This is a genomic window from Camelimonas lactis, assembly GCF_004342915.1.
Classification (GTDB): Bacteria; Pseudomonadota; Alphaproteobacteria; order Rhizobiales; family Beijerinckiaceae; genus Camelimonas; species Camelimonas lactis.
In genome coordinates this window covers 170557-223764 of sequence record NZ_SLWL01000002.1, presented here as the reverse complement: position 1 = coordinate 223764, position 53208 = coordinate 170557, and the positions used below count along the sequence as shown (strand labels likewise).

Sequence of the window (53208 nt, the reverse complement as noted above, 5' to 3'; positions counted from 1 at the left end):
TCTCGGATCAGAAAGGGCAGCATCCGCGTGTCAACGGAATCGATCCATTCGAAAAGCAGCGCCTTGAATTCAGGTTCGGCGAGGGCGCGGCGCAGCACGGCCCCGAACGCGCGCGAACGCGAATCGAGAATGGAAGGCGGGATGCTGCGAGGATCGAAGCGGTCAGCCATCTGTCCGCTCCACGATCACGTCTTCCGCGTCGATCAGGGCCGGCGACAGATATTCTGACTGGGCCAGCAGCCGGAAAGGCATGGCGCTGATTTCGGCATCCACCACGTCGTAGCGGGCAGCCTTCAGCGCTGCCTTCGCCGCGTCTTCGATTTCGCTGGGCGCCACCGGCGCGCCAAGTCGCTCGCGCCAGCCGGTCAGCACGCCATTGGCAGCAGCGGCTGCGACCAGGCCAGCGCCAGCCGTGGCTCCACGCAGGCGGACGGTCAGCACCGGCGCCACCGCGACGGCAGTGGCGGCCTTCACCGTGACTTCATCACCGAATCGAATGTCCAGAGCGTCGGCAGTGTTGAATGCCGCACGCACCTGATCGCGCAGGGCGGGACCTGCCGCGCCATCGGCCGTCAGCGGGTAAATGTCCACATAGCAGGGCTGCGGCCGCACAATGGCGACGTCGATGATGGCGGACGATACAGCGATAGCCGTTTCGCGATACCAGCCATGGCTGCCGCCGGTGGAGACGCGATCGAAGGCGTTGGCGACGCGCAGGCGATACAGCTCCACGTCCTCGTTATCCGCGCCACCTTCGCTGGTGGCGGTATTGGCGGCAGACACACCGGCCACGGGATCAAGCATGGTGTTGATCTGACCAGGCAGGAACCCGTTACCTGATACACCCGTAGTTTCAGCCTGGGCAGTCACGTCGGCCGACAGCTGGCCCGCCGCGATGACGGCCGGCTGGAGCGTCAGAAAGATGACGCCGCCGGAGCCGGCGCTAACGCGCGTGCCCTCGGAAATCAGGGTGTTGGCGGCGCGCGGTTCTGGCACGGAAAAACGCATGGCGGCCACGGCGGCGGCCGGTGGCAACTCTGGTGTTGAGCGGTTGGCGCCGAGCGCCAGCAGGCCGACGCGCGAGGCCTTTGACACCAGGTGCTGGTCAGCCGTAATCTGGGCCTCTTCCGCGACCAGCGACATGGCGTAGGCCAGCGTCTCGATCAGCAGCATCTCCACCTGCATGGGATAGAGGGTGCGGCCAGTCTCGCCTTCGAACCACGCGACGTAGCGCGCCTTCAGCACGTCCGGATCGCGCGTGAACAGGGCCGGCGTTTCGATCGCCGCCAGCGTCTCCAGCGAATAGGGACCGGGTTCATCGCGCCGCGCCATAGGGCACCTCCGTCACCTGAAGGGAGGCGGTTACGTCGGCGCGTGGCCGCCAGAAAACGGGGAACAGCCACTGGCTGGAGCTGACGGCGCGGGGCGCAATGCGCTCTACAAGGACGCGCGGCTCCCATGCCGTGATCGCGTCGAAGATTTCGCGGGTGAAGTTCGGGATGGCCTCGGCCGGGGCGCGGTCGATCCACGGCAACAGCCGGGTGCACTTCTCCGGCTGCAAAGGCACAGTGCCCTTTTCCGTGAGCACGATCGTCCAGATCGTCTGGTGCAGATCATCCAGGCCGGCAGCGATCTGGCCTATCGCGCTGGCGCCGTCATACGTGTCCAGCGCCATCTGCCAATGGACGTATGGAATGCTGGAGCGGTCAACGGGCAGGGCGGAAGACATGGGCAACCTTACGGGCGCGCGCGAGATTGAGGGCAGGTGAACATGACAGGCGAAGCCTCAGACCGGCGGCCCCGGCGGGCCATCCGGGGCGGAGACATGGCTGTGATCGGAGCCGACGTTCTTGCCGTTGTGGGTGAGGATGTCGCCAGTGATCGTCACCGGCCCTTCGATCGTCACCGGGCCTTTCAGGTTGATGGCCCCGCTTTCGATTTTCATGTTGGCGGGGACCTTCAGCACGAACCCGCCAGCTGCCTTGTCGTAAGTCAGCTCCAGGCCGCCGCCGAGCATCATGGCGATGTGATTCGGATCGGTCGCGGGGGGCGGGTCCTTGTCGCTGTACGACGCGCCGAGGATGCAGCCGTCTTCACCGCGCCAGTCGATCAGGCAGTGCACCTGACTGCCGATTTCCGGCATGGCGTAGACGCGACTGCCGGTGCCCGAGGCCAGGGCGGAATTGACGCTGAGCCAGTACGACGACACGCCGTCCTCGTCTTCGAACTCGACGCGGGCCTGCGCCTTCTCTGGCTTCAGCTCGCGCACGATCCCGCGTTTGAACGGGCTGTTCTCGCTCATTTGCCTTCCTCCCTGACGCCGACCAGCTCGACGGCCGTGGTCATGCCGCTGCGGGTCATCTGATGGCGGGCGCGGAGCACGGAATATTTGCGATCCCAATGACCGTAGCCCGCGAGCTGTACGGACTGTCCGGCGAGCAGAATGGGATCGCCGACCAGCGTGAAGGTCGCGGTCCACTGGCGCAGGTTGGCCTTCTGCAGGCGGGACTTCGCCATGGTCCTGGCCTGCTCTTCGTTCTCAACACGATCGTCGATGCGCACGCGGTCGCCGGTTTTGACGTCCCGGTCCTCAACCTCCACGTCGATCTTCTTTTTCTGGTTGCCTTCCCAATACGTCGCCTGGGCCTTGCTGGCGGTTTTCGGTGCGTTGTAGGCCAGCTGGTAGGAGATGATTTCCCGGTCGCCGCGCGTGATCGTCCGCACCGGTTCCCGGCCGAACACATCCTTGCGCGGCATGAACACGACGCGCTTGCCCTTGACGGCGAAGAACGCGCCATAGTCCTCGGCCAGGCGCTTCAGGAACTCCAGATCGGTTTCGCGGCGCTGGGTGATGCGGCCGAAGCCGATGTCGGGCGGCGTGCCGACGATCTGCATGCCGTGCTCACCAGCCACCTTGCGGGCAATGTCGCCGAGCTTCTGGTTCTCGAAAGCCTTGGTCTTTTTGGTCCGGAGCGCCTTGTCCACGGGGACGGACTGGCCCTGGGTGCTGAAGGTGTCGCCACCCCGGCCGCCCTTGGCGCAGGGCTTGTCGACAAAGAACGTCCCGACCGGAACCAGCAGGCCGCCGCGATAGCCGAACTGGCCGTCCACCTCGTCATTGTGCTGGGGAGACCAAGCGTCGAACCACTTGCCCGAGGCGTTCTGCAGGTCGAGCTGGATTTCGTCCGCCTCGCCCTCGATGTTGTCGGTGAAGGTCAGCGACAGGACGTGGCTGGAAACGCTGTCCCACAGCGGCACGCCGTTATAGTTTAGCAGCGCCGTGGGCTGGCCGAGGTCGAGCGGAGCCGTGCGGGCGCCGATCATCGGAACCATGGCGGCAGGTCTTCTGGCGCGACGCGGCGGGCGGACGGCGGCAGCACCGGGATGCGCAGCTGCGTTCCCACGGGCAGGATTTCCGGGAGCGGCGAAAACGAATCGGCGAACAGGTCGCGGTTGGCGGCGATGATCGGGGCGTAATTGCTGGCGTCGCCATAGTAGCGCCAGGCGATATGGTCCCAGCGCTCCAGCACGCCAACCGTATGAAGCAGGTGGCTCATTTGCGCGCCCCGACGTTGAGCGACGATCCGGAGCTGATGCCGGCCGCGGCGGCGCGGGCGATCGTGGTGGCAAGGCCAACCAGATCCTGAACCGGGCATTCCAGCAGCGTCAGCGACGCTTCCAGCCTGACGACGCGGCCGGTCGGCGTGGTGCGCAGCGTCTTGATGTCGAGGCTTTCGATCAGATAGCGCGCGCCGGTGTAAGAGCCGCCGCCGGAGACGTAGGGCAGCGGCTGGCGGGCGTTCATGGCGCCCTGCAACTGGCCCAGCTCTGTCACGGGATCGCAGAATGATTCGTCAAAGAAGAAACTGAGCTTCTTCGCGTCCAGATCGTCGCCGACGTCCTGAACGACGGGCTTGCCGGTCGCCACGTTATGGCGGGCCAATGTGGCCTTCGCGGTTTCACCGGCGGCCGTTGGCCCGGTGAAGATGCCCATCCTGACGGGGCCAAGCCAGCCGAAGCCCATATCAGTCAAACCTCAGTTCGGATCGCCTGTCGGCCACCTCCTGCACCAGCCGGGAGATTTCGTTTTTGTGCTGTTCCAGCAGTGAGGCGAAATCTTCCCGGCTGGCTCCGGGGGGCAGGGTCACGGTTGGACTGTAGACGACGCTGACGCTGCCGCTGCCTGGCCGTGACAGGGGGGCGGCGCTGTCGCCGATCGCCGGCGCGGCGGCGGCTGCGCCAATGCCCATCGCCATGCCAGCCGCCGGGATGGCGGCGCGCATGCCGACTGCGACAGCGCGCACGGCGGCCACGGCCGGCTCTGGCCGGATGGCTGAAGCCAGCGTCTCCGAGAACCTGACGCGGTCGAGATCGGACAGCGCGCCGACCTTGGCCGGGCTATGGGGCAGGTGGTCGCGAATCTGCTGGGTGACGGCGGCGACGGCCGCGACGGCTGCGCCAGCACCAGCGCGGATGCCGCCGGCCAGCGTGGTCATCATCGCCACGCCCTGGGCGTGGAAATTGGCGGCGGTCAGGATGGCGCTGACCTGGGCGACGGCGGCCTGAGCAGCCGGCCCGAGGGCGTCAATCGCAGCCTGGGCCGCGCGCGCCTGTTCGCCGGCCGCGATTACCGACGCCTGCTGATTCTGGGTGGCGATGTTCTGGCGCGTGCTGGCGTCGCCGGTGACGAACTGCCAGGCCTCGACGATGGCGCTCCGGACGCGGCCGACGCCGTTGACGATGTCGTTGATCCGGTTGGTGACGAAACCGCCAATCGAATCGAACACGCTGACGAAAACGCCCCGGATGGTTTCGCCCACCTGCGTAATCGCCGCGCCGATGCTGGACGCCCAGCTGACAACCGTCTGGCTGATCGACGACAGGGCGCCGCCGATGCGCGAACCCATGTCGGCGAAGAAAGACAGCGTGCCTGACCATCCGGAAACCAGGGCGCTGCCAATCCGCCCGCCGAGGCCAGCGAACCAGTCGATCAATCCGTTCCATGCGGAGCGCGCCGTGTCGGCGATCGACGTCCAGAGATTGGACAGCCACGGGCCGATGCTGCCCCAGTTCTGATAGATGTAATAAGCGCCCGCCGCCACGGCGGCGATGGCGGCGGCCACGGCCAGCACCGTGAGGGTGACGGGCAGGGAAGCGGCCGAGATTGCGGCGAGACCCGAGGCAACGCCGGCCATCCAGCCGATGACGTTGAGGCCGACAAGGCCGGCGATGACCACATGCCAGCCGCCGAGCGCCTGCGCCACGGTATTGGCAGGGCCGGCAATGCTCTTCAGCGTTTCGAAAATGCCCTTCAGGTGCTGTTCGGCTTCGCCCAGCCGGCGCACGATGTCTTCGCCGATGGCGCGGGCCATCGCCTGCGCGCCCTCCAGGCCAGCGCCAGCCATCTGCCGCTGCAGGGCTTCCAGCCGTGGGCGGATGTAGTCATTGGCGACCACGTCGAGCGCCTGACCGACCAGATACTGTCCGGTGTTGATGGCCGAGGCGGTGACGCCGCTGACCGTTGCAGCCTTTTCCTGCTGTCGCCCGGCGTGGACATTGAGCAGTTCGTTGGCGGCCGCCGTCGTGGCGGCCTGGTCGCCGATCGGCAGACTAACCTGTTGGCCACCGCGCATGAAGCTAAGGGAGTTGTCGTTGACTTTGGCGCCGAGAATCCGAGCGAGCTGGCCGATGTCATTGTCGCGAACCGTTGCCGCATAGGCTTGGGCTACCTCTGCCAGCTGAACCTGATATTGGGGTGTGCTGGCCCCAATCGCGGTATCGCCGAGCCGGCGATAGAGAGCCCCGTCGCCAGCAATGCCAGCTTTGCTCAACTCTCCCTGCGCTGAAATCAGATCGCTGGAGCTAAACACGTTGCCAGCGCTGATGCTGGCCTGTTCGGCCGCCGCAACAGATGCTCGTGCTTTCTCTGCGCCAAGGGCATTGGTCGTGCTCAGCACCGCCTGATGCCGCTGTTCCTGCTGCCCCCACGCGCCATAAATGGTGTCGGTGAATCCCGTCGCGGCCTGGCCAATGATGCCCTTGATCCTGCCAGCAACGCTGACAAGGGCATTGATCACATGCGTTTTGACGCTGTCGGCGATGGCCGTGCCAAAGGCGACGGCGGCGGCCGAGGCGATGGCCCGCCAGTTGATGCCGGACAGGGCCTGCCCAACCCGGCGCCAACGGCTTTCGGTCTGGGCCACAACTTCGCCGGTGCGGGCCGTGGCCTGCGCAGCCTCCCGTTGCGCCTGCGCCGCTGCCTTCGTCGCAGCTTCCGTCTGGCGCGCGGCGCGGGCGATCGCCTCGGCCTCGCGCTGATGCTGGCGATACGCGTCCATATAGGGTTCGCGCGCAGCGGCCTTGCGGGCCTGATCCGCCCGTTCGAACTCGCGGTATGCGACGCGCCGCCGGGCAATCTCCGCTTCCAGCGCCTGCCGGCGTTCTGCTTCCGATCGCGCCGCCCGCTCGCTTTCGGCGCGCGCCTGTTGCTGCATGCTGGCTTCAGAACGGGCGACATTGGCGGCCGTCTGGTCAGTCGCTGCCTTTGTCGCCTCGGCCGCGCGCGTCTGTTCGGCCTGTGCCCTGGCCGCTTTTTCCAGTTCTTTTGTATGGGCGGTGGCGGCCTTGGTATTCCGCTCGGACGCGGCGGCCGTGTTCTGCATGGACTTTTCGGCCTTGGCCACGTCAGCCGCGACCTTGCCCTGATCCATGCCCTTCTGCGCCGCCTGCATCTGGCGCATGACTTCCATTGCCTTCGCGGCGTTTGCCTCAAAGAGCAGCGTGAAAGTCATGTCGGTCATGGCAGGCTCCTGTCAACGCCGGAGAAGGGGCTCAAAGAAGCCGCCCCAATAGAGCAGTCCACACACCATGAGCATTGAAGTGAAGGCGTCGTGGAAACTGTATGGCGAGCGTGGCTGGCCATTCAGTACGGCGAACGAAATGAGGTTGAACGTCATGAGCGCGAGATAGATGATCGGGGGCCAGATGCTCATGTGCGCCGCTCCCTGACAGCGCCGCCCATCGCCCTGGCGACGGTGAACGCGTCTTTGTGGGCGGTGGTTTCGCGCCAGTTGCGCGACGGCAAGTAATCCGCCCAGAAAGGGTCATCTAGGGCGGGGCAGAGCGGGCGGTCGCCCGTCAGATCACGATCTTCGACTGACGCCCGCAGCTCACGCCGCGCCTGTCGCCGGGTGCGCCGCCAGAACTGCCGCTTGATCCGCTTCAGATGGCCTGGCCGCCAGTTGAGCAGCCGCCGCCATCCGGTGAAGGCGTCGAACTCTTCATTGGTGAAGCGTGAACGCGTGCCCATCATGATCGCGGCTCCCGTGAAAACGTGGTGATGAACCGGGCGCGCAACGGGACCTTCTCACAAATCCCGCTGCGCGCCCGGCATTTCCCTCTATGCTGATCGCGGCTCCCCAACCTCGACCTCAGAGAGGAAAACGGATGAAAGTAACTGCCACGAATATTGAATTTACCCGGCTCGTCGACAATGGAATTGATGAGATCGAGATGCCAGAATTCGTAGTTACCTTCCAGATTGGCAGTCATAATCAGACTGTTGAACTTCGATTTACCGTAGATACGGTCAAGACAATGGGGGACGCTTTGTCAGAAGCAAGGAAGCAGCTGGCAGAGTTCGCTGACGAACTAAAATTCGAAGCCCAAGCCGGCGCTATGGGGCACCGACGCCTCGGTTAGTCCTTTCGCATTCCGCTCCTGTGAATCGCGCACTCGGCGTCGTACCCATCGGCGCCGAGCTTTCGCAGGATTTTCCTGATCTGCTTCTTTCCCATGTCGCGGCGGACTGCATACGAAACCAGGGCGCAGGCAATATCGGTTTCGGGAGATCGGCCGCGAAACGGAACAGCCTGATCCGTGGCGACCAGATAGGCCCGGATACCTGCTTCAACCATCGTACCAAGCCCAAGAAAAGCCTCAGGCTCAGAGGCAATAAGCTGCTTGATACTTTCATCAGTTTCGCCAGGGGCGGCGAGGCGGAAGGCGCTCTCCATCGCAGCTGTGACGCCAGCCGGATCAAGCTTGAAAGGCGCGCCATCTGCTTCCTGCTTAGCGTCAGAACTGGTCATGAAATGGCCCTCAACTCTGCCTTTTCGCCGCCTCGGCCAGCAGCTTTTCGTAGGCGGCTTCCCGCTCTACCCGCCATGTGAATTCGTCGATCGACATGGCGGATAGTTCCGAATGGCGGTAGCCGCAGCGCAGCATGAACGAATGATCATGCGGGCCGGGCCACCGCTTCGGCGCGGTTACGCCTTCCGATCGTTTCCCGTGTCGGCCACCTTGCCGCCGAACATCCGGCCCGACAGCGCCAGGTGGTCATCAGACGGGATCAGCTCGCGATAGTCGCCGGCCCGCAACTTCTCGCCGTCGAAGGCGCAGACGGTGATGATGTAATAGAGATTGATCAGGGTCGGATCGTCGCCAGCCATCCGCTGGGCGCGGGACCAATCCTCATAGCCCCGGAACTGGGGGTAGGTGACCACCACCCCGGTATTCGGCAGGGTGAAGCTGTGATCGCCGGTCGTAGCTTCCTTGTGCCGGCGCAGGCGGGCGAGAACGCCGCTATCGTTGTCGTTCACGTCGGTCATGTCTACCCTTTCAATGACAGGTATTCTGCGGTCGCGGGCGCACCCGCAGTTCAGTCGGTGGCGTCAGTAGGTCGGCCAGACATCGATGCCGTTGGCCCGGTTGATCTGGGCCATGACATCGACTTCGCGCGTCGGAATTGGATTGCGGGAATTGCGCTCGACAAAGCGGAGGGCGGAATATTCAAACGCGCCCTTGAAATCATTGCCGAACTTGATGGAACCGGCGTCGTTGCTGCCAACCAGCATGGTTAGATGCCAGGTGCAGCGGAAGCCTTGCTCGATGATCAGCCCGTCCGGCCCGAAAATGTCGGTGTAGCCGTCCAGCGTCAGCGATACCGCCCGGTTCGGCACCGAGAACAGGGCGGTGACGTCCGGATCAAGCCACTGGCTGTCACCCTTGCCCTTCATGGACTTGAGCTGGCGCGAAGGAACCTCAAGCTCGGCAACCATGCCAAGCGAGGCGTGCTTGACCGTCTCGTATTCCAGCTTGGGCACGTCGATGGATTTGAAGCGGCCGACGCACCGGTTGTCGTTCAGGTAGACTTCGGCATTGGTGAGCTGGCCGATCTTGACCGCGTCCATGACGATATCCTTTCAGGCGGGCGCGATCAGGCCGTGAGGCCGAGCGCCGTGGTAACGAAATCCAGATTGGTCGAGGCTTCGATCGTGGCGCGGTGCATGATGCCGACCGGCTGGCGCTCCAGCTTCCAGAACACCTGACCATTGCCGACAATGCTTTCGGCCGTGGTCTTTTTGCGGTCGAAATAGAAGGTGCCGCCGTACAGCCAGGCGCTGACGTCGTCGGCGCGGGACTTGCTGGCGAGGTACTTGTTCACTCGCTCTTCGATCAGGCCGAGCCGGGTCGGGATCGCGCCCTTGTCGGTGTAGGGCAGCATGTAGAACAGGACGGCGTCATCAATCGCGTCCAGCACCGTCTGGGCATGCAGCCAGGCTTCGGTGTTGTGCACGGTCGGCCAGGCCGACGATGATGCGCCCCACGTCCGGATGCCTTCCGCATACGTGGTCATCGTGGTGACGATGCCCTTTTCGTTGAGCAGGTTGGTGTCCGTGTCGTAGCGGCCCGGCATATAGACGATGTCGGTTTCCGTGCCCGACACGTCGGTCATCAGCCGGTTAGAGGGCGAGGCCTGCGGGCCTTCGTCGGACACCACCTGGTTCCAGACGCCAGCGAAGTGCTGCGAATACGGCTGCAGCGCCTGCTCTGCGGTCACCGGATCAAGCGCCGACAGCTGCGGATAGCAGTAAACCATCCGGTCGCTGGACGTGGCGAATGGCTGCGTCGCGCCGCGCGCCTCCACGGCGCCCTGTACGGTGAGACCCGGCGTCAGATCGCAAACAGCGTGACCCTTCACGTTGTTCGCCACCTCCAGCATCTTCTGGCGCACGCCCGTCAACTCGGTGAAGCGGGGCGCGATGATGCGACGGGGGAAGAAACCGAAGCGGTTGTAACACGTGTAGGCGACCTCAAAGCCGGAACGCTTGCCGGCTGGGGAGATGGCGCCCACCATGTCGGCGGCGGCGATCTTCGTCGGGTCGGGGTCCGTGCCCTCTTTGTGAACGTCCGGATCGAACACGTTGTTGACGACGATCGTGCCGACGCCCTGACCCTTGTCTTTGTTGAACATGGCGTTCAGGGCTTCGGGCAGCGAATAGCCTTCGGTCGCCGGCCCCAGCAGCTCCGCGATCTGCTCGCGGCGGCGGATGATGATCGGCTGGTTGATATAGGCCTTCCGTGCCTCCGCATCCTCATGCACAAGGTGGATTGGAGCCGCGCCCTGCACCCACGTCACCGCCATCTTCTGATCGGTGACCACGCCGCCTTCGTCGGCGATGCGGATGATTTCGGGGCCGTGATGATAGTTCTCGCCCGCCATGGCCTGTTACTCCTGCTCCTGCGCCGGGACGGCCACGTCGGGGGTCCGCGTTTCGGCCTGTTGCTCCACTCTGGCTCCCGCGCGCGCGGGGCGTGAGGTGTCCTTGACGGGAGGCGCAGCGGATTTTGTCACCGGCTTCAGCCACTCGCGGCCGATCCACGATTTCACCAGCGGATGGTCTTCCGGCAGGGCGTAGTTTCCGCCATTCCTGACCGCGCCCTCAAAGCCGGGGACGGACAACGTCTGGAACTGACCGTGCCAGGTGAAGCGGCTCATGCGCGGTTTGCTCATAGGTAAGTCCTCTGCTGGGGAAGCGGAGCGACCGCGCGCAGGGAGGCCGCGAAGGAAATGACGTAGTCCCAGATGCCGTCGTTCTCGCTGACGAGACCGTCGCGCAGTACGGCGAAGGGGGTGGAGCCATGGACGCTCTTGCCCTGAAGGGTGATGCGGGATGAATCGACCAGCGACGGCGCGCCGAGGCGGCCGGTCAGGCCCCGGACCATCAGATGGACGTCTATGGTGACGCGCCGCGTCTGCCAGATGCCGTCTGAGGTTTCCGGCGCCCGGTAGTCGGACCCCCGGTAGTGCACCAGCGCAGCTGCTTCGTGTTCGCCCAGGTCGAAATCCTTCACCCGGTCAGGCATGATCGCCACATGCACGTCGCGCGGCAGGCCAGCTTCGAACAGGTTGACGATGGCCGAGACAATCCTGTCGGTCTCGCCCATCCCGGCGGCGGTCGCGGCGCTGCGATTGCCTGCGGCGATATCGGGGGCGTCGGTCATGTCAGCCATCCCGTCAGAATCTGCGGCGCCCTGACGGGTTCGCCGCGCACCACGACTGGGTCCGGCGCGCGACCGGCGGCCGAGCCGTCAATCGTCAGGTCGCCATCCGCGATCTGGTCGAGCAGCTTCAGGGCCGCCTGATAACGCTTGTAGGTTTCGTCCTGGACGCCGGACTGGTCGCCCGTCTTGTAGCGGAGGCGGTAGGTGGCGATGTCCTGATGGATGCCAAGCAGGATTTCCGGAGCCGGCGAGGGCAGCACCGGGAACCGTGCCGCCAGTCGCCCGCTGACCAGCGACGCGCCGAACGACAGCGCGCCCTCAATCTTCACCGTATCCAGCTCGCGTTCACCGCGCGGGCCAGAGCCGGCGACATTGTCGGCCTCGGTTGGGCCGATGCGGGCGACATATGCGTCAACGGTCAGCAGGGACATCGGATCACTCCACGCGGCGCGGGTTACGCCAGCTCGGCCCCGAGAACGCCAAGTTCCTGCAACCGCAGCGCATCGTCAGGCGTCAGCAGGATTTCGTCGGCGTCGGGATTGGCGGGCGCATACCGCACGCCGTCATGGTCGAGGGGCGACAGCACCGGGTAGCGCCGCAGGTCCGCGACGCCGGCCGCCCCGCCGGAGCTGGCGGCGGCCGGAGTGGCCGCCGCGTTGCCCGCAGTTTTTCGGGGCTTCGCCGCCATCAGGCCGCATCCTTGAACAGGAAGCCCGCCTCGGCGCCGGTGATGTAGGGCAGCTCTTCATCCGTCACCGGATAAATCCAGCTTTTCGCATTGCGCTCGTGATAGGGCGTTTCCACAAACGGGCACCCGCGCAGGCGATAGGTGTAGCCGTAGGAGGGCGACAGGTAGTCGCCGCTGCGGTTGACGTAGGCCAGGATGGCGTCACCGCCCCAGATGTCCTGGGCAGGTTCACTGTCGGCGGCAGTGTCGGGCAGATAGATGGCGTCGCCTGAGACCACCTCCGCCACCTCGAAATATGACGCCAGCATCTTCGTGGTGATGCTGTCGCTGGAGACGTACTTGAACTTCTCCTGCACCTTTGGATGATTTTTCAGGGCGCTGAACACTGCCGGGCCAAGCACCATGACATTGGGCCGAAGGCCGATCATCCGCCGCACAGCATCACGGGCGGCGTCGACATCCTTGCCCGGCGTGCTGTCGGGATCGCTCCACTTGGACGCGCCTGCCAACGTCAGCTTGTTGTTGGCGCCATAGGTGTTCAGATCGCGGGCCTTCGTCGCCACCTCAATTTCGAGGTTGAGCCCAAAGACGTTAAGCACGCGCTCCACGGAAATCTTCGCGAGATCGAAGCCCGGCACCTTCAGTGCCTCTTCCTGATTTTCCACCGGCACCGTCGCTTCCAGACTGTCCTGAGGAAGGGCGACAGGGTCGGAGGCATAGCCGTACTGGATGCGCGCAGTGGCGGCGCCCGGCGCGCGGCGGGTGTTGATCTTGCGGAAGTCTTCCTTGCCGAAGCGGATCACCCGCATGGAACGGTTCGGAATGTCCACGACGGGCGCGAGGCGGTCGTAGATGTACTGGGCGTTGCGATAGCCGCGCGCGTGGGTGGACAGGATGGGCTCAATAACGGCCGCCTGCTGGGGATTCATGCCCGACATATGAGGATGCTCCGGAGTGATGCTGCGGGTGAGGCGGTGCGATCAGCGCCCGAGAAGGACGCGGACGAACTCTCCATCGGCGGCCGTGGTGAGCGCGCGGCCGATCGGATTTGCGGGCGTGGCGCCGCCGGTCTTTGCCCCGCCGGTCGCAGACGAGATGACACGGGCGCCCTTTGTGATGGCGCCGGTCGCTTTCAGCACGGCCACGCCCAGCACCTTGCAGGTGACTTCGCGCCCGGTGATCTGGCTGAACTGCGAGACGCCGAACACGGGTTCGTCCTCGGCGGCCGGATCGCCGTCGAAGGTGACGCAGGTCTGCGCGGGCACGGAGGCGGTCGCCGTGATCGGCAGGTTGAGAAGGTCGATTTCGGCATACATGCGAGGTGTCCTCGGTTCGGCGCCTGAAGGCTGACGGGGAGGGCGCGCCGGTCAGCTGACCGCCGCAACCGCCTGTTCGAAGGTCGCGCCGGGGTTCTGCTTCTGCCAGGCTTCGATCTTCGCCAGACGGGCGAGACCTGTGGCGTCCACCGCGCGGCCGTCTGGCGACGCGAACGACACGGTTGCCTGGGCTTCGGCGGGCTGGCGGCCGGCGAACTCGCCGAACGACACCACGACGGGCTGATCGGCGAGGATGGCGCGCACGGCGTCGGCCGGAGACTGGGTGATCTGCGCGTCGCCCTCGGCGAACGACACGGTTCCGGCGGCAGCGGCAGGCTGGGCCTCCAGGGTGTCCAGCAGCGCCACGACGCGGGGCTGCGAGGCGGCGATCAGCTTGCCTTCCTTGATCAGCCCTTCAGCGAACGCGACGTTCTGGTCATGCTGAAGCAGGGCCTCGCGCTTGCGGACTTCCGCTTCGCGCGCATCAAGTTCCTTCTGGCGCTTCTCGGCGTCAGTCATGGTCTGCTCCGTTGTTGGGGAATTGGCTGGGCGTTGCTGCTCATTCAGCCAGTTGGCCGGGTCGCCAAACTCAAAGGTCAGGGCGCCGTCGTCGGTTGCAAACGACACCGGCTTCAGGCCGGAGACGGCAGGCGCAACCGCGCCGAGGAAGCCGATATGCTTTGGATACCAGGCACCAGGCTTGGGGTTGTTCGGCGCGCCGGGCGCAAACAGGGACAGGGAAATGTTCTTGTAGCGCTTCGCCGCCACCGCCTCGCCAAAGGCTGGCGCGATGTCGCCGACGTCCGCAACCAGCCGCTGGCTGGCTTCGTCATAAGAGAAGGCCTTCGCCCAACCATAAGCGGCGTCTTCCGTCTTCGGGTGCCCGACGACGGCCGGCGTTTCATAGACGGCCGGATCGTAAGCGGCGGCGATGCCGCGCAGATCCTCGGCCGTCATGGTGACGGACGCGCCGGACATGGGCGTGAAGGTGCCCGGCCTGAAGACTTCAATGCGTTTGGTGGTTCCGGTCATTGCGGCCTCTCTGTGGAGACCTCGACCGTAGGGGACCGCGCATGGGCGGATCAGGTGGCGATGACGGGGGACGCGTCATCGCAAATCGCCGCGTCGGGCGACGTCAAAATCCATACCCCAGGCGCTGGAAAAACGCCAGGGGCGGCACCCGGCGGCGGGATAGGTGATTGCGTCGATTCTAACGCCGGTTCTAACGGGGGGTAGCGCGCGCCGGGTGTGACGACAGCCTGCACATCATCGTGGCGGCTGGCGGGGGCTTGAAATCAGTCGTGGTTGGAGACCGTCACGGCTTGGGTTTTTCCGTTTTCCCTCTCGGCAATCTCGACCTGCACATGGTCCCGACAAGTCCACGTGAATGAATACAGTTGCCCCGCGATATATCGTGGTGCTGGCGGTTCGCGACATTCACCGTCAGGGAAAATCTGCCCCCAAGTGACAGAGCGCCCTGCCGTTGATGACAGAAGCCAGTGAACATAGAAGGTCCGGTCACCATTCAGGCGCGCAGCGTATCGCTCATTCCGCTCTTTGTTTTGGAAATTGCAAAATGTCACCGTGCCACCGGGATTCTCACAGCGTTCAGGCTGACCGAGCGCCGCTTCCAATTTGGCGCGCGGCTGGCTCAATAGTTTGGGCAAAACTGCTGGATCAAATGAATCTGCAATAGCCGGCAAGGTTGCAAGACACATGGCGCAAGCAGTGATGATGGATTTCATAGTGCCCTCCCAACCCACTTGGCGCGTCCTATAACCCGTAACTGCTCTGCATCTGCCTTTGATATTTCAATAGACCTATAGCGATCATTGTCTGATATCAACTCAAAGCCACCGTTAAACAAGGGCATGACGCGCTTTATCATCGCCAACTCACCAATGACTAAAGCATATATGCCTTCCGCGCTTAGTTCAGTCATGGCCGTATCAATTAGTACGTCATCACCATCGCGAATGGTATTTTCCATGCTGTCGCCGTCAGCTTGCACGATGTGAGCTTTATCAGGCTTCACGCCAAGCTTGCGGATCAGGCTGAGCGCCATCGGAATCCGCTCTACCTCTTGTTCCTGGTCGTTACACCGACCGATTCCCGCTGACAGCCGTACGGCCAAACGTGGGACAAAAACGACATCTTTGTCCTCATTTTCGTGGCGTGACGGAGGCGTGATCCCAAGAATGAACCAGTCAGGGTTCATTCCTGTCACTGAGGCGATCTTCACCATGTCATCGGCCGTGGGGAATGTTTCCCCCCGATAATAGCGTTCGATCGTTTTGTCAGACACTCCGAGGGCTTCCCTTAAGTCAGCCCGGACGTTCTTTCCTTCGACGGCATGCCAAAGCCGCTCCCCGAAGGTGGCAAACCCACGCCGGCGTCGGCTGGACGATTCTGTCATTGGATGGACATTCCTGGTTGACTTAAACACCCATTTTTGTCTAAATCAGACAAGTCTGATCGCACAAAGATGGGTATCATGGAATCAACCCCCATGCGAGATACAAACTTGTCGCCTGGCTGGCATCATCAGGACATTCTTGCCGCTGTTCGGAAGACAGGTACGTCACTTCGCGCGCTTTCTCTTCAGCACGGTTTTGGAGCATCCACGCTCCAGGCATCGCTGTACAAGCTGCATCCGAGAGCGCACGCGATCATCGCCCGCTCAATCGGTCAAAGATGTCATGCGCTTTGGCCGCACTGGTACGATGAGGCGGATCGCCCAAGACACCTGACGCCGTACCAGCGCATTGCCCTTTCTCGCGGTAAGACGAGGAGGGCGGCATGAGCGGTCAGGATAGCGTCACCATCAAGCTCGCCCTCGACCGGATCGCGATTGTCGATCGGCTGCGCCCAGCGTCGCCGGAAGCGGTCGAAGAAATCGCCACCTCCATGGAGGCGCGCGGCCAGCTCGCACCGATCATTGTTCGCCCGATCCCGCCCGTGCAAGGGCGTGACCATGCGCTGGTCGCTGGCCTGCATCGCATCGAAGCCGCCGCCAGTCTCGGATGGACAGAGATTGAAGCCGTCATCCGACATCTGGATGCGGACGGCGCCCGGATGGTTGAGATCGACGAGAACCTGCGTCGGCGGGAACTGAGCGTCATCGACCGCAGCGTTTTCCTCCATGAGCGCAAGCAAATTTGGGAACGGATGTATCCGGAAACCCGCCATGGTGGTGATCGGCTGTCCGATGCGAGCAAGTCGCAACCGTTGCGACTTGGCCAAGGCGAATTATCGCAACCGTTGCGACATGTTCGCTTCACCCGGGAAGCAGCGGAGGCGAGCGGCCTTTCTGAGCGCTCTGTTCAGATCGCCGTCGCCATCGGCGGTCACCTGACGCCAGAAACCCGCGACGCCCTGCGTGGTTCTGATTTCGAAGGCGCAACCCGTGTGCTGCATGCGCTCGCCGTCGAAAAGCCAGCCGATCAGATCGCCATCGCTAACAAGCTGCTGGACGGCGCGAAGACCGTGGACGCCGCGAAGGCCGCGCTGGGGATTGCGCCCGCACGCCCTGCCAAACCCACTGACCCAGAGGCGAACTACAAGGCCCTGTCAAAGGCCTGGCTCTGCGCCAGCGACCATGACCGGCAGCGCTTCATCGCCATGCTCAAGGCTACCGGGGAAGTCTGATGCAAACGTGGTGGTCAGCAGGCGACATCGTTGCAGCCGGCATTGCGGACATGCCGCAGAACATGGCGGCCGCCTCTGACTGGATCGGGGCGATGCGCCAGCGGATGCCCGAGCTTGTCTTGCCCAGACCGGGAAAGGGCGGCGGCTACCTGATCAACGTTCGTGCTTTTCCGGAAGCCGTCCGGCACGAGCTGGAGAACCGTGCGCAATCCACGGCTCTGGTCGCCGCCGAAATGCAGGAGGTGGATGCAGCGGCGGAGACGCAAAAGCGTCAGATCGGCGCGCAGGTCACCCGCAATCTGACGGCGCGTCAGCGCCAGACCATGGAAGCGCGGGCCGCGCTGCTGCTGGAGATCGAGCGCCGGGCGCTGGTATCCGGCAAGGGCCGCAAGGCGACGGCGGCGCAGATCGTCGTCGCTCTCAAGCATGGTTGCGCTGACGCTCAGCTGACCGATCTGGCGCGCCGCGCCAACGACCGTAGCGGCGGCAAGGCCACCGTTGGCCTGCGCTCTATCCTGTCGTGGTTTTCAGCCCGCGAAAGCGGCGGCGTGCCGGCCCTGGCGCCAGCGCTCAGCCGCTCCAAATCCGATCTTCCTGCATGGTTTGAGGGCTTTGTGATGCACTATTCCCGCCCATCAAAGCCAACGCTCACCGAAGCGCTCGACGACTATCGCAAAACCCTGCCGCCGGGCGCGCCATGTCCGAGCATCGACCAGGTGCGCCGCGCAATGGACCGGCTCAGCGCTGTTGAGCAAGCGAAAGGACGCGAGGGCAAGATCGCCATCCGGCGCTTGCAAGCCTACGTCTCCCGCGACGCCTCCATGTTGTTGCCGACATCCGTATATGTCGCGGACGGCACCACAGCGGATTGGGAGGTAGCTCACCCGATCCACGGCCGCCCGTTCAAGCCGGAAATCACGTCGATCATCGACGCGGCGACGCGCGCCTGCGTCGGCTGGTCGGCAGGCCTTTCGGAAAGCACGTGGGTTGTGGCCGACGCCCTGCGCCGCGCGGTGCAGCGGTTCGGTGTTCCCGCCATCTTCTATTCCGACCGTGGTCCTGGCTATCGCAACGCCGCCATGGATGCGCCACTGGTCGGCATTCTGTCCCGCATGGGCGTCACCCATGACCTGACGCGGCCCCGTAACGCCCAGGCCAAGGGCAATGTGGAGCGCTTCCAGCGGTTGTGGGTTCGCGTCGCCAAACGCAATGAAACCTATACCGGGCGCGACATGGACCGCGAGGCGCGCCTTGCCGCCTACAAGACAACGCGCCGGGAAATCGCCCTGTTCGGCGCCAGCCGCACGCTGCCCGAGTGGTCGGACTTCGTCTGGGCCGTCGAAGACGCCATTCAGGAATACAATAACCGGCCGCATCGTGGTTTGCCGAAGATCACGTGTCCGCACACCGGCAAGCGCCGGCATGCATCGCCGGCCGAGGCATGGGCCGCGCACGTGGGACAGGGCTTCCAAGCCATCGTTCCGGACGCGGCCGAGCTGGCGGACATGTTCCGCCCCTACGAAATCCGCAAGTGCAGCCGCTGCACGGTCAAGATCAACAACAACACCTATTTCTCGCAGGCGCTGGAAGACTGGCACGGCAAGGATGTCATCGTCGGTTACGACATCGCCGATGGCTCGCAGGTGTGGGTCCGCAAGATCGATATCGTGGACGGCGAGCGCGAGCCGGGCCAACTGATCTGCGTCGCCGGATTTGAAGCCAACACCGTCGACTACGTGCCGAAAAACCGCCTGCAGAAGGCAGAGCGGGACCGCTACCGGGGCCGCGTCCGGCGTGTCGGGGACAAGCTGGCGGAAATCGAAGCCGAGTTCAGGCCGCTTGGCGTCATTGACGGTGGCGCCGGTGACCGTCCGGGCCAGCTGTCAGGGGTTGCACGGCTGGCGCCGCCGCTGGCGGCGACCCCTGATCCTGAAGCCGATCTGCCACTGGTCGCCGTGGCGCCTGCGCCGGTTGAGACGCGCATGAGCGCGAATGGCCGGCCGATCTTCGCCGACGACATCGCCTTCGCGCAATGGGTCGTCGCCCATCCGGATGCGGTCACCCAGACCGACCGCGAATTCATCCGCTCTGAACTGATGGATCACACCTCCCGCTCGCTGCTGGCGATGCGCGGCGTGGACATCGACGCACTGCGCGCTCTCGCGCGCGATCCGAACGAACGGGCCGCCTGATCCCGACAGGGGGCGGCGACCATTCTTCTGCATGTCCGGGGACAGACATGAAAACAGCATTCATTGAGACCGAAAACTCAGCACGATTTCAGACGGCGCTCAAGGAAATGGCGCGCCGGGGCGCGTCAGAGGCCTGCCTGATGGTGGTCGATGGCGAGCCGGGCCTTGGCAAGACGACGGGGCTTGATCGCTGGGCGACGCAGACGGGCGCCCTGTATCTGCGGGCGAAGAAGGAATGGACCCCGTCGTGGTTCATGCGCGATCTGCTGGCGGAGTTTCGTATTCCGGCCCCGCATTCCTTCCAGAAAGGCTTCGGCCTCGCAATGGAAGCGCTGATGCAGCGCCAGTCTTCGGCCGCGATGGCTTCGCGTCAGTTTGGCGTCGTGATCGACGAGGCTGACCATATCTCGCGCTCTGCTGAGATTATCGAAAGCATCCGCGACTTCAGCGATATCGGCGACATTCCCTTCATCCTGGTGGGGATGGGGCGCATTCGCACCAACCTGACGCGGTTCCCGCAGGTGGCGTCGCGCATCAGCCAGTACGTCAAGTTTGAGAAAGCCAGCCTGGCGGACGTGCGGCGGATGGTGGACGGCCTGTGCGAAGTGCCGGTTGCCGATGATCTGGTCGCTTTCATCCTGCGCGCCACCGATGGCTACAACCGCGAAATCCTTGAAGCCATCGCGTCGGTCGAGCGGTTCGGCAAGCGCAACGGCGCGACGGCCGAAAACCCGGTGAAGCTCGCGGCCATGGCGCGTCAGGTGCTGATCCATGATCGCCGCACTGGCCAGGCCATTCACGTTCCGGAGGCGGTGTGATGGCCGTCAACGATTCCCATCAGGTCGCCATCCTCGGCGCTATCGGCAACGGCGAAACCACTCTGGATGCGCTGGTTGCTCATCTGCCCATCAAGCGGGCGGCGATCGTCCACGCAACCAGCAAGCTCGTCGGGCGCGGCCTCATTGTCCGTATTCGCCCGGGGCACTTCGCCCTTGCCCATGAGGGCAAGGTGTTTCTCGCCGAGGGCAGGGCGATCAAGGTTGGCGTGACGCGCTCGCCACGGAATGGACCCTACAGGCACAATTCGTTCACCCAGCGGGCATGGAACGCCATGCGCATCCGCAAGCGGTTCACCGTGCCCGAAATCGCGATGCTCGCCGCGTTGGAGACGGACAAGGCTCCGGAAGATCGCCTCAGCATCTTTTTCCGGCGGCTGGCGGATGTTGGATACCTCTCTGAACGGGCCGAGCGTGCTCCTGGCGTGTCGCCCCTGTCGCGCGGCCGGATCGTCTGGACGCTGACGAAAGACACCGGGCCGGTGGCGCCATCCGTGATCGGCCGCATCAATATCCGCGACCACAACACCGGCGAGGATATCCGGCGCGAGGCCGCGTCATGATGGCCTATCCGCAACTCGACGACGCCGCCATGGCGATCCTTCAGCAGGCCATATCCGAGGCTGGCTCCATCGCCGCTGTGGCGCGGCGGCTTGGGTACAAACGGCCCAGCATCTCCCTGGTGTTGGCCCGCAAATATCCTGGCGACACCCGGCGTCTGCGCGCCCAGATCGTCGAGGCCTTCGGCGGCCAGCAGCACTGCCCGTTTCTTGGCTCTGACATCGCGGCCAGCGCCTGCCGTGATTTTCGCACCCGTCCATTGCCGACGTCGCGCCGTGCCGAAGCCCGGCACTGGCAGGCATGCCGGCAGTGCCAGTTCAACCCTGAGCGGAGGAAGCACGATGACGGCGCTTTCTGACACCCAGCCGACCAACCTGACGCAGGTTCTGGACATCATCCACGGCCTGTTCGCGGGGGGTGAGGGCTGGATGCACATCAATCCCGGCATGCGCAGGCATATCGCCGGCGCCATCCACGAAATTCGCGGTCGTGTCGGTCAGCTGGAGCAGTCCGCTGGCCCGGCCGCCGACACCATCGACCTGCGCCACCTCGCAGCGCAGCCCGGCAGCAACCTGGTCGTTTTGCCCGTGCGCGACCTGCCCCAGAAGGATTCCTGAAATGAACGAACAGATCGACGCCGGGCGGCCCGGCGCTGTCGAGATCGACGGCAAGACATACATGCGCGACGCCAGGGGCGCGCTCCAGCCGGTTTCGACCGTGAAGCCCCAGCACCTGCTGGAAGATGAAATGGTCCGCAACGTGTTTGGCCACGCCGACGAATTGTCAGCGCGCATCCGCCGGTTCAAGGGTCACACCTTCGCTGATCTGGCGGCCTTCCAGAGCCTGCTGGAACAGAACTACGGCGCCCGTGCTGGTGGGCCGAAGGGCAACGTCACCTTCATGAGCTTCGACGGCACCCTGAAAATTCAGGTGCAGATCGCTGACCAGCTCGACTTCGGCCCTGAGCTACAGGCCGCCAAGAAGCTGGTGGACGAGTGCCTTGTTGAATGGGGTGCGGAAAGCCGCCCGGAACTGCGGGCGCTGGTCAACCGCGTTTTCAACGTCGAGCGCCAGCAGATCAACCGCGCCGAGCTGTTCAGCCTTCTGCGGCTCGAAATCGACGATCCGCGTTGGGCGCGGGCCATGGAAGCCATCCGTGACGCCATCCGCGTCGTCGGCACCAAGCAATACGTGAGGTTCTACCGGCGCGATGACGAAGGTGCGTCCTGGGAGGCCGTGACCATCAACCTTGCAGCGGCGTGAGGGAGGAAGCCAATGACGACGCCTTATCAGCCCACGGTCAAGTCTTCCTCCGAGCGTCACCGGGCGCCGGTCGTTCCACTGGCGCGGCGCATCCCGAAAGGCTCGCCGGTCAAGGTCAGCACGTTCGACTGGGAGCGGGGCGACATGACCTTCCGCGCCACTGTGACTGGCGCGACCTCCGACAGCCATGTCCGCATCCTGACAGACGATGGCCTGGTGTTCGCTGTGCCCGCCTCTGACTGCGAGATCATCCATGAGGACGGGGTGACATGAGCATCCCGCTCCTGGCTGCGCGCCGCAGCCACTGCCGCTGGTTCGTGCCGACGCCCGAGCCAGTCCGGTCGGGGCGGGAGAAACACCGGCCCGACGCATTCGGCGACCGCCACGTCTGCGGCGCCACGGTGAAACCCGGTTCGTCGTACTGCCCGGAGCACTGCCTCCGCGTCTACGACACCAGAGCATCCGGAGACCGGAAATCATGAGCAATCCAGCGATGGCAGACGTTGCCGATACGGGCGTCGCCGCAGACGAGCTGAAGCAGTTCATCGAGCGGCTGGAGCGATTGGAAGAGGAAAAAGCCGGCATTGCTGGCGATATCAAAGAGGTGTTCGCCGAGCTGAAGGGGCGGGGCTTCGATTCCAAGGCGGTGCGCCACATCCTCCGCATCCGGAAAAAGGATCAGGCAGAACGGCAGGAAGAGGACGCGATCCTTGAACTGTACCTGCAGGCATTGGGGATGGCGTGATGACGGACGCTCTTGACCTGATCACGGTCGGCCTCGCCAACGCGGAGGCCGTCGCCGCCCACGAAGCCCGGTCAGCTGAATGGCTGTCGGGATACCGCGCCGCCCTGAAGGGCCTGAAGACGAACTACCAGGCGCTGCAAATCACCAGCCGGCGGCCGATTGAAACCGCCCCCAAGGATGGCACCCGCCTTCTGTTGATCTGGAAACCCTTCAGCTGGGTGTCCGAGCACGTCGAGCTGGGGAAATGGAAGGGCGATCTGGGCTGGTGCAACACCTACGGCCATCCGTTCAGCAGCCCGCCAGCGTTCTGGATGCCGCTTCCGGTGGCCGCTGCGGAGGGCAGGGCATGACCAGTATCTTCTGGCGCCCGGAAGAGGCGTCTCTGAAATCCTTTCGCTCCACCACCAGCTCCAGCGGAGCGTCCACCCTGGTCATCACCTTATCGGTCGATGATCCCATGCAGCTTGGCCACCTCATCAGCGACCTGAGGGACATCCAGCACGAGCAGGATGCAGCGAAGAAAAAGGCCCAGAAGCAGAGGAAGAGCAGCAACGCACAACCTGCGTTGCCGAAGCCTGCCGGGCTTCTCACCTATGGGGACGATAGATGAACAGTCATGTCCGCCAGATAATCCAGCCAGCGCAGATCCGCGCCATCCACGTCCTGAAAGGGCAGGCCGCCATCGGCGATGGCGCCTACCGCGACCTTCTCGCCAGCCATGGCGTCAGCAGCTCGAAGGAACTGACGGCGGCGCAGGCTGGGCGGCTGATTGACCAGCTGCGCGGCATGGCTCCGCGCACCGCAGCCCATGCGCGCGCCGTGCCGATGACGGGGAAATATGGCCCGATCATCCGGGCGCTCTGGATCGCCGGTTACAATCTTGGCGTTGTTCAGGACAGGACGGATGCGGCTTGCTGCGCGTTTGTCGAGCGCCAGACGAACATCCAGCGCACGGTCTGGCTCACCGATCCGAAAACGGCGACGGCCGTGATCGAAGCCCTGAAGGCCTGGCTGGCCAGGACGGCGGACGTGGAATGGCCTGGCAAGGCCAGCGCCTCGCTGGAAGAGCGCAAGCTGGCCGTCATCCGCGCCCAGTGGGCGCGGCTTCAGGCCATAGGCGTCGTGTTCGCTGCGGGCGGCGGCGGCCTGCAAACCGTCATTGAAACTCATATCGGCCGGGACCTGCGTCGGGTGGACGATCCCAGCCTGACTGCGGTCGAGCTGGATGGCGTGTCCCGCATGCTCGGCCGCCGTATCCGTGCGGCGATGAAACCGAACACCCGGAAATCCGCCGCGTGAACCATCCGGACGGGCAGGTGGAGCCATCGGCTCCCTGCCGAGGTATGCAGGCCATGACCAGCATGTTTGTCAAAATCCCCGACCTTGCGGAGAGCATCAGGCCCGTGGCCGAGCACCTTGGCGTGGACGCGGCGCGGGCGCTGGTCGCCGCCTTCGGCGGCACGGAAGTTTATGTCCCGGCGACGTTGCGTGACGATCATCCCCTGACAGTAATCGGCCATGACCTCGCCGTCGCCCTGTGCCGTAACTTCGGCGGCGAGGTTGTGGCCGTTCCGAAGGAAATGCTGACGGCAGCGGCGCGACACAGGTTGGCCGGTGAACTGGCGAAGGAGGGCATGCGCACTGCCGAGATCGCCAGGACGCTCGGCTTGACAGAGCGCCACATCTATAAGTTACTCCGCACGACGCCCCGCCCGAAGGCCATGCGGCGTCCGCTGGATTCCCGTCAGATCACGATCTTCGATTTCACCGGCGAGTGACGCCCCCCGTCATGTTCACCTGACGGGCCTCTGTGCGCCCCGACATGATCGGCTCCTGTCAACCGGAGCCGGCTCATGGACGTCGAAGACTTGCAACGATCGCTCCAGGCGATCGGTCTCTACACCCGAAACATCGACAACGATTTTGGCGGCTATACGCTGTCAGCGCTGAAACAGTTCCAGGTCAAATCTGGGCTGGAAGGCGATCCCATCCTGCCGGGCGCCCGCACGCTTGAAGCTCTGGACCGCGCTGTCGCGGCCAAGATCGCAAAGCCGGCCAACGACACCATCCCGGCTGACTGGTTGCCAGATGCGCAGATGCTGCGCGTCATCCTGCACTGGACGGCGGGAACCGGCACGGCGTCCGAAAACGACCGCGACCACTATCACGTCCTGATTGACGCCAGCCCGAAGCTGGTTCGCGGCCTGCGGTCGATTGATCAGAACGACGCCCGTGGCCTGAAGGCGCGGTACGCTCCCCACACCCTCAACTGCAACTCAGGCTCCATTGGCATCGCAATCTGCGGCATGGCCGGAGCTGTCGAGCAGCCATTCAGTCCCGGGCGCTACCCCATCACCCGCGCCCAGTGGGACCTGGCGGCGCGCGCCGTCGCCGTCCTTTGCCGTCGCTACCGGATCACGGTGTCGCCGAAGACTGTTCTCAGCCACGCGGAAGTTCAGGGCACGTTGGGCATTGTCCAACGCGGCAAATGGGACATTGCGCGCTTGCCATGGGACCCGTCCGTCGCTGGCGCCAAGGCGGTTGGCGACCTTTTCCGCGCCGCCGTCATCGCGGCCTGACCTGCCCCCGGAGGCTTTCATGCGCCGTATTCTTGGTTTTGCACTCTTGTGCGTAGCGATCGTGCTGTCGGTCGCCCTGCCATTGGCGTTTGCCAATGCCGCGACCTGTCCGCTCCCGCTTGCCGGGGCCGACGTGACCACCGTCAACCTCACGCCCGTCACCGACATGGTGTTGTCGGGGATTACCGCGACCATCGGCGCCGTCGTCGCCGTTGCCATCGGCTTCCTGAGCGTCCGCGTGAACAAATGGTTCGGCGTGTCCATCGACCAGCGCCAGCGCGATGCATTGCAGGCTGCGATCATGACTGGCGTTCACGCGGCTCTGGAGCGGATCGACGCCGCCACTGGCCCCTTGATTGTCGACGTGAAATCGAAGGTCATTTCTGACGGTCTTTCCTATGTGGTCAACGCCGTTCCTGACGCCATCAAGCATTTCAAGCTGAGTGACGACATGATCGCCGAGATGGTCGCCGCGCGGCTGAACCAGATCGCATCGGCTGATGGCTGAAGTTGCAGCCTTCCTGTCACGGGTGATTGAGGCGACCGGGCCGGCCGGCGCCATCATCGTCGCGGTGATGCTGGCGCTGGCGCTGGCATTCATCCTGATCGCCCGTGGCGCCACCATCTTCGCCGCCGGCCGGCGCGAGCAGCAGGCGACCGAATTTCAGGACAGGCTCATCAAGGCGATTGAAAGCCTGACGGCCTCTGAAGGCTCCCTCCGGGAGCAGGTGCGCCAGCTGCTCGCTGAGAACGCCGCCCTCCGTGAGCAACTGGGCGATCTGACCACGAGCGTTGACCTGCTCAGGAACCAGATGCGCCGGATGATCGCGGAAATGCGGGCCGTAAAGGATGGCCGGCTTCAGCCATCGGCAATTCAAATCCCGGATGACCATGCATGATCCCGGTGCAACTCGACGGTGGCGCCCTCCTGTTCTTCGGCATTGTCGCCGGGATGGCGGGAATCCTGATCGGAAGTATCCGCCGCGCCGTTACCGGCGACGGCGTCAACATCAACCGTCGCTTGCAGGAGATGGACCTTCGTCTCCTTGCGGCGGAGCGAAAGCTCCATGAAGTCGTCGTTGAAGTGCAACACCTGCCGTCAGCGGATGATTTCCGCGCCATGGCTGACCGCGTTGGCGAAGTCGGCGGCGATCTGAAAGCCGTTCAGGCGTCCGTACAGTCCCTGCACCGTGTCATGGAGCGGGTCGACGAATGGCTGATCGCATCATCTAACCGGAGTGGATCGGCATGAGCATGCGTCCATTGACCTACGCGGAAAAAGACCTGGAAGACGCCCGCCTGGCGATCCTCAACGAACTGTCGAAACAGACTGGCGGCGCCATGAGCGTTGAACAGCTGGTGACAGCTCTGGGGGATTGGGGCCACCGCAAGTCGGATGCAGCGGTTGAGCAGCTGCTGAACGATCTTGTGCAGGTGCAGGCGGTGCAGATGTTCCAGACGCACGCCCGGTTGCTCGCCCAGATTACCCGCGACGGCCTGAACCACGTCGCTGGTCGCCAGAAGCTCGCCCGCGTGAAGGGGCCTTTCTCCACGGATTGACCATGGCCCATGACGACGTCATCCGGCGCAATGCCCGGAAGCTCTATGTCAACCAGCGTCAGAGCCTGCCCACAATCGCCATCGCTCTGACGGTATCGGAACCGACCCTGCGGCGCTGGAAACGCGATGCAAAGGAGCGCGGCGACGACTGGGATGTCAGCCGCGCCGCGAGCACGCTGGCCGGCGAGGGTATGGAGATGCTGGTTGGCGCGGCGCTGGAAGATTTCATGGTGCTGTACCAATCGACGATCGACGCCCTGAAGGGCGATCCGGATGTGGCGCCGGCCGAACGCGTGAAGCTGATGGCCAGCCTGGCCGACGCTCTTAACAAGATGGTGTCTTCGTCGGGCCGGATCGCACCGAAAACCTCGCAGCTCGGTGTCGCCATGGACGTCCTGAAGCGCCAGGCCGAGTTCGTGCGCGAGAATTACAGCGGCGACGTCGTCAACGCCTTCGTTGAAATGCTGGAGCCGTTCAGCGTCCACCTGTCGGAGGCGTATGGATCATGAGCACTGTCACGCGCCTGACGCCGACAGCCTTCCGCGAGGCCGTGACCGGCCTTCAGGATCAGTTGCGCCGGAAGATCGAAGCCGAGGTTGACGGATTCCCGGCTGACGATGCGGCGCGTCGCCAACGGATCGCGAAGGTGCGCGATCCCGTCACCGGATACAGGTTTTTCGTTGAGACCTATTTCCCGCACTACATCAAGTCGGCGCCGAACCTGCTTCACCTCCACCTGTTCGAACGGTTCCCGCAGATTCTTGCCGACAGCAAACCCGGTCGCCGCGGCGCGCGCCTGGTCGAGATGGCGCCGCGCGGTTCGGCCAAATCGACCATGCTGACGCAGATCGGCACGCTGTATGCGGCGATCACCGGCCAGAAGAAGTTCATCATCATCGGCATGGACGCCTATGAACAGGCGGCGCTGATGCTGGAGGCCATCAAGGTCGAGCTGGAGGACAATCCGCGCCTGCAGATGGACTTTCCGGAGTGCTGCGGCGAGGGTCGCACGTGGCGCGAAGGCGAAATGGTCACCCGTAACGGCGTGCGCTTCCAGGCTGTCGGCAGCCGCCAGAAGGTGCGCGGTCGCCGCCATGGTCCGCACCGTCCCGACCTGGTCATCCTCGACGATATCGAGAATGACGAGAACGTCCGCAGCCCCGAGTTCCGGAGCAAGCTGGAATCGTGGGTGCTGAAGGCGGTCGAACCGCTGGGGCCGGCGGACGGATCGTTGGACCTGATCATCGTCGGCACATTGCTGCACTACGACGCCGTGTTGCGCCGCCTGGGCAACCGCGCTGGCTGGGAGCTGCACACCTGGCGCGCCATCATGACCTTCCCCGAGGACATGGCGGCATGGGATGCGTTCACGGAAATCGCTTTGAACGATGGCGAGGATGTCGCGAAGGCGTTCTATGAGACCAATCGCGCCGCCATGGACGCTGGCGCTGTCCTGTTCTGGCCGGCCGTCAAATCGCTTGTCTCGCTCATGTACAAACGGGCGACCAGCGAGGACAGCTTCCTGTCAGAAGACCAGAACGACCCGGTAGCCGATGGCTCCCCCTTCAAAAACATCATCTTCTGGGCGCAGAAGCTCCAGAACTGGATGTTTTTCGGGGCCGTGGACCCGTCGCTGGGCAAGCATGGCAAGAGCCGGGACCCGAGCGCCATCCTTGTCGGCGGATTCGACCGTTCGACGGGCGTGCTCGACGTGGTTGAGGCTTCCATTCGCAAGCGCCTGCCGGACGTCATCTGCGAAGACGTCATCGCCATGCAGCGCGAATGGAATTGCGTGCTCTGGGGCGTGGAGAGCGTCCAGTTTCAGGAGTTCCTGCGCACCGAAATCATGGTCAGGGCCGCCAAGCAGGGCGTTCCGCTGCCTGCCATGCCCATCATGCCGATCGCAGACAAGCATCTGCGTATCGAGCGGCTACAACCCCAGCTCGCCAGCGGTCTGATCCGCCTGCATATCTCGCAGACAACCCTGCGCGAGCAGCTGCAACAGTGGCCGAACGCTGCCCACGACGACGGCCCCGACTGCCTTGAAATGCTCTGGTCGCTTGCTATCACGCATGGGGCAGGCGGCCTGCGCCCTGACGCCATCTTGGGCGGTCGCAATGCCGCGCCAGCCCGCACCATCATGCAGGGATACCGGCTATGAGCAAAAAGCCCCGGCGCAAAGCCGTCGTGAACATGGCCGAAGCTCAGGAGCCGCGCAAGAATCTGCCGGCCGCCAGTCGCGCGCTGTTTGCCCATGCACGCAACGACATCAACATCCCGCATTATTCGGGCGCCTTGCGCCCGACCGATGATGTTCTGATCCAGCGCGGCAAGGGCATTGAACTGTACCGGGAGGTGCTGCGCGATGGCCGGGCCTTCACCACGCTGCAGAAGCGCAAGCGCGCCCTGATCGCCCGCGAATGGACCGTGAAGGCCGCGTCGGAAGAAGCGGTGGACATGCGCGCGGCCGAGCTGGTTGACCGCATTTTCACCCGCCTGCCGTTCGATCAGATCACGCTCAACATGCTGGACGCCACCCTGATGGGGTTTTCTGTCCAGGATACAGTGTGGGATCGCGACGGCTTCGAGATCGTCCCGACCAAAATCCAGAAGATCGATCAGACCCGCGTGGTTTTTGACATCGACTGGAAGCCGCGCCTGCTGACGCGGCAACACATGCTCGATGGCGAGCCGTGGCCGGAGCGGAAGGCTATCGTGCACCGCTTCGACCAGGACGATGCCTCCGATCCTTACGGCTTTGGCCTCGGCCGCATCCTGTTCTGGCATACCTTGTTCAAGCGTGAGGGCGTGGCGTTCTGGCTGAAGGCGCTGGAGCGCTTTGCCATGCCTCTGCCCGTCGCCAAGTATCCTGTTGGCACGTTGCCCGCTGACCAGAACCGGTTGCTGGATGCCCTGGCCGGTGCCATCGCAGGCGGCGCCATGGCGGTGCCGGCTGGCACCGAAGTCATGTTCGCGCAGGCGGCCCTGTCTGGCACCCTGACGCACGAATCGTGGTGCCGTTATTGGGACGAGCAGACTGCTGAAACAGTTCTGGGCGAGACGCTGACCACCAACGTCGGCGGCAATGGATCGCGGGCGGCGGCTGAGGTGCACCGCGACACCAAAGATGAGCTGATCGATGGCGATGCTGATCTGGTCAGCGCCACGTTGCAGGATTCCGTTGTCCGGTGGATTTGCGAATACAATATTCCTGATGCGCATCCGCCGTCGATCCAGCGGCTTCGTCCATCCAACGTGAAGGCCGAAGAGGAAGCGAAGACGGCTCGGGCGCAACGGCGCGCCGCCGACATCAACACCCTGTTCAAGATGCAATCGAACGGTTTCGCGCCGGAGAACATGGCCGAGGCGCTGACGGAAATCATGGAGCGGCCGATTGTCGTCTGCACGCCGGTTCCGCCGCCTTCCGGGAGCAAGCCCAATGCCGGTTCACCATCATTCGCAGGGCCAGATCAGCGGCCATTGCTCGACCAGCTGATTGACGCCTCGGCCCCGATGCGGGCGGCGTGGATCGAGCGCATCCGTGAGGCCATGGATGATCTGATCGCCAGGGGCGGGAGCCTGGCCGATCTGCCGGACGCACTTCTGGAAATCTACCCTGACCTGGACACCGCAGAGCTGGGCGCATTGCTTGGTGACGCCTTCGCGCTCGCGGATCTGCAAGGCCGTGCGTCGGTCATCGACGATATCGGCGACGGCGATGCGCCATGACGGACGATCCCCGCAGCTTCGCTGACGATTTCAACGTCGTTTTCAAAGAGCAGGCCGATTTCTTCCGGCAGAAGGTTTCGCTACCGTCCAAATCGTGGCGCGAGCTGACCGGCAATGCCCATGATCGCGCCTTTGTCGTCGCTGGCGTGGAAAAGGAGGCCGTTCTTACAGAGCTGCGCGCAGCGATCGACAAGGCGATTGCCAGAGGCACCACGCTGGAAGAGTTCCGGAAGGACTTTGACAGGACGGTTGCGAAGCACGGCTGGATTGGCGGGGCAGGCGAGAACAACACTGCCTGGCGGACACGCGTCATCTACGAGACCAATATCCGCACCTCCAGAATGGCCGGCCGGCTGAAGCAGCTGCGCGATCCGGACGTGTTGGCGCTCCGGCCATACTGGATGTATCGCCATGCCGACCTTCGCCAGCCGCTGAAACCCCGCGAAGAGCATGCAGACTGGGACGGACTTGTCCTTCTGCATGATGATCCATGGTGGAAGACACATTTTCCGCCGAATGGCTGGCTGTGTTCCTGCGGTATCCGCCCGCTTTCCAGGCGCGAAGCGACCCGCGAGCAGGAAAAGCGCGGCAAAGCCTCCATGATCGACGATGCGCCGCCGCTGAACCTGCATGGCGTGGTTGATCCGAAGACCGGCGAGACGGTCATGGTGCCATCCGGAATCGATTTCGGGTGGGATCACATGCCTGGCGACAGCTGGGAGCGCGGGCTTGTGCCCCCCGAGCTTCAACGGCCGCTGCCAGCCGCCGGAGAGGCTGCTCCAGACGTTTCCCTGCCGCCGCTCAGCGATTATGGCCGGGCGAGCGCAGTGCGCGACCTGCCCGCCGGTTCGGCGATCGGGACTTACGTTGACGCCGTGCTGGGCATGTTCGGGGCGGGCAGGGGCGAAAACGGTGCTTCCGTCTATCGTGACGAAGCCGGTGGCGCCGTCGTCATCAGCGAGGCGATGTTTCAGGCGTCCGACGGCCTCGGCAAGGCCATCAAGCGCACCGTTGGCGGCGACTATCTGCGCGCGGCCGAAGCCCTGAAAGACCCAGACGAAATCTGGGTGGACTGGGAAACGGATGAGCGGACAAGCCGACCCGTGCTTCGTCGCCGATACATTCGGTACGATGGCGACAGGTCATCTGTCGCCGTATTCACATGGGGGCAGAACGGCTGGGAGGCTGAAAACCTGTTTGCTGCATCGGGGGACGGCGCTGACCCTGAACGTCAGGCCGCCTGGCTGCGCCACGGCGCGATGCTCTATCGGCGGAAGCTGGCCGGGGCCGCCTCATGATCATTCCGATCACCATCAAATTCGATCCGGACAGCCCCGGCTTCCTGCAATTTGAGAAGCTGACGGGCAAGATCGAAACAATCGCGCCTGGCCTGCTGAAAAACATCGGAGATGCCTTGCTCGCGACGACGGCCGACCGCTTCGACAGCCAGACTGCCCCGGATGGTTCGAAGTGGGCTCCGCTGAAGCCTCTGACCGTCATGATCCGGGGTTCTGCGACCCCGATCCTTCGCGTTTCTGGCGAGCTAAAGGATTCAGTGACCCGTCAGGTAGAGGGCTGGTCGCTTCGCATCGGCCCAAACAAGGTCTACGCCGCTGCCCAGCAGTTCGGCGCGACGATCGAAGGTTCGCCCCTACGCATCCCGCTCGGCAAGGCAGCGAAAGGCCCCGCTGGGAACAAGCGCGGTGCGGTATTTGTGCAATCGGTGACGCTGACGCCCCGGCCATACATTGGCGTCGGCCCAGAGGACGAACGCGCTATTCAGGAGACGTCTGAAGATTGGTTCGCGTTGGATGGGTGAGCCGCGACAGCGTCAGAATGGCCGGCGCGCCGAAAGTTCTCTAACTTTCGCTTCCAGAAAGTTCGGCTGGTTCAAACTTTCGGCGGTTTGCGATCACTTCGGTCGTGAAACGCTATGATCGGCCTACGTTTACAAGTGATCATGTTGTGATCGGAAAGGTGCAGAAGATCGCGCTGGTTCTGCATATTCCGTGCAAAAGCGATCATCGTCCGCGCCGCCCGTATTTGCCCCCGAAACCCTTGTCACGTCACGGGTTCGCCGCCGCCGGCTTTCGCCCTATCAGGGTGCAAATGATCACCCCCCCCTACAAATCCTCGTCGACCGGCCGGCGCTTTCCATGCATAACCTCGCCGTGGCGGCGATGATCGTGCTGGCGCGGGAGCCCGAGAGCCTGCTTGGCCCCGGATTCCAGATGTCGTTCGCCGCCGTCGCCGGTCTGATCGTGCTGGCCGGCCATGGCTCCGTCACCCCGGGGGCGCCGCGCCAGCGCCGCCCGCAACCTGGCCTCGTCCGCCGCGTGACGGCGCCGTTGCTCGCCGTGGGGTTGACGACCCTCGTCTGTGAAATGGCCACCGGACCATTCAGCATCTGGCATTTCCAGTCGATCTATCCGCTCGGGATGATTGGCAACGCCATGACGTTGCCCTTTCTCTCACTGGTGGTGATGCCCGCCGCCGTGATTGGCGTGGCGCTGACGCCGCTTGGCCTCGACTGGCCGGTATGGTGGGTGATGGGGGCGGCGACCGAACCGGTGCTGTATGTCTCCATGCGCATCGCGGCCACGCCCCATGCGGTCGCCGGCATCGCCGCGCCCGGATCCGGCGCGCTGCTATGTCTGAGCGCGGCCATCGTCTGGTTCGTTACCTGGCGCACGCCCCTGCGCTGGCTCGCCCTCGCGCCAGGTCTGGCCGGCGTCGTGCTGGTGCAGCTCACGCAACCACCGGACGTGCTGGCCGACCGGCAGGGGCGCGGGGCGCTGGTGATCCATGGGCCGGGACGTGACGCGGAAGGACGGCGGCGCGTCACCCTGCTGGGAACGCCGTCGTCGTTCACGGCGGAGCAGTGGTTGCGCGCCATCGGCGATTCGCGAACCGCCGCCGATCCCTCCCTGCGGACTGGCGCGCGCTGCGATTCCCTCGGCTGCATCGCCGTGCGTGATGACGGCGGCGCGGTGGCCTGGAGCCGGGAGCGGCGGGCCATGTTTGAGGATTGCGCCCGCGCCGACGTGGTCGTCTCGCCGCATCGCGCCCCGGCAGGCTGCCAGGCGGCGGTGGTGCTCGACCGCTCCGCGCTGGAGCAACTGGGCGCCGCCAGCATCCGCCTGCACGAGGGAACGGCCACGGTGAAACGGGCGCGCCTCGCGGAGGAAAACTGGCCCTGGACCCCGTCGCCGCCATCCCGCTATCGTCAGCCCACCCGCCGTTTTTTCAATCCGTCCCCGGCGGAGGCGCCGGAGCGGAGCCTGGAAGCCGCCGCCTCCGCGCCCGCGTCAGCCCCCGGGCAAACGTCGCAACTGCAGGCAGAGCCGCATGGCGAGGCGCCTGTAGAGGATGCGGCCGCGCTGGCGAATTGAACGCTCAGGCAAACCGGCGGGAAGCGGCGGCTTCCTGTTATCTGCAAGGTCCTGAACAAATGTCTGGATCAAGCTGCTGGATCGCTTGCCAGCTCAGCTGCCAGATCACCTCGGCCGATATCTCCGCATGGATCTCGCGCGCCGCACAGGGCGCGTTGCGGCGAGCGGCCTTCAGTACCGGCGGACCAGGCTGACAAGCTTGCCCTGGATCTTGACCCGCCCGGCCGGCAACACCCGGTTCTCGAATTGCGGATTGGCCGCCTCCAGTTCAACGCTGGACCCCCGCTTGCGCAGACGTTTCAGGGTTGCCTCCTCATCATCGATCAACGCGACGATGATATCGCCATTGTCGGCGGAATCCTGACGGCGGATCACCACCGTGTCGCCCTCCAGAATGCCGGCGTTGACCATCGAATCGCCACGCACCTCCAAGGCGTAATGTTCGCCAGTTCCCAGCAGACCGGCGGGGAGGGGAATGCTTTCGCCCTGATGTTGAATGGCGCTGATCGGCACACCGGCGGCGATGCGGCCAATCAGCGGCACGGCGATGACTCCCGGGACCTGCGCATCCGCCGTTTCCGGCCCGGCGCCATCGCTGCCTGCGCGGTTTGCCGTTGCGCCGCCGCCATTGCCCGCGGCGCCCCTGCCGCCCGTCAGCACGCGCGGCCGGAAGCCAGCCTGCGCCGGTTTGACGCCAGCTCCCTGCTGGATCTCGGGCACGCGCAACACTTCAACGGCCCGCGCCCGGTTGGGTAGCCGGCGGATGAAACCCCGCTCCTCCAGGGCCATGATCAGACGGTGGATGCCTGACTTCGACCTGAGGTCAAGCGCCTCCTTCATTTCATCAAAAGAGGGGGGAACGCCGGTTTCCTGAAGGCGTTCATGGATGAAACGCAAAAGCTCGTGCTGTTTGGCCGTCAACATTGTTGTCCATCCCCCGATGACAGGCCTGCCTGCGGCGCGCCGCGACGCCGGTTGTCAGGACGAAGCGCTCAGGCCGAATCTGTTACGAAACAAATCATGAACAGCAATACATGTTCCCTCTGTGTTCCGCAATATGTGATTGGCGTCCTGTTGCCGCGAAACGGCGGAGGGCGTTGCAGAGGCGACGTCATGCGCGGACGCCCATGCTCAGGCTCACGCTGACGCAAGGGCGCCGCGACGCCAGGATTTCGCGCCGCCGGGCCCTGCGTATCCGGCGCCGGATACGCGCGGCGGCGGCGGTTGACACGGGCAATGGTACTCACCAGTATCATGATCAAGAATAAAGGCATTTCATAAAATATGGCGACTGCGCCGGGAGTGAAACATGTCTGCTACGGACGATAACGCCGCGCATATCGAGGTCGATGCGCTGAAGGCGCGTTACCGGGAGGAGCGGGACCGGCGTCTGCGCGCCGACGGCAACCAGCAATACGCCGCCATGACCGGCGCGTTCGCGCATTATCTGGACGATCCTTACGTGGAGGCGGGCTTCACCCGCGAGCCGGTGCGCGAAACCGTCGACGCCGTGGTGATCGGCGGCGGTTTCGGCGGTCTGCTGTCTGGCGCGCGCCTGCGCGAGGCGGGGATCGAATCATTCCGCATCATCGAGAAGGGCGGCGACTTCGGCGGCACCTGGTACTGGAACCGCTATCCGGGCGCCGCCTGTGATACGGAAAGCTATATCTACCTGCCGCTGCTGGAAGAAACTGGCTACACGCCACAGCGCAAATATGCCCGCGCGCCCGAAATCCTCGCCCAGGCCCAGCGGGTGGCCCGCCATTTCGACCTTTACCCCCACGCCCTGTTCCAGACGGTGGCGACGGAGATGCGATGGGATGAGGCGGCCGCGCGCTGGCATGTGCGCACGGATCGCGGCGATGAGATCGCCGCGCGGTTCGTCATTCTCGTCGGCGGCCCGCTCGACCGGCCGAAACTGCCGGGCATCCCGGGTGTCGAGACTTTCAAGGGCCACAGCTTCCACACCAGTCGCTGGGATTACGCCTACACGGGCGGTGATTCCCACGGCAACCTGACTGGCCTTGCCGACAGGCGTGTCGGCATCATCGGCACCGGCGCCACGGCGGTGCAGTGCGTGCCGCATCTTGGCGAGTGGTCGAAGGAGTTGTTCGTCTTCCAGCGCACGCCATCGTCCATCGATGTGCGCGATGACCGGCCCACCGACATGGCGTGGGCAGACTCGCTCCAGCCTGGCTGGCAGCGCGAGCGCATGGACAATTTCACCGCCGTCGTCTCGGGCGGGGACTTCGAGGAGGACCTGGTCAACGACGGCTGGACCGATCTCATCGGCAACATCCTGCTCGCCGCCCGGCGCAAGCAGAAGCAGGGCGAGGTCGTTGAGAATCCGGAAAAGCTGATCGAACTGGCCGACTTCCAGAAGATGGAGCGGGTGCGCGCCCGGGTCGATTCCATTGTTCAGGACCCGGCCGTGGCGGCGGCGCTGAAGCCCTGGTACAGCCAGTTCTGCAAGCGGCCGTGTTTCCACGACGGCTACCTGCCGACCTTCAACCGCCCCAACGTTCACCTCATCGACACGGCGGGGCGGGGCGTGGAGCGCATCACCGAAACTGGCGTGGTGGTCGACGGCAAGCTGTATGAACTGGACTGTCTGATCTACGCCACCGGCTTCGAGGTCGGCACCGACATCACCCGCCGCTTCGGCCTGGAAGTTCACGGCCGCGACGGCCTGACCCTGACGGAAAAATGGAAGGATGGGGCGGAAACCTTCCACGGCCTGTTCTCGCGCGGTTTTCCCAACTGCTTCATCGTCACGCCGATCCAGTCGGGCCAGAGCCCGAATTTCCAGCACATGCTGGATGAGCAGACCCGCCATATCGGCTGGCTGCTGCGGCAGATGCGCGAACGCGGCGCGGTGACGGTGGAGGCGACGGAGGCGGCGGAAAAGGCGTGGGTCGACGCCTGCGTCAAGGTTGCCCGCGCCCGCGTTCCCTACCTGGAGGAATGCACGCCGGGCTACTACAATAACGAAGGCAACGTGAACAACATGCGGGTGCTGAAGAACAACCAGTACTGGCGCGGCCCGACCGTGTTCCTGCGCATGTGGGACGCCTGGCGCGAGAAGGGCGACATGGACGGGCTGGAGCTCGGCTATGAGAAGCGGGCCGCGGCGGAATAAGACGCACCGGCCGCCATCGCTCCGGCGCGGCGGCCAGGCCGGGGCGCCCAGGCCAGGATCACGGTCAACGCCGTGATCGCCGGGCGCCGCCGCTCAAAAACATCCGGCGCCTCCCTGGAGCGCGCCGGACGCTGTCCTGTGATGTCCGGCTGGCTGGAATATGCTCAGTCCCGCGCCAGCAGCGCCCGGGTCGCGGCGGTCACGTCGTCCTGGCGCATCAGGCTTTCGCCAACCAGATAGGCGTTGACCTTGCAGGCGGCGAGGCGGGCGATGTCCTGCGGCGTGAAGATGCCGCTCTCGCCGACCAGCACGCGGTCGGCCGGCACGCGCGGGGCCAGGCGTTCGGTCACCGCCAGCGACACCTCGAAGGTGCGCAGGTCGCGGTTGTTGACGCCGATCAGCCGCGACGGCAGCTTCAGGGCGCGCTCCAGCTCCTCGCCGTCGTGCACTTCCACCAGCGTGTCCATGCCAAGGCGCGCGGCGGTCTGCGTCAGCTCAAGGGCGGTTGCGTCGTCGACCGAGGCCATGATGACCAGGATGCAGTCCGCGCCCCACGCCCTGGCCTCGAACACCTGGTAAGGATCGTAGAGAAAATCCTTGCGCAACGCCGGCAGGGCGCAGGCCGCCCGGGCCGCCTTCAGGAAATCCGGGCTGCCCTGAAACGACGGCGTATCGGTCAGCACCGACAGGCAGGCGGCGCCGCCGGCCTCATAGGCGCGGGCCAGCGCCGGCGGATCGAAATCAGCGCGGATCAGCCCCTTTGACGGGCTGGCCTTCTTGATCTCGGCGATCAGCGCCGGCAGGCCCGCGGCGATCTTGCGCTCCAGCGCGGCCAGGAAGCCGCGCGGCGCCGGGGCGGCGGCGGCGCGCCGCTCGATCTCCGCCTGCGGAATCGCGGCCTTCGCGGCGGCGATTTCTTCCAGCTTGTAGGCGCCGATGCGCTCCAGAACGTTGCTCATGCCGTTGCTCCCGCGTGGCTCGCCACGGCCAGCTTTTCCAGGACCTTGCGCGCCGCGCCGCTGTCGATCGCCTGCGCCGCCAGGGCGACGCCGGCTGCCAGATCATCAGCCTTGCCGGCGACGACCAGCGCCGCGCCGGCGTTCATCAGCACGATGTCGCGATAGGCGCCCGCCTCGCCCTGGAGCAGGCGCATGGCGGCGGAGGCGTTATGCTCCGGGTCGCCGCCCTTCAGGTCTTCGAGGCTGGCCCGCTTCAGGCCCACGTCCTCGGGCTGTACGGTGAACGTGCGCACCGCGCCGTCTTCCAGGGCCACCACCTGGGTAGGCCCCGTGGTGGTGATCTCGTCCAGCCCGTCGGAGCCATGCACCGCCCATACCCGCTCGGCGCCGAGCGTTTGCAGCACGCGCACCATCGGCTCCAGCCACATGGCCGAGAACGAGCCGAGCAACTGGCGCTTCACCGAAGCCGGGTTCGAAAGCGGCCCCAAGATATTGAAGATGGTTCGCGCCCCCAGTTCGGTGCGCACCGGAGCCACATGGCGCATGGACGGGTGGTGATTGGGCGCGAACATGAAGCCGATGCCGGCCTCCCGGATGCAGCGGGCGATGTCGGCCGGGCCGAGGTCCAGATTGATCCCGAGCGCCAGCAGAACGTCGGCGGAGCCGGATTTGGACGATGCGGCGCGGTTGCCGTGCTTGGCCACCGGGACGCCGCAGGCGGCGATGACGAAGGCGCTGAGGGTCGAGACATTCCAGGTGCCGACATTGTCGCCGCCGGTGCCGACGATGTCGATGGCGTCCGCCGGCGCTTCGACCGCCGCCATGCGGCCGCGCATGGCGCTGACGGCGCCGACGATCTCGTCCAGGCTTTCGCCGCGCACCCGCAGGGCCATCAGAAAGGCGCCGGCCTGGGAGGGCGTGACCTCACCCGAAAGCAGGTTTTCGAAGGCGGCGCGGGCTTCGTCGCGGGTCAGCGCCGCGCCGGTCGCAACCTTGGCGATGAAGGGTTTGAAAGCGTCCATGGCGTCCGTCAATGTCCAGCGGTTGCCGCGGCGCTCCAGGCGGCGGCCAGGTTGAAGAAGTTTCGCATCATGGTCGCGCCGTACTCGGAGAGAATGCTTTCCGGGTGGAATTGCACCCCGTGCACCGGCAGGCTGACATGCGAAAGGGCCATGATCTGGCCGTCGTCGGTCTCGGCGGTGATCGCCAGTTCGGCCGGGCAGGTGTTCCGGTCGACAATCAGCGAATGGTAGCGGGTGGCGTTGAACGGGCCGTCGATCCCTTCAAAGATCGTCTGGCCCGTGTGGCGCACGGCGGAAACCTTGCCGTGCATTGGCAGCGGCGCGCGCACCACCTGGCCGCCGTAGGCCTGGCCGATCGACTGCAGGCCGAGGCAGACGCCAAACACCGGGATGCGGCCGCCCAGATCGCGGATCACGTCGAGGCAGACGCCGGCCTCATTGGGCGTGCATGGCCCCGGCGACAGCACGATGGCGTCCGGCGCCATGGCGGCGATGTCGGCCGTGGTCAGCGTGTCGTTGCGGTGCACGTCCACCTGCGGGCCCAGGGCGCCGATCAGGTGCACCAGGTTCCAGGTGAATGAGTCGTAATTGTCGATAAGAACCACGCGCGTCATGGCAGGGCCTTTATCATTCGGGACGTTTTTCGGGAATGCGACTTCCGCTTTCCGTGAAAATACGTCAGCGCACGGGACGCACAGATTTCGCTCTGGCGATGGGCAGGATCGGCCCGGCAGGGGGCCGCTTGTCAGCAGCTTCGCCAGCGCCAGGACGCATTCATCCCTGCCGGCGTTGGCGCCACCTGAGTGATGTTCAGCTTCCGCCACATGTTCACTGGCTGCGCCCGGCTTTTCACTGGCTGCGCCCGGCTTTTCATTGGCTGCGCCCGGCTTGCCCAGCCACCCGGATCGCCTCTTCGGCGGCGCGGAACAGGGCCTTCGACTTGTTGACGCATTCCATCAGCTCCGACTTCGGATCGGAATCATAGACCACGCCGGCGCCGGCCTGCACCGCCATTTTGCCGTCCTTGACGATGGCGGTGCGCAGCACGATGCAGGTGTCCATGTCGCCATTGGCGCTGAAATAGCCAATGCAGCCGCCGAACGGGCCGCGCCGCTCCAGCTCCAGCTCGTCGATGATCTCCATGGCCCGCACCTTGGGCGCGCCCGAGAGCGTGCCCGCCGGGAAGCCGGCGACCAGCGCGTCCAGCGCGTCAAAGCGCGGATCCTGCGCGCCCTCCACGTTGGAGACAATGTGCTGCACGTGGCTGTAGTGCTCCAGCACGAAGCTCTCCGTCACCTTCACCGTGCCGATCTGCGACACGCGGCCCACGTCGTTGCGGCCGAGGTCGAGCAGCATCAGGTGCTCGGAGCGCTCCTTGGGATCAGCCAGCAGTTCCTCGCCGAGGCGGCGGTCTTCCTCTGGCGTGGCGCCGCGTGGACGTGTGCCGGCGAGGGGGCGGATGGTGACCTTGCCCTCGCGCGAGCGCACCAGAATTTCCGGGCTGGAGCAGACCAGCTGGAAGTCGCCGAAGTCGAGGAAGCTGAGATAGGGCGACGGGTTGATGCGGCGCAGCGCCCGGTACAGCGACAGCGCCGGCAGGGTGAACGGCGCCTCGAAGCGCTGGCCCAGCACCACCTGGAAAATGTCGCCGGCCCGCACATAGTCGCGGGCTTTCTCCACCATGGCGATGAAGGTTTCCGGCGGCGTGTTGGACACCGCTTCCGGCTCCGCCATCTCTGTCACGTCAGCCTGGTCCACGACCGGCAGCGGCGCGCTCAGCGCCGCGACGGCGGCCTCCAGCCGCTCCTGGGCGCCGGCGAGGGCGGCGCTGGCGGCGACGCCGGCCTGCGGACGCACCGGCGTCACCAGGATCAGCTCATCCTTCAGCGAATCGAACACGGCCATCACCGTGGGGCGCACCATGATCGCCTCCGGAACGCCGAGCGCGTCCGGGTTGATGTGCGGCAGGCGCTCCATGTGGCGCACCATGTCGTAACCCAGATAGCCGAATACGCCGGCGGCCATCGGCGGCAAGCCCGCCGGCAGGTCAATGGCGCTCTCGCTGATCAGGGCGCGCAGGCTCTCCAGCGGCCCCGCCGCCTCGTCGACGAACGCCTCGGGATCGCGCGCCGCCTGGCGGTTGATCTGGGCCTTGCCGTTGACGCAGCGCCAGATGAGATCTGGCGCGATGCCGATCATCGAATAACGCCCGCGCACCGACAGGTCCTGCACGGTTTCCAGCAGGAAGCTGGGGCCGGCGGCCTGCGACAGGCGGATATAGGCGCCGAGCGGCGTCTCCAGGTCCGCCAGAAAGCGGACGGCGAGGGTGAACGGCCGGCCCGCGGCGTAAAGCGCGGCGGCGTTCTCGAGGGAAGGTTCGAACTGCATCGTTCAGCTTATTGCTGGGCGGAACCGATCGCGTTGCGAAGGTTCTGCTGATTAATGCTGACCCCAAAACGGTTCTGCAAGATGCGCACGTAGCTGGTCAGCAGATCGTCGGTGAGAGCGAGATTCATCTGCTCCGCCAGTTGGGGGCTGATGGCGCTGGCCGTGTAGGGCGGCATGGTGGCCGAGGTGACCTGGAAGATGATCCGCTGCCCCGGCTTGCTCGCCGAGCCCGCCTTGCCGGCCGGGATGGCGAAGATCTGGCGCACCGCGTCAGCGTCCAGCTCGCCCGTCGCCTGGCCGCGGCGCAGATCGCTGGCGGTCTTGACGGCAAGGCCGGAGGCCGCCGCCAGGGTTGCGCCCCCATCGACCTTTTTGACGATCTCGTCGGCGCGCGCCATGAGCTTCGCGTTCACCTGGTCCTCACGCCAGAGCTTCTCCACATCGGCCCGCGCCTCCGCCAGCGTGCGGTCGCGCGCCGCCTCGACGTTGGTGACCTCGAACCAGACGTAGCCGCCATCGACGTTCAGCGCCTCATTGTCGGCGCCCACGTCGGTGTTGAAGGCGTCGCGCAGCAGCTCCTGGGCGCCGGGCAGCGCGAGCAGGGCGGTCGATTGCGCGCCCCGCCTGTCCTTGCCCTGGTTGTCGACGCCTTCCACCTTGACCACGGTCAGGCCGGCGTCGCGGGCGATTTCGGCAAGGGGACGGGCGTTGATGCGCTGGTCCTCGATCCGGTCGTGCAGCGCCGTGATTTCTTCCCTGGCCTTTGCGACGGCGAGTTCGGTCCGGATCGCGTCGGCGACTTCGGCCAGCGGCTTGATGGCCGCCGGGGTCACCGAGGCGGCCCGCACCACCACCACGCCGAAATTGCCCTTCACCGGATCACTGACCGCGCCAGGAGCCAGGGCGAAGGCCGCGTCGCGCACGGCGGGGTCGACCATCTGGGCGCGGGTCACTTCGCCAAGGTCCAGATCCTTCTCCGCCACGCCGCGTTCCTTCGCCACCGTCTCGAACGGCTTGCCGGCCCGGATCGACTCAACGGCGGCTTTCGCCGTCGCCTCGTCGGGGAAGGAAATCTGCTGCAGGCGGCGCCGTTCCGGCGTTCCCCAGGCCGTCTCCTTCGTTTTCTCGTAATGCGCCCTGATCTCGGCGTCAGTGACGGCGGCGGCCAGGTTTTTGGCTTTGGCCAGCGCGGCCGGCGTCAGCGCCACGGCGTTGAACGTACGGAACTCCGGCGCGCGGAACGACGCCTTGCGGCTTTCGAAGAAGCTTTTCACGGCCTCGTCCGACGGCGCGGCGATCTCGCCGATGGCGGCGGCGGGAAGCGCGACCCAGGAAGCAGCCCGGCGCTCGGCGTTCACGCGGTAAACCGCCTGGTTCATGGCCGTGGGCGTCGTGACGCCGCCCGCGAGGCCTTCGGAAATCTGCCGCCGCAACAGGGTGTTGCGCTGTTCCGCCAGGAAGGCGGCTTCAGAAAAACCGTTGTTGCGCAGCACTTCAGTGAAGCGGGCGCGGTCGAATTGGCCATTGACGCCACGGAAATTCGGGTCGGCGGCGATCGTTTCGACCACGAACGCGTCGGTGACGCCGAGCTTCATGTCGCGCGCCTCCTGGTCCATCGCCGCCTCGGTCACCAGGCGGCCGAGCACGATCGCGTCCAGCCCCATTTCGCGCGCCTGCGCCGGGGTGATCACCGTGCGGTACTGCTGGGAGAGGCGCTGCAATTCGTTCTGCCAGGCGGCGCGAAGCTGTTCCATGGTGATCTCGGTCTTGCCGACCATCGCCACCGTGTTGCGCGAGCCGCCGCGCAGCATGTCGCCAATGCCCCAGATGGCGAAGGAGACGATCAGCAGTCCGAAGAGAACAAAGAGAACGACCTTGCCAAGCAGGCCCTTGCTCGCGTTGCGCATTCCCTGAAGCATGTGATCAATCGACCTTCCTGGAGCGGCCCGGCGGGAGCGGGCCGCGCGGGGCCGCCTGCCGGGGTGAATGATGGGCCGGGCTGCCCGGCTGCGCTGGCCCGGCCGCATGGGCGGGCTGCATGTGGGTTAATGCGCGCGCATATCGAACACGCTGACATAGAACACGACCGCGCCTGCGTCCATGGGCGCGCGCGGAGGACGCGGTCCTGAGGGCCATATTCCGCAATATCCGGCCTCATCGCCCCGCCAGGGGGCTCCATTGCCGGGGCGCGGCGGCTCTGCTAGAGCCGGCCGCAGGAACTGGAGCCCGGGATCGGAGGCGCGGCGGCGGCCGCGCCAGATTCGCCGGGCGGCGGTTCGCGGTCGGGCCTGACCCCGGCTGGCGGAGCGCCAATGATGCAAACGGGGAGCACGATGGCCGGTCACAAGCGCCGTCCGCTGATCGCGGGCAACTGGAAGATGAATGGTCTGAAAATCGCCGGCGCCCGCACGCTCGGCCAGGTGATCGAGGGGTATGACGCCGCCCTGCGCGCCAAAGCCGACCTGCTCGTCTGCCCGCCGGCGCCCCTGCTGTACACGTTCGCCGCTGCGTCCATCGGCAGCGGCGTCGCCATCGGCGCCCAGACCTGCCATCCGGCCGCATCCGGCGCCTGCACCGGCGAAATTTCGGCGGAAATGCTGGCGGACGCCGGCGCCTCGGCGGTTATCGTCGGCCATTCCGAGCGCCGCTCGTATAATGGCGAAACCGACGCCGACGTGCGCGCCCGCGCCGAAGCCGCCCGGCGCGCCGGCCTGACCCCCATCGTCTGCGTCGGCGAAACCCGCGAGGAGCGCGACGCCGGCCGGGCGCTGGACGTGGTGGGCGCGCAGCTCGCCGGTTCGGTTCCCGATGGGGAGGGCGCCCTGATTGTCGCCTATGAGCCGGTGTGGGCCATCGGCACCGGCCTGACCCCGACGGTCGCCGACGTGGCTGAAGTTCACGCCTTCATGCGCGCCGAGCTGCGCAAGCGCTTCGGCGCGGCGTTCGCCGACGGCGTCCGCCTGCTGTACGGCGGCTCGGTGAAGCCCGCCAACGCCGCCGAGCTGATGGCGGTGGAAGACGTGGACGGCGCGCTGGTCGGCGGGGCCAGCCTCGTCGCCGCCGATTTCCTGGCCATCGCCGCCGGTTGCTGATTCCGGCGGCCTGGGCGTTTTGGGCAAAGGCGGGCGCAGCACAGGGGATATGGCCCCGCCGGCGGCGTGAAGCCGGCTTCTGAAACGCTGCGCGCCCCGTTCCCGGAAGGGCGGGGCCGGCTGCGCCGCGCTGGCCATGCGTCGCCGCATGCTTTGCTCTTGGAAGCGGAGCATGCTAAACGCGCAAGTCGCTTCTGGAGGCCGCCTCCGGAGCCGCTTTCCCGTTCACATCGAGATGGGCCGGGCGCCGGCCATTGGGCGTAGTTCATGCAAACCGTTCTCATCGTCGTTCATCTGCTCATCGTGCTGGCGCTGGTTGGCGTTGTGCTGCTTCAGCGCTCCGAAGGCGGTGGGCTGGGCATGGGCGGCGGCAGCGGCGTTTCCGGCTTCATGACCGGCCGCGGTCAGGCCAACGCCCTGACCCGCGCCACGGCGATTCTCGCCGCGCTGTTTTTCCTGACCAGTCTGGGACTGACCGTGCTGGCCGGCATGTCGCGCGGCGGCGGCTCGATCATCGATCGCAATCTGCCGGCGTCGACGGCCCCGGCGGCGCCTGGCGCGCCGGCCGCGCCCTCTGGCGCGGGCGTTCTCGACCAGCTGAAGCAGATGCAGAACCAGGCCCCGGCCGCGCCTGCGGCTCCGGCGACGCCCCAGGTTCCCACGCAGCAGCAGTAAGTCATGTGGCGCGGGCGGCCGCCGGGCGGCCGCCTGCGGCCACGGCGTTGCGCCACACAGGAGCGTTTTCCAGGTTCAGCCAGAATCCGTGAAAACGCCCTGATTGTTTGATTTGATGCAATTCCGCGCGCAAGGGTGGCGTTCACGTTTGCGAGGGTTGCTCCAGCATGGACCCGCCGCTGCCGCGGCGGGGCATTTTTTTGTGATGACTGAACAAAATTTATCCGGAGCTCTCGCCAACCGCGCCGATTCAGCGTATCCAGCAGGTCCCATGACGCGGTATGTATTCATCACTGGCGGCGTGGTCTCCTCCTTGGGCAAGGGCCTCGCATCAGCCGCTCTCGGAGCCCTCCTGCAGGCGCGCGGCTATAAGGTCCGCCTGCGCAAGCTCGACCCCTATCTCAACGTCGATCCGGGCACCATGAGCCCGTATCAGCACGGCGAGGTGTTCGTCACCGACGACGGCGCCGAGACAGATCTCGACCTGGGGCATTACGAGCGCTTCACGGGCATGCCGTGCAGCCGCAACGACAACATCACCACCGGCCGCATTTACTCGGACATCATCGCCCGCGAACGCCGCGGCGACTATCTGGGCGCGACGGTGCAGGTGATCCCGCACGTCACCAACGCCATCAAGGAATTCGTCCTCAGCGGCAATGACGGCTACGACTTCGTGCTGATGGAGATCGGCGGCACCGTCGGCGACATCGAAAGCCTGCCGTTCCTTGAGGCTATCCGCCAGCTTGGACAGGAGCTGGAGCGCGATCAGGCCATCTACATGCACCTGACGCTGCTGCCATACATCCCGTCCGCCGGCGAGCTGAAAACCAAGCCGACCCAGCATTCGGTGGCGGAGCTGCGCTCCATTGGCGTCCAGCCCGACCTGCTGCTGTGCCGCACCGACCGGCCGATTCCCCGCGAGGAGCGGCGCAAGCTGTCGCTGTTCTGCAATGTGCGTGAAACCGCCGTGATCGAGGCGCGCGATGTCGCGTCCATCTATGACGTGCCGCTGTCCTATCACGCCGAGGGCCTGGATAACGAAGTGCTGGCCGCGTTCGGCATCAAGGACGCGCCGGAGCCGGATCTCAGCCGCTGGCAGGAAATCTCCGATCGGGTGAAGAGCCCGGAAGGCGAGGTGACCATCGCCATTGTCGGCAAGTACACCGGCATGAAGGACGCCTACAAATCGCTGATCGAGGCCCTGACCCACGGCGGCATCGCCAACCGGGTGAAGGTCAATCTCGACTGGATCGAGAGCGAAGTGTTCGAGCGCGAGGACCCGGCGCCGTTTCTGGAGCATGTCCACGGCATCCTGGTGCCCGGCGGCTTCGGCCAGCGCGGCGCCGAGGGCAAGATTCGCGCCGCCCGCTTCGCCCGCGAGCGCAAGGTGCCGTATCTCGGCATCTGCTTTGGCATGCAGATGGCGGTGATCGAGGCCTGCCGCGCCCTTGCTGGCGTCGACGCGGCCAGCTCCACGGAGTTTGGCCCCACGGACGAGCCGGTGGTCGGCCTGCTGACCGAATGGCTGAGCGGCAATGAGCTGGTGCGGCGCACCGCCGAAGGCGATCTGGGCGGCACCATGCGTCTCGGCGCCTACCGTTCGGTGCTGTCGCCGGATACGAAGATCGCCAAAATCTACGGCCAGACCGAGATTTCCGAGCGCCACCGTCACCGCTACGAAGTCAACATGGACTACCGCGAGCGCCTGGAAGCCGCCGGCATGCGCTTCTCCGGAGTTTCGCCGGACGGCGTGCTGCCGGAAACCGTGGAGCATGTGGATCACCCGTGGTTCATCGGCGTGCAGTACCATCCCGAATACAAGTCGCGTCCGCTGGAGCCGCATCCGCTGTTCAGCAGCTTCATCGAGGCGGCGATCGCCCAGAGCCGGCTGGTCTGAGGGCGCTCGGGCGGCCGCGTTTCAGCCAGGTTGCGCGCGCAGGCTGGTGCGAATTGACAGGAGCAACGCCCCGGTTTTCGGGGCGTTGCCGTTTATGGCGGGCCCTGAAGCAAGGGCCCGCAGACCGGACAGAAGGACAGGCGCGCGATGACCATCAAGGCTCCAGCCACAGCCAATCCCGTCGTCACCGCTGGCGCGGATACGCGCAAGCCGGTGCGTTTCGGCAATGACCTGCCGCTCGCCCTGATCGCCGGCCCCTGCCAGATGGAAAGCCGCGACCATGCCATGGAGGTGGCGTCGGAACTCGTCGCCATCACCGGCAGGCTTGGCATTGGCCTGATTTTCAAGACCTCGTTCGACAAGGCCAACCGCACTTCCGCCTCCGCCGCGCGCGGCATGGGCCTTGCCGGCGCATTGCCGGTATTCGCCGAAATTCGCGAAAAGCTGGGCGTGCCGGTGTTGACCGACGTGCACGACGCCGGCCAGTGCGCGCCGGTGGCCGAGGTCGTCGACGTGTTGCAGATTCCCGCCTTCCTGTGCCGGCAGACCGACCTGCTGCTGGCCGCGGCCGCCACCGGGCGCACCGTCAATGTCAAGAAGGGCCAGTTCCTCGCGCCCTGGGACATGAAGAACGTCGTCGCCAAGCTGACCAGCGCCGGCAACCCGGACGTGCTGGTCACCGAACGCGGCGTCAGCTTCGGCTACAACACCCTGGTTTCCGACATGCGCGCCCTGCCAATCATGGCCGAAACCACCGGAGCCCCGGTGATTTTCGACGCCACCCATTCGGTGCAGCAGCCTGGCGGCCAGGGAACCTCGTCCGGCGGCGAGCGGCGCTTCGTGCCGGTGCTCGCCCGCGCCGCCGTGGCGGTGGGCGTGGCCGGCGTGTTCATCGAAACCCACCCCGACCCGGATCGCGCCCCGTCCGACGGCCCCAACATGGTGCCGCTGGCGCAGATGGAAAACCTGTTGCGCGAACTGATGGCGTTCGACGCCATCGCCAAACAGCGCGGCGGTTAACCCGGCGCCAGAGGGGTTCCGGCAAGGCGTTCCCGCTACGCCAGGAGATCCCGGCGGCGCCAGCGCCGTCGAACACCCCCTGCGCGTCATGTCCGCGCGCGTTGCGGGCATCCAGGTATTCGCCGCCCTGGAGCGGGCTCCGGTGTGTCCCGGCGCCGCTGCGTGGATGGCCGGGGCGCTGTATCATCTCCGCAGGAAGGCGGGCAGGCTGTTGAATGGCGCGACAGCCCTTCGCGTGACGCAACGCCACCCTGTCAGCCCGGAATTGGTTTCCGCCGCGCCCGGCCAGTAAACATCAGCCAGCAAATATCGGGCAGCGCAGGGCCCCTTGCGCCGCATTGACCCGGCGTGCGCCCGCGAGACGGGCCATAACAACGGCGCGCGGAAAGCCGCGCGGACAACAAAAAACAGGACGCCGTCAGGCGTCAGGGAAGGAACACCATGCGCCAGCCCGTGGCTGAGCTCTCGCTTGCCCACCTTCAGGTCTGGCTGGCCGTCTCCTGTTTCACCGCCAGCCTGTTCGTGCGCGCCGTCGATCCACTGGTGCCGGTGATTGCCCGTGATCTCCATGTGCCGGCGGGGCAGGTGGCGTTGCTCGGCAGCGCCTTCGCGTTTCCGTTTGGCCTGATGCAGCTGGTGTGGGGCCCGGTGGGCGACCGTTTCGGCCGCAGCGGCGTCATCCGCATCTGCATGGCCATCATCTCGCTTGGCGGCGTCGCCAGCGCCCTGTGGCCGGCGTGGGACTGGCAGTTCGCCATGCGCGTCGTCTGCGGCGTCGCCTCCGCTGGCATCTTCCCCGCGACCATCGCGCTGATTGGCGACCGGGTGGCGCTGGAGGAGCGCCAGGCGGTGCTGGCCCGCATGCTCGGCGCCACCATCAGCGGCGGCCTCGCAGGAGCCATCGGCGCCGGCTTTCTGGTGGAATGGCTGGGCTGGCGCGGCGTCTTCCTGCTGTACGGCGTGGTTTGCGCCGTTACCACGGTCGCCGTCATGCGGGTGTTGCCGCGCAGCGCCCGTTCAGCCACGGCGCCTGCCCATGGCGTGCTGCACGGTTTCCGCGCGGTGCTGCGTAACCGCCGGGCGTGGATCTGTTTCAGCGCCGTGTTTTGCGAGGGCGTGTTCATCTTCGGCCTGATGCCGTTCGTCGCCGTGCTGCTGGCGGCGCGTGGCGAGAACAGTCCCGCCATCGCCGGCCTGGTCATCGCCGCCTTTCCGCTCGGCGGCATCATCTACAGCGCCGCCGCCGGCCGGCTGATGGGCTGGCTCGGCGGCCGGGGTTTGATGGGCTTGGGCGGCCTGGCGGCGGCCGCCGCTTTGCTGGCGACGGCGACGGGCCTGCCATGGCAGGGCGATTTCGCCGCCTTCATGTTGCTCGGCTTCGGCTTCTACAGCCTGCACAATTCCCTGCAGGTGCAGGCGACCGAACTGGCGCCGGCGTTTCGCGGCTCCGCCGTGGCGCTGCACGGCTCCAGCTTCATGACCGGGCAGGCGGTGGGGCCGATCTGGTGGGGCGCGGCGCTCAACCTTGCCGGACCGGCGCTGGCCCTGTGCCTCGGCGCTGGCGTGATCGCCATTGTCGGATTGCTGTGCGGCAAGCTTCTGGGAGAGCCCGCCAGGTAGCTGGCGCGTCCCGGCGAACGCCGCGCCAGCCAGTGTGCCGGGGCGGCGATGGCGCGCCCCCCCTGTCCTGCCGGCGTGGATGACGTGCGGGCGGGGGGCAGGCGCCCCGGAGCGCGCTCTGAACCCCGAGCGCGCCCTGAACAGGGCGCGCTGTTCCCAGATCCGTTATTCCGCCGAGATGATGTCGCCGAACGGATGGAACGTCTTGCCGTCGAATTTGGTCAGCTGCATGCGGGTGATGGGCGAGAACCGCTCCGGAGTGTTCTGGATCTTGATGCCCGGCAGCAGCGTCGGCACGTCCAGGTTCATGGTCGTGGCCGTCTTCATGATATTCTTGCGGCTGAGATCGTTTCCGGCCCGCTTCAGCACATCCTCCAGCACCTTGGCCGAGGTGTAGCCATAAACGTAGTTGGTGTCGGCCCGGTCAGCGGACGGCATGGCGCGATCCATGAAGGCATGGAACTCCTTCATGCCCGGATCGTCCTTCCACTGCGGGTCCAGCGGATCCTTCAGATAAGCCGTGGCGATGACGCCAACGCCGTTCTCCACGCCGGCCGGCTTCATCACCGCCGCCACCGAGGCGGAGATCGAGGAGACGAAGTGGGTCGGCTTCCAGCCCATCTGCGCCACCTTGCGGATAGCCTGGGCGGTGTACTTGGGCACGGAGACGTTGACGAACACGTCGGCGCCGGACGCCTTCAGCTCGACGAGCTGCGAGTCGATCACCGGGTCGGTTGGCTGGTAGCTCACCACCTTGACCAGTTGCTTGTCGGCGTTGGCGCCCAGGCCCTTGCGCAGGCCGTGCAGGTAGTCCTTGCCGAAATCGTCGGCCTGATGGAGCAGGGCGACCTTGCCGTTCGGCAGGTTTTTGGCGATGTAGCGACCGATCACCACGCCTTCGCTGAAATACGAGGGCTGGAAGCCGGTGGTCCACGGAAACTGTTTGGGATTATCCCAGCCGCTGTTGCCGGAGGCAATGAACAGCTGCGGCACGCCCTTGCTGTTCAGGTATTTCTGCACGGCGAGGCTGGTGGCGGTGCCAAGCGGGTTGAAGATGAACGAAACGCCATCCTGCTCCACCAGCTTGCGGGTCTGCTCCACGGTTTTCGGCGGGGCGTAGCCGTCGTCCAGGGAAATCAGTTCGACCTTGCGGCCATTGATTCCCCCCTTGGCGTTGAGCTCGTCCAGATAGGCGTGGTGCGCCTTGACGATAACCGAATAAGCCGAGGCGCCGCCGCTGAAGGCGGTCGTCTGGCCAATCTTGATATTGTCTTTGGTCACGCCGGGCATGTCGGCGCCCTGCGCCAGCGCGGCGCCGCCAAGCAGCAATGACGCGGCGACCGCTGTTACCAATCTCTTCATCACATCCCTCCCTGGAGCCCGCCAGAAAGCGTGGCCGTCCGGGCCGGATCGTCCTGGACGATCAGGGCGGGGGCGGGAGCGCATTCCCGATGCCTGAAGTGAAGGCAGCCTGCCCGTCGGCCTGCCGTTCCTGGCGGGAGCGGTCGTTCACGGACCGTTGATGTGAGTGTGCGCATCCCCCAAAGCCCGTGGCAAGGGGGTGATATGTTATACGAAAGGCAAAATTACAGCGGTTGGCGTGCTATTACGCCTCAGGGGCTGGCGCCGGTCAGGCTCAGAAACGGGCCCGGTAAGGCTGCACGCCCGTATCGGGCAGCCAGACGTTTTTCGGCAGCTCGCCGGTCTGCCAGAACACGTCGATGGGAATGCCGCCGCGCGGAAACCAGTAGCCGCCGATGCGCAGGAAGCGCGGCGCCAGCAGGCCGGCCAGCCGCTTGCCGATGGCGACGGTGCAATCCTCATGGAACGCCCCGTGATTGCGGAAGGCGTGCAGGTAAAGCTTGAGCGATTTCGATTCGACCAGCCACTGGTCCGGGACGTAGTCGATCACCAGGATGGCGAAATCCGGCTGGCCGGTGACCGGGCAGATCGAGGTGAACTCCGGCGCCGTGAAGCGGGCGACGTAGTCCGTGTCCGGGTGCGGATTGGGCACGCGGTCGAGCACCGCCGTCGCCGGATCGGCGGGCGCGGCGCTCTGCTGGCCCAAATGACTGAGGTGCTGGGTGAGATCGGCGTTGCTCATGGCGCCCCTATACTCCTTTTGCAGGGCGCGGGAAACGGCCGCGACCGTCGGGCGCGGAAACCGGTCCGCCCTAATTTCCGCGCATGGCTATTGAAAGCCCATGTTGATGCCGTAAAAGGCCCCCAGGAACCGTCGCCAGAGCGAATTCTTTTCACGCGCGCGTCACAGGCGTTTCGTATGCCCGCGCTTTCCTGAACCTATGGAGCTTCATTCCATGACCGCCATTGTCGATATCGTCGCCCGCGAGATCCTCGACAGCCGGGGCAACCCGACCGTTGAAGTCGATGTGGTGCTGGAGGACGGCTCCACGGGCCGCGCGGCGGTTCCCTCCGGCGCCTCCACCGGCGCTCACGAAGCCGTGGAGCTGCGCGACGGCGACGCGTCCCGCTACGGCGGCAAGGGCGTGCAGAAGGCTGTCGAGGCGGTCAACACCGAGATTTATGAAGCGCTGGTCGGCCAGGACGCCGAGGACCAGGTCGCGGTCGACGAGATCATGATCGACCTCGACGGCACGCCCAACAAGGCCCGCCTTGGCGCCAACGCCATCCTCGGCGTGTCGCTCGCCGTCGCGAAGGCGGCTGCCGAAGCCTCCGGCCTGCCGCTTTACAGGTATGTCGGCGGCCCGACCGCCCGCGTCCTGCCGGTGCCGATGATGAACATCGTCAATGGCGGCGCCCACGCCGACAATCCGATCGACTTCCAGGAATTCATGGTGATGCCGGTGGGCGCGCCAAGCCTCGCCGACGCCGTGCGCGCCGGCGCCGAGGTGTTCCACCGCCTGAAGGCCAACCTGAAGGCCGCCGGCCAGAACACCAATGTGGGCGACGAGGGCGGCTTCGCGCCGAACCTGCCGTCCGCGGAAGCTGCGCTCGACTTCGTCATGAAGGCCATCGGAGACGCCGGCTACAAGGCTGGCGACGACATGATGATCGCCCTCGACTGCGCCTCCACCGAGTTCTTCAGGAACGGCAATTATGTCTATGAAGGCGAGGGCGTCACCCGCTCGCCGGAAGAGCAGGCGAAATACCTGGCGAAGCTGGTTGGCGATTACCCGATCATCTCGATCGAGGACGGCATGGCCGAAGACGACTGGGCCGGCTGGAAGACGCTGACCGATCTGGTCGGCGCCCGCTGCCAGCTCGTCGGCGACGACCTGTTCGTCACCAATGTCGAGCGCCTGTCGGATGGCATCCGTCAGGGCGTCGGCAACTCGATCCTCGTCAAGGTCAACCAGATCGGTTCGCTGACCGAGACCCTGGCCGCCGTCGATATGGCGCACCGCGCCGGCTACACCGCCGTGATGTCGCACCGCTCGGGAGAAACCGAGGATTCGACCATCGCCGATCTCGCCGTCGCCACCAACTGCGGCCAGATCAAGACCGGTTCGCTGGCCCGCTCCGACCGCACGGCCAAGTACAACCAGCTGATCCGCATCGAGGAGCAGCTCGGCGGCCAGGCCATCTACGCCGGCCGCAACGCCCTGAAGGCGCTGCG

At 65.4% G+C, this 53208-nt stretch carries 65 protein-coding genes (2 of these 65 cut by a window edge); 33 read left to right on the top strand and 32 right to left on the bottom strand.

The features are described 5' to 3' along the window. The 10 genes in view from EV666_RS04020 to EV666_RS03975 are tightly spaced (at most 57 nt apart) and all read right to left on the bottom strand, a layout consistent with a single transcriptional unit that may run on beyond the window. A protein-coding gene (locus tag EV666_RS04020; RefSeq protein ID WP_132003442.1) for a phage tail protein crosses the window boundary here: on the bottom strand, positions 1–170 show its 5' portion. It extends 511 nt beyond the left edge of the window; only the first 170 of its 681 coding nucleotides appear in the window; it begins with the start codon at positions 168–170; its stop codon lies off the left edge, out of view. Further along, complete coding sequence (locus EV666_RS04015; protein WP_132003439.1) at positions 163–1332, bottom strand: baseplate J/gp47 family protein; 1170 nt, start codon at positions 1330–1332, stop codon at positions 163–165. The genes EV666_RS04020 and EV666_RS04015 overlap by 8 nt, the downstream gene beginning before the upstream one ends. Continuing rightward, positions 1316–1729, bottom strand: coding sequence for a baseplate (locus tag EV666_RS04010; RefSeq protein WP_132003436.1), 414 nt, complete (start codon positions 1727–1729; stop codon positions 1316–1318). The genes EV666_RS04015 and EV666_RS04010 overlap by 17 nt, the downstream gene beginning before the upstream one ends. Before the next feature lie 57 nt (positions 1730–1786). After that, positions 1787–2302: a phage baseplate assembly protein V gene (locus EV666_RS04005; protein WP_132003433.1), complete on the bottom strand. Its 516-nt coding sequence runs from the start codon at positions 2300–2302 to the stop codon at positions 1787–1789. Continuing rightward, the gene (locus EV666_RS04000; RefSeq protein ID WP_132003430.1) at positions 2299–3333 is read right to left on the bottom strand and encodes a phage late control D family protein; all 1035 of its coding nucleotides are present in this window, start codon (positions 3331–3333) and stop codon (positions 2299–2301) included. The genes EV666_RS04005 and EV666_RS04000 overlap by 4 nt, the downstream gene beginning before the upstream one ends. Beyond that, a complete protein-coding gene (locus EV666_RS03995; protein ID WP_132003427.1) occupies positions 3321–3557 on the bottom strand; it encodes a tail protein X in 237 nt (78 codons plus the stop codon). Before EV666_RS03995 ends, EV666_RS04000 begins: the two co-directional genes overlap by 13 nt. Further along, positions 3554–4024 carry a phage tail protein gene (locus EV666_RS03990; RefSeq protein ID WP_245514208.1) on the bottom strand — a complete coding sequence of 157 codons (471 nt, stop codon included), beginning with the start codon at positions 4022–4024 and terminating at the stop codon, positions 3554–3556. The genes EV666_RS03995 and EV666_RS03990 overlap by 4 nt, the downstream gene beginning before the upstream one ends. A gap of 1 nt (position 4025) precedes the next feature. Next, positions 4026–6800, bottom strand: a complete 2775-nt coding sequence (locus tag EV666_RS03985; RefSeq protein WP_132003421.1) for a phage tail family protein — start codon at positions 6798–6800, stop codon at positions 4026–4028. 12 nt (positions 6801–6812) lie between these two features. Continuing rightward, positions 6813–6992, bottom strand: a complete 180-nt coding sequence (locus EV666_RS03980) for a hypothetical protein (protein ID WP_132003418.1) — start codon at positions 6990–6992, stop codon at positions 6813–6815. Then, the gene (locus EV666_RS03975) at positions 6989–7312 is read right to left on the bottom strand and encodes a hypothetical protein (protein ID WP_132003415.1); all 324 of its coding nucleotides are present in this window, start codon (positions 7310–7312) and stop codon (positions 6989–6991) included. Before EV666_RS03975 ends, EV666_RS03980 begins: the two co-directional genes overlap by 4 nt. A 134-nt stretch (positions 7313–7446) precedes the next feature. Between EV666_RS03975 and EV666_RS03970 the strand changes: the two genes are divergently transcribed. Further along, on the top strand, positions 7447–7701 hold the full coding sequence (locus tag EV666_RS03970; protein ID WP_132003413.1) for a hypothetical protein: 255 nt from the start codon (positions 7447–7449) through the stop codon (positions 7699–7701). Here EV666_RS03970 and EV666_RS03965 read toward each other — a convergent pair. The 14 genes from EV666_RS03965 to EV666_RS03905 form a co-directional block, all read right to left on the bottom strand. Beyond that, positions 7698–8090 carry a hypothetical protein gene (locus EV666_RS03965; protein WP_132003410.1) on the bottom strand — a complete coding sequence of 131 codons (393 nt, stop codon included), beginning with the start codon at positions 8088–8090 and terminating at the stop codon, positions 7698–7700. The genes EV666_RS03970 and EV666_RS03965 overlap by 4 nt on opposite strands. Before the next feature lie 10 nt (positions 8091–8100). After that, entirely contained in the window at positions 8101–8226 is a 126-nt protein-coding gene (locus EV666_RS18765) for a hypothetical protein (RefSeq protein WP_280990821.1), read from the bottom strand. A 41-nt stretch (positions 8227–8267) separates the two neighbouring features. Continuing rightward, positions 8268–8609: a hypothetical protein gene (locus EV666_RS03960; RefSeq protein ID WP_132003407.1), complete on the bottom strand. Its 342-nt coding sequence runs from the start codon at positions 8607–8609 to the stop codon at positions 8268–8270. A 63-nt stretch (positions 8610–8672) separates the two neighbouring features. Then, positions 8673–9191 carry a phage major tail tube protein gene (locus EV666_RS03955; RefSeq protein WP_132003404.1) on the bottom strand — a complete coding sequence of 173 codons (519 nt, stop codon included), beginning with the start codon at positions 9189–9191 and terminating at the stop codon, positions 8673–8675. Between the two features lie 26 nt (positions 9192–9217). Next, entirely contained in the window at positions 9218–10504 is a 1287-nt protein-coding gene (locus tag EV666_RS03950; protein WP_132003401.1) for a phage tail sheath subtilisin-like domain-containing protein, read from the bottom strand. Between the two features lie 6 nt (positions 10505–10510). Beyond that, entirely contained in the window at positions 10511–10780 is a 270-nt protein-coding gene (locus EV666_RS03945; RefSeq protein ID WP_132003398.1) for a hypothetical protein, read from the bottom strand. Between the two features lie 11 nt (positions 10781–10791). Further along, positions 10792–11286, bottom strand: coding sequence for a Gp37 family protein (locus EV666_RS03940; RefSeq protein ID WP_165909890.1), 495 nt, complete (start codon positions 11284–11286; stop codon positions 10792–10794). Then, positions 11283–11717, bottom strand: coding sequence for a phage protein Gp36 family protein (locus EV666_RS03935; protein ID WP_132003392.1), 435 nt, complete (start codon positions 11715–11717; stop codon positions 11283–11285). Before EV666_RS03935 ends, EV666_RS03940 begins: the two co-directional genes overlap by 4 nt. A 23-nt stretch (positions 11718–11740) precedes the next feature. Further along, a complete protein-coding gene (locus EV666_RS03930; protein ID WP_132003389.1) occupies positions 11741–11974 on the bottom strand; it encodes a hypothetical protein in 234 nt (77 codons plus the stop codon). After that, positions 11974–12912, bottom strand: a complete 939-nt coding sequence (locus EV666_RS03925) for a major capsid protein (protein WP_132003386.1) — start codon at positions 12910–12912, stop codon at positions 11974–11976. The genes EV666_RS03930 and EV666_RS03925 overlap by 1 nt, the downstream gene beginning before the upstream one ends. 42 nt (positions 12913–12954) lie before the next feature. After that, the gene (locus tag EV666_RS03920) at positions 12955–13290 is read right to left on the bottom strand and encodes a DUF2190 family protein (protein ID WP_132003383.1); all 336 of its coding nucleotides are present in this window, start codon (positions 13288–13290) and stop codon (positions 12955–12957) included. A 51-nt stretch (positions 13291–13341) separates the two neighbouring features. Continuing rightward, entirely contained in the window at positions 13342–14322 is a 981-nt protein-coding gene (locus EV666_RS03915; RefSeq protein ID WP_132003380.1) for a hypothetical protein, read from the bottom strand. A 263-nt stretch (positions 14323–14585) separates the two neighbouring features. Continuing rightward, the gene (locus tag EV666_RS03910) at positions 14586–15035 is read right to left on the bottom strand and encodes a hypothetical protein (protein ID WP_132003377.1); all 450 of its coding nucleotides are present in this window, start codon (positions 15033–15035) and stop codon (positions 14586–14588) included. Beyond that, positions 15032–15595, bottom strand: coding sequence for a S24 family peptidase (locus EV666_RS03905; protein ID WP_165909889.1), 564 nt, complete (start codon positions 15593–15595; stop codon positions 15032–15034). Before EV666_RS03905 ends, EV666_RS03910 begins: the two co-directional genes overlap by 4 nt. 180 nt (positions 15596–15775) lie before the next feature. On the opposite strand from EV666_RS03905, the gene EV666_RS18860 reads away from it, so the two are divergent. The 25 genes from EV666_RS18860 (at position 15776) to EV666_RS03780 (ending at position 33795) form a co-directional block, all read left to right on the top strand. Continuing rightward, complete coding sequence (locus tag EV666_RS18860) at positions 15776–16093, top strand: helix-turn-helix domain-containing protein (RefSeq protein ID WP_132003371.1); 318 nt, start codon at positions 15776–15778, stop codon at positions 16091–16093. Continuing rightward, entirely contained in the window at positions 16090–16938 is an 849-nt protein-coding gene (locus tag EV666_RS03895; protein WP_132003368.1) for a ParB N-terminal domain-containing protein, read from the top strand. Before EV666_RS18860 ends, EV666_RS03895 begins: the two co-directional genes overlap by 4 nt. Beyond that, positions 16938–19130, top strand: a complete 2193-nt coding sequence (locus EV666_RS03890; RefSeq protein ID WP_132003365.1) for a Mu transposase C-terminal domain-containing protein — start codon at positions 16938–16940, stop codon at positions 19128–19130. The genes EV666_RS03895 and EV666_RS03890 overlap by 1 nt, the downstream gene beginning before the upstream one ends. Positions 19131–19177: 47 nt before the next feature. Next, entirely contained in the window at positions 19178–19948 is a 771-nt protein-coding gene (locus tag EV666_RS03885; protein WP_132003362.1) for an AAA family ATPase, read from the top strand. Further along, positions 19948–20529 (top strand): hypothetical protein, encoded by a 582-nt coding sequence (locus EV666_RS03880; RefSeq protein WP_132003359.1) that lies wholly within the window; start codon positions 19948–19950, stop codon positions 20527–20529. Before EV666_RS03885 ends, EV666_RS03880 begins: the two co-directional genes overlap by 1 nt. Further along, positions 20526–20885 (top strand): LysR family transcriptional regulator, encoded by a 360-nt coding sequence (locus tag EV666_RS03875; protein ID WP_132003356.1) that lies wholly within the window; start codon positions 20526–20528, stop codon positions 20883–20885. The genes EV666_RS03880 and EV666_RS03875 overlap by 4 nt, the downstream gene beginning before the upstream one ends. After that, complete coding sequence (locus EV666_RS03870; protein ID WP_132003354.1) at positions 20869–21144, top strand: hypothetical protein; 276 nt, start codon at positions 20869–20871, stop codon at positions 21142–21144. The genes EV666_RS03875 and EV666_RS03870 overlap by 17 nt, the downstream gene beginning before the upstream one ends. Before the next feature lies 1 nt (position 21145). Then, entirely contained in the window at positions 21146–21790 is a 645-nt protein-coding gene (locus tag EV666_RS03865; protein ID WP_132003352.1) for a DUF3164 family protein, read from the top strand. Between the two features lie 12 nt (positions 21791–21802). Next, positions 21803–22063 (top strand): hypothetical protein, encoded by a 261-nt coding sequence (locus EV666_RS03860; RefSeq protein ID WP_132003350.1) that lies wholly within the window; start codon positions 21803–21805, stop codon positions 22061–22063. A gap of 205 nt (positions 22064–22268) precedes the next feature. Next, on the top strand, positions 22269–22535 hold the full coding sequence (locus EV666_RS03855; RefSeq protein ID WP_132003348.1) for a DUF2312 domain-containing protein: 267 nt from the start codon (positions 22269–22271) through the stop codon (positions 22533–22535). Further along, complete coding sequence (locus tag EV666_RS03850) at positions 22535–22885, top strand: hypothetical protein (protein WP_132003346.1); 351 nt, start codon at positions 22535–22537, stop codon at positions 22883–22885. Before EV666_RS03855 ends, EV666_RS03850 begins: the two co-directional genes overlap by 1 nt. After that, entirely contained in the window at positions 22882–23145 is a 264-nt protein-coding gene (locus tag EV666_RS03845) for a hypothetical protein (protein WP_132003344.1), read from the top strand. Before EV666_RS03850 ends, EV666_RS03845 begins: the two co-directional genes overlap by 4 nt. Beyond that, a complete protein-coding gene (locus EV666_RS03840) occupies positions 23142–23834 on the top strand; it encodes a regulatory protein GemA (RefSeq protein WP_132003342.1) in 693 nt (230 codons plus the stop codon). Before EV666_RS03845 ends, EV666_RS03840 begins: the two co-directional genes overlap by 4 nt. 53 nt (positions 23835–23887) lie before the next feature. After that, the gene (locus EV666_RS03835) at positions 23888–24313 is read left to right on the top strand and encodes a Mor transcription activator family protein (RefSeq protein ID WP_165909887.1); all 426 of its coding nucleotides are present in this window, start codon (positions 23888–23890) and stop codon (positions 24311–24313) included. A 75-nt stretch (positions 24314–24388) separates the two neighbouring features. Continuing rightward, positions 24389–25114, top strand: coding sequence for a peptidoglycan recognition protein family protein (locus EV666_RS03830; RefSeq protein WP_132003338.1), 726 nt, complete (start codon positions 24389–24391; stop codon positions 25112–25114). 19 nt (positions 25115–25133) lie between these two features. After that, the gene (locus tag EV666_RS03825) at positions 25134–25622 is read left to right on the top strand and encodes a hypothetical protein (protein WP_132003336.1); all 489 of its coding nucleotides are present in this window, start codon (positions 25134–25136) and stop codon (positions 25620–25622) included. After that, positions 25615–26013, top strand: a complete 399-nt coding sequence (locus EV666_RS03820) for a hypothetical protein (RefSeq protein ID WP_132003334.1) — start codon at positions 25615–25617, stop codon at positions 26011–26013. The genes EV666_RS03825 and EV666_RS03820 overlap by 8 nt, the downstream gene beginning before the upstream one ends. Further along, positions 26010–26366 carry a DUF2730 family protein gene (locus tag EV666_RS03815; RefSeq protein WP_132003331.1) on the top strand — a complete coding sequence of 119 codons (357 nt, stop codon included), beginning with the start codon at positions 26010–26012 and terminating at the stop codon, positions 26364–26366. The genes EV666_RS03820 and EV666_RS03815 overlap by 4 nt, the downstream gene beginning before the upstream one ends. Further along, a complete protein-coding gene (locus EV666_RS03810) occupies positions 26363–26674 on the top strand; it encodes a hypothetical protein (RefSeq protein WP_132003328.1) in 312 nt (103 codons plus the stop codon). The genes EV666_RS03815 and EV666_RS03810 overlap by 4 nt, the downstream gene beginning before the upstream one ends. Before the next feature lie 2 nt (positions 26675–26676). After that, positions 26677–27183 (top strand): DUF1804 family protein, encoded by a 507-nt coding sequence (locus EV666_RS03805; RefSeq protein WP_132003326.1) that lies wholly within the window; start codon positions 26677–26679, stop codon positions 27181–27183. Then, positions 27180–28835: a phage terminase large subunit gene (gene terL, locus EV666_RS03800; protein WP_132003324.1), complete on the top strand. Its 1656-nt coding sequence runs from the start codon at positions 27180–27182 to the stop codon at positions 28833–28835. The genes EV666_RS03805 and terL overlap by 4 nt, the downstream gene beginning before the upstream one ends. Beyond that, positions 28832–30403: a phage portal protein family protein gene (locus EV666_RS03795; protein ID WP_132003322.1), complete on the top strand. Its 1572-nt coding sequence runs from the start codon at positions 28832–28834 to the stop codon at positions 30401–30403. The genes terL and EV666_RS03795 overlap by 4 nt, the downstream gene beginning before the upstream one ends. Next, complete coding sequence (locus EV666_RS03790) at positions 30400–31701, top strand: PBECR2 nuclease fold domain-containing protein (RefSeq protein WP_132003320.1); 1302 nt, start codon at positions 30400–30402, stop codon at positions 31699–31701. Before EV666_RS03795 ends, EV666_RS03790 begins: the two co-directional genes overlap by 4 nt. After that, the gene (locus tag EV666_RS03785) at positions 31698–32222 is read left to right on the top strand and encodes a phage virion morphogenesis protein (RefSeq protein WP_132003318.1); all 525 of its coding nucleotides are present in this window, start codon (positions 31698–31700) and stop codon (positions 32220–32222) included. The genes EV666_RS03790 and EV666_RS03785 overlap by 4 nt, the downstream gene beginning before the upstream one ends. 190 nt (positions 32223–32412) lie before the next feature. Then, a complete protein-coding gene (locus EV666_RS03780; RefSeq protein ID WP_280990820.1) occupies positions 32413–33795 on the top strand; it encodes a ComEC/Rec2 family competence protein in 1383 nt (460 codons plus the stop codon). A gap of 171 nt (positions 33796–33966) precedes the next feature. Here EV666_RS03780 and lexA read toward each other — a convergent pair whose 3' ends face one another. After that, on the bottom strand, positions 33967–34719 hold the full coding sequence (gene lexA, locus EV666_RS03775) for a transcriptional repressor LexA (protein ID WP_132003314.1): 753 nt from the start codon (positions 34717–34719) through the stop codon (positions 33967–33969). A 385-nt stretch (positions 34720–35104) separates the two neighbouring features. Here lexA and EV666_RS03770 point away from each other — a divergent pair, with 385 nt between their 5' ends. Next, a complete protein-coding gene (locus tag EV666_RS03770; RefSeq protein ID WP_132003312.1) occupies positions 35105–36934 on the top strand; it encodes a flavin-containing monooxygenase in 1830 nt (609 codons plus the stop codon). A 164-nt stretch (positions 36935–37098) separates the two neighbouring features. Here EV666_RS03770 and trpC read toward each other — a convergent pair whose 3' ends face one another. From trpC to EV666_RS03745, 5 genes are all read right to left on the bottom strand, one after another. After that, complete coding sequence (trpC, locus tag EV666_RS03765) at positions 37099–37893, bottom strand: indole-3-glycerol phosphate synthase TrpC (RefSeq protein ID WP_132003310.1); 795 nt, start codon at positions 37891–37893, stop codon at positions 37099–37101. Next, positions 37890–38915 (bottom strand): anthranilate phosphoribosyltransferase, encoded by a 1026-nt coding sequence (gene trpD / locus EV666_RS03760; RefSeq protein WP_132003308.1) that lies wholly within the window; start codon positions 38913–38915, stop codon positions 37890–37892. The genes trpC and trpD overlap by 4 nt, the downstream gene beginning before the upstream one ends. A gap of 8 nt (positions 38916–38923) precedes the next feature. Then, positions 38924–39529, bottom strand: coding sequence for an anthranilate synthase component II (locus EV666_RS03755; RefSeq protein WP_132003306.1), 606 nt, complete (start codon positions 39527–39529; stop codon positions 38924–38926). 256 nt (positions 39530–39785) lie between these two features. Continuing rightward, positions 39786–41303, bottom strand: a complete 1518-nt coding sequence (gene trpE, locus EV666_RS03750; protein WP_132003303.1) for an anthranilate synthase component I — start codon at positions 41301–41303, stop codon at positions 39786–39788. Between the two features lie 8 nt (positions 41304–41311). Next, the gene (locus tag EV666_RS03745) at positions 41312–43222 is read right to left on the bottom strand and encodes a SurA N-terminal domain-containing protein (protein WP_165909886.1); all 1911 of its coding nucleotides are present in this window, start codon (positions 43220–43222) and stop codon (positions 41312–41314) included. A 414-nt stretch (positions 43223–43636) separates the two neighbouring features. On the opposite strand from EV666_RS03745, the gene tpiA reads away from it, so the two are divergent. From tpiA to EV666_RS03720, 5 genes are all read left to right on the top strand, one after another. Continuing rightward, complete coding sequence (gene tpiA, locus EV666_RS03740; RefSeq protein WP_132003761.1) at positions 43637–44395, top strand: triose-phosphate isomerase; 759 nt, start codon at positions 43637–43639, stop codon at positions 44393–44395. Between the two features lie 267 nt (positions 44396–44662). Then, the gene (secG, locus tag EV666_RS03735) at positions 44663–45070 is read left to right on the top strand and encodes a preprotein translocase subunit SecG (protein WP_132003297.1); all 408 of its coding nucleotides are present in this window, start codon (positions 44663–44665) and stop codon (positions 45068–45070) included. A gap of 271 nt (positions 45071–45341) precedes the next feature. Further along, complete coding sequence (locus EV666_RS03730; RefSeq protein ID WP_132003294.1) at positions 45342–46970, top strand: CTP synthase; 1629 nt, start codon at positions 45342–45344, stop codon at positions 46968–46970. A 147-nt stretch (positions 46971–47117) separates the two neighbouring features. Beyond that, positions 47118–47990: a 3-deoxy-8-phosphooctulonate synthase gene (kdsA, locus tag EV666_RS03725; RefSeq protein WP_132003291.1), complete on the top strand. Its 873-nt coding sequence runs from the start codon at positions 47118–47120 to the stop codon at positions 47988–47990. Between the two features lie 441 nt (positions 47991–48431). Continuing rightward, entirely contained in the window at positions 48432–49610 is a 1179-nt protein-coding gene (locus EV666_RS03720; RefSeq protein WP_132003288.1) for an MFS transporter, read from the top strand. 165 nt (positions 49611–49775) lie between these two features. Here the strand turns inward: EV666_RS03720 and EV666_RS03715 are convergent, their stop codons facing one another. Both EV666_RS03715 and queF read right to left on the bottom strand, forming a co-directional pair. Beyond that, positions 49776–50972 (bottom strand): ABC transporter substrate-binding protein, encoded by a 1197-nt coding sequence (locus EV666_RS03715; protein WP_132003285.1) that lies wholly within the window; start codon positions 50970–50972, stop codon positions 49776–49778. Between the two features lie 274 nt (positions 50973–51246). Continuing rightward, positions 51247–51714, bottom strand: coding sequence for a preQ(1) synthase (queF, locus tag EV666_RS03710; protein WP_132003282.1), 468 nt, complete (start codon positions 51712–51714; stop codon positions 51247–51249). A 214-nt stretch (positions 51715–51928) separates the two neighbouring features. On the opposite strand from queF, the gene eno reads away from it, so the two are divergent. After that, a protein-coding gene (gene eno, locus EV666_RS03705; protein WP_132003279.1) for a phosphopyruvate hydratase crosses the window boundary here: on the top strand, positions 51929–53208 show its 5' portion. The gene runs 7 nt beyond the window's last position; 1280 of the gene's 1287 nt are visible here — the first part of the coding sequence; it begins with the start codon at positions 51929–51931; the stop codon falls past the right edge of the window.

What these genes read in the sequence shown, in the direction of transcription:
- EV666_RS04015 (WP_132003439.1), bottom strand. Translation starts at nt 1,332, where the DNA reads ATGGCGCGGCGCGATGAACCCGGTCCCTATTCGCTGGAGACGCTGGCG.
- EV666_RS04010 (WP_132003436.1), bottom strand. Translation starts at nt 1,729, where the DNA reads ATGTCTTCCGCCCTGCCCGTTGACCGCTCCAGCATTCCATACGTCCAT.
- EV666_RS04005 (WP_132003433.1), bottom strand. Translation starts at nt 2,302, where the DNA reads ATGAGCGAGAACAGCCCGTTCAAACGCGGGATCGTGCGCGAGCTGAAG.
- EV666_RS04000 (WP_132003430.1), bottom strand. Translation starts at nt 3,333, where the DNA reads ATGGTTCCGATGATCGGCGCCCGCACGGCTCCGCTCGACCTCGGCCAG.
- EV666_RS03995 (WP_132003427.1), bottom strand. Translation starts at nt 3,557, where the DNA reads ATGAGCCACCTGCTTCATACGGTTGGCGTGCTGGAGCGCTGGGACCAT.
- EV666_RS03990 (WP_245514208.1), bottom strand. Translation starts at nt 4,024, where the DNA reads ATGGGCTTCGGCTGGCTTGGCCCCGTCAGGATGGGCATCTTCACCGGG.
- EV666_RS03985 (WP_132003421.1), bottom strand. Translation starts at nt 6,800, where the DNA reads ATGACCGACATGACTTTCACGCTGCTCTTTGAGGCAAACGCCGCGAAG.
- EV666_RS03980 (WP_132003418.1), bottom strand. Translation starts at nt 6,992, where the DNA reads ATGAGCATCTGGCCCCCGATCATCTATCTCGCGCTCATGACGTTCAAC.
- EV666_RS03975 (WP_132003415.1), bottom strand. Translation starts at nt 7,312, where the DNA reads ATGATGGGCACGCGTTCACGCTTCACCAATGAAGAGTTCGACGCCTTC.
- EV666_RS03970 (WP_132003413.1), top strand. Translation starts at nt 7,447, where the DNA reads ATGAAAGTAACTGCCACGAATATTGAATTTACCCGGCTCGTCGACAAT.
- EV666_RS03965 (WP_132003410.1), bottom strand. Translation starts at nt 8,090, where the DNA reads ATGACCAGTTCTGACGCTAAGCAGGAAGCAGATGGCGCGCCTTTCAAG.
- EV666_RS18765 (WP_280990821.1), bottom strand. Translation starts at nt 8,226, where the DNA reads ATGCTGCGCTGCGGCTACCGCCATTCGGAACTATCCGCCATGTCGATC.
- EV666_RS03960 (WP_132003407.1), bottom strand. Translation starts at nt 8,609, where the DNA reads ATGACCGACGTGAACGACAACGATAGCGGCGTTCTCGCCCGCCTGCGC.
- EV666_RS03955 (WP_132003404.1), bottom strand. Translation starts at nt 9,191, where the DNA reads ATGGACGCGGTCAAGATCGGCCAGCTCACCAATGCCGAAGTCTACCTG.
- EV666_RS03950 (WP_132003401.1), bottom strand. Translation starts at nt 10,504, where the DNA reads ATGGCGGGCGAGAACTATCATCACGGCCCCGAAATCATCCGCATCGCC.
- EV666_RS03945 (WP_132003398.1), bottom strand. Translation starts at nt 10,780, where the DNA reads ATGAGCCGCTTCACCTGGCACGGTCAGTTCCAGACGTTGTCCGTCCCC.
- EV666_RS03940 (WP_165909890.1), bottom strand. Translation starts at nt 11,286, where the DNA reads ATGACCGACGCCCCCGATATCGCCGCAGGCAATCGCAGCGCCGCGACC.
- EV666_RS03935 (WP_132003392.1), bottom strand. Translation starts at nt 11,717, where the DNA reads ATGTCCCTGCTGACCGTTGACGCATATGTCGCCCGCATCGGCCCAACC.
- EV666_RS03930 (WP_132003389.1), bottom strand. Translation starts at nt 11,974, where the DNA reads ATGGCGGCGAAGCCCCGAAAAACTGCGGGCAACGCGGCGGCCACTCCG.
- EV666_RS03925 (WP_132003386.1), bottom strand. Translation starts at nt 12,912, where the DNA reads ATGTCGGGCATGAATCCCCAGCAGGCGGCCGTTATTGAGCCCATCCTG.
- EV666_RS03920 (WP_132003383.1), bottom strand. Translation starts at nt 13,290, where the DNA reads ATGTATGCCGAAATCGACCTTCTCAACCTGCCGATCACGGCGACCGCC.
- EV666_RS03915 (WP_132003380.1), bottom strand. Translation starts at nt 14,322, where the DNA reads ATGACCGGAACCACCAAACGCATTGAAGTCTTCAGGCCGGGCACCTTC.
- EV666_RS03910 (WP_132003377.1), bottom strand. Translation starts at nt 15,035, where the DNA reads ATGAAATCCATCATCACTGCTTGCGCCATGTGTCTTGCAACCTTGCCG.
- EV666_RS18860 (WP_132003371.1), top strand. Translation starts at nt 15,776, where the DNA reads ATGGGTATCATGGAATCAACCCCCATGCGAGATACAAACTTGTCGCCT.
- EV666_RS03895 (WP_132003368.1), top strand. Translation starts at nt 16,090, where the DNA reads ATGAGCGGTCAGGATAGCGTCACCATCAAGCTCGCCCTCGACCGGATC.
- EV666_RS03890 (WP_132003365.1), top strand. Translation starts at nt 16,938, where the DNA reads ATGCAAACGTGGTGGTCAGCAGGCGACATCGTTGCAGCCGGCATTGCG.
- EV666_RS03885 (WP_132003362.1), top strand. Translation starts at nt 19,178, where the DNA reads ATGAAAACAGCATTCATTGAGACCGAAAACTCAGCACGATTTCAGACG.
- EV666_RS03880 (WP_132003359.1), top strand. Translation starts at nt 19,948, where the DNA reads ATGGCCGTCAACGATTCCCATCAGGTCGCCATCCTCGGCGCTATCGGC.
- EV666_RS03875 (WP_132003356.1), top strand. Translation starts at nt 20,526, where the DNA reads ATGATGGCCTATCCGCAACTCGACGACGCCGCCATGGCGATCCTTCAG.
- EV666_RS03870 (WP_132003354.1), top strand. Translation starts at nt 20,869, where the DNA reads ATGACGGCGCTTTCTGACACCCAGCCGACCAACCTGACGCAGGTTCTG.
- EV666_RS03865 (WP_132003352.1), top strand. Translation starts at nt 21,146, where the DNA reads ATGAACGAACAGATCGACGCCGGGCGGCCCGGCGCTGTCGAGATCGAC.
- EV666_RS03860 (WP_132003350.1), top strand. Translation starts at nt 21,803, where the DNA reads ATGACGACGCCTTATCAGCCCACGGTCAAGTCTTCCTCCGAGCGTCAC.
- EV666_RS03855 (WP_132003348.1), top strand. Translation starts at nt 22,269, where the DNA reads ATGAGCAATCCAGCGATGGCAGACGTTGCCGATACGGGCGTCGCCGCA.
- EV666_RS03850 (WP_132003346.1), top strand. Translation starts at nt 22,535, where the DNA reads ATGACGGACGCTCTTGACCTGATCACGGTCGGCCTCGCCAACGCGGAG.
- EV666_RS03845 (WP_132003344.1), top strand. Translation starts at nt 22,882, where the DNA reads ATGACCAGTATCTTCTGGCGCCCGGAAGAGGCGTCTCTGAAATCCTTT.
- EV666_RS03840 (WP_132003342.1), top strand. Translation starts at nt 23,142, where the DNA reads ATGAACAGTCATGTCCGCCAGATAATCCAGCCAGCGCAGATCCGCGCC.
- EV666_RS03835 (WP_165909887.1), top strand. Translation starts at nt 23,888, where the DNA reads ATGACCAGCATGTTTGTCAAAATCCCCGACCTTGCGGAGAGCATCAGG.
- EV666_RS03830 (WP_132003338.1), top strand. Translation starts at nt 24,389, where the DNA reads ATGGACGTCGAAGACTTGCAACGATCGCTCCAGGCGATCGGTCTCTAC.
- EV666_RS03825 (WP_132003336.1), top strand. Translation starts at nt 25,134, where the DNA reads ATGCGCCGTATTCTTGGTTTTGCACTCTTGTGCGTAGCGATCGTGCTG.
- EV666_RS03820 (WP_132003334.1), top strand. Translation starts at nt 25,615, where the DNA reads ATGGCTGAAGTTGCAGCCTTCCTGTCACGGGTGATTGAGGCGACCGGG.
- EV666_RS03815 (WP_132003331.1), top strand. Translation starts at nt 26,010, where the DNA reads ATGATCCCGGTGCAACTCGACGGTGGCGCCCTCCTGTTCTTCGGCATT.
- EV666_RS03810 (WP_132003328.1), top strand. Translation starts at nt 26,363, where the DNA reads ATGAGCATGCGTCCATTGACCTACGCGGAAAAAGACCTGGAAGACGCC.
- EV666_RS03805 (WP_132003326.1), top strand. Translation starts at nt 26,677, where the DNA reads ATGGCCCATGACGACGTCATCCGGCGCAATGCCCGGAAGCTCTATGTC.
- terL (WP_132003324.1), top strand. Translation starts at nt 27,180, where the DNA reads ATGAGCACTGTCACGCGCCTGACGCCGACAGCCTTCCGCGAGGCCGTG.
- EV666_RS03795 (WP_132003322.1), top strand. Translation starts at nt 28,832, where the DNA reads ATGAGCAAAAAGCCCCGGCGCAAAGCCGTCGTGAACATGGCCGAAGCT.
- EV666_RS03790 (WP_132003320.1), top strand. Translation starts at nt 30,400, where the DNA reads ATGACGGACGATCCCCGCAGCTTCGCTGACGATTTCAACGTCGTTTTC.
- EV666_RS03785 (WP_132003318.1), top strand. Translation starts at nt 31,698, where the DNA reads ATGATCATTCCGATCACCATCAAATTCGATCCGGACAGCCCCGGCTTC.
- lexA (WP_132003314.1), bottom strand. Translation starts at nt 34,719, where the DNA reads ATGTTGACGGCCAAACAGCACGAGCTTTTGCGTTTCATCCATGAACGC.
- EV666_RS03770 (WP_132003312.1), top strand. Translation starts at nt 35,105, where the DNA reads ATGTCTGCTACGGACGATAACGCCGCGCATATCGAGGTCGATGCGCTG.
- trpC (WP_132003310.1), bottom strand. Translation starts at nt 37,893, where the DNA reads ATGAGCAACGTTCTGGAGCGCATCGGCGCCTACAAGCTGGAAGAAATC.
- trpD (WP_132003308.1), bottom strand. Translation starts at nt 38,915, where the DNA reads ATGGACGCTTTCAAACCCTTCATCGCCAAGGTTGCGACCGGCGCGGCG.
- EV666_RS03755 (WP_132003306.1), bottom strand. Translation starts at nt 39,529, where the DNA reads ATGACGCGCGTGGTTCTTATCGACAATTACGACTCATTCACCTGGAAC.
- trpE (WP_132003303.1), bottom strand. Translation starts at nt 41,303, where the DNA reads ATGCAGTTCGAACCTTCCCTCGAGAACGCCGCCGCGCTTTACGCCGCG.
- EV666_RS03745 (WP_165909886.1), bottom strand. Translation starts at nt 43,222, where the DNA reads ATGCTTCAGGGAATGCGCAACGCGAGCAAGGGCCTGCTTGGCAAGGTC.
- tpiA (WP_132003761.1), top strand. Translation starts at nt 43,637, where the DNA reads ATGGCCGGTCACAAGCGCCGTCCGCTGATCGCGGGCAACTGGAAGATG.
- secG (WP_132003297.1), top strand. Translation starts at nt 44,663, where the DNA reads ATGCAAACCGTTCTCATCGTCGTTCATCTGCTCATCGTGCTGGCGCTG.
- EV666_RS03730 (WP_132003294.1), top strand. Translation starts at nt 45,342, where the DNA reads ATGACGCGGTATGTATTCATCACTGGCGGCGTGGTCTCCTCCTTGGGC.
- kdsA (WP_132003291.1), top strand. Translation starts at nt 47,118, where the DNA reads ATGACCATCAAGGCTCCAGCCACAGCCAATCCCGTCGTCACCGCTGGC.
- EV666_RS03720 (WP_132003288.1), top strand. Translation starts at nt 48,432, where the DNA reads ATGCGCCAGCCCGTGGCTGAGCTCTCGCTTGCCCACCTTCAGGTCTGG.
- EV666_RS03715 (WP_132003285.1), bottom strand. Translation starts at nt 50,972, where the DNA reads ATGAAGAGATTGGTAACAGCGGTCGCCGCGTCATTGCTGCTTGGCGGC.
- queF (WP_132003282.1), bottom strand. Translation starts at nt 51,714, where the DNA reads ATGAGCAACGCCGATCTCACCCAGCACCTCAGTCATTTGGGCCAGCAG.